Raw genomic sequence first — 57,671 nt, forward strand, 5'->3', positions numbered from 1 at the left:
TCCCTGTCAATTAATATTTTGACAAATTTCGTTGATAGCCATGGAGGAGAGGGTACACCCGATCCCATTCCGAACTCGGAAGTTAAGCTCTCCATCGCCGATGATACTGCATAACGTCATGTGGGAAAGTAGGCCGCTGTCAACGATTGCTCCAAAGCCCCTTGCTGCTCAAAGCGCAAGGGGCTTTGTCTTTTCCTCCTTCTACTACCCCCTCCCTTCCGTTCTTTTTTCCCCCTCGATTTTTATCGTTCCTCTCTGGTAGCGCGTCCAGAGCCCGTCAGCCGCATTTACGCAAACCCGACTTTTTGGGCCTGCCTGCGTCAAAATTAGTTTTTTAATGCTCACGTACTTGAAGTACGCTGCGCTTAAAAAACTAATTTTTCCTTGTCAGTCCACAAAAATGCGTATTTTGCAAATTCGCCCAACACCCGCACATCGCCTCCGCTCACGCTCCGGCGAGTCTAAGGATGGCAGCTCCACAACCATCTCCTGATCACGACCTGCAAAAGATAAGATGCTATAGGCAACGCACGACCACCACCTGATCTCGACCACTGAAAGGCAAGGGGGGAGGCGACGCCATAATCATCACATTTCTGACCCTTGAAAGGCAGGAGGAGTGACCAACAGAAAGTGACTTCAGGGTCTGTTTCTGGTCACGACCACAGCAAATCAAGTTTTCCGTGGCAACATAATTTTTCACTAGTTCATTGTAACTGCTCGCCCGAATGTGTTGAACCTGACTCTGTAAGCTTTCTTTAATTACTGCCTGCAAAAGACATATGATGTTATCGACTCGCCATTGGCATTATTAGTCGTAGGGCTTTCGCTTCGAGGTGACGAGGGGGAGTAATCAACACGTCTTGCCCGTGATGATGATCACAGCGAAGCCAGATTTTTTGCGATGCAACAATTATTGCTGTGAGAGCAGTTTGATCCAACGGCCAGTTTTAACTGTATAATTGTTATCAGGGTAGTTTGCTGAAACGGACTTTATCCAAAGTAAATGCGTCATCAGGCATTTACGCGGCGCGGAGGGAGATCGCCTGACCGCGCGCAGCAAGGGAGGGAAGCTCCCGGAGCAACTGCCGCGTCGCCCTCGCCACACCGAGGTTATTGACAGTCCCTCTTGGGGGTGCTTCGTGGGGGATGCATGGTGGGCCGGAGTGTTGACGAAGTCAACACGACCAGAAATCACGAGCAGGTCGCGGCTTTGCCGCGCCGTCAGCGACGGATATCCGTGACTTTCCGCCCGGCGGTTATACCGCCGATGGCGGCCCAAACCCGCAGCGCGGTGTTTGGCAGCAGATTGTTGGGCGTAGCCCCATAACAGGCCCCGCCTTGCTGCGCGCCGCACAGGCGTCCCAAACTCCGCCGGACGGCGGAATCTCGTGCCCGAAGGGCAGCAAAGACTCCAGCTTTACGGTGAACCTAAATTGCCCACCGCACAGGCGTCCCAAGCTTCGCCTGGGGCGAACCCCAATGCTGAAGGACAGCAAAAAATCAATTCATGGTGAACATAAATCGCCCGCCGACAGGCGCACCAAACCCGGCGGGGAGACAGGATCCCGTGCTCAAAGGCCAACAAATTACAGCTAATTCTCAAAAGCTAATTCTCGACCACTTGAAAGCAGAATTTATAAATTCCTTCCGGTTCTGCGTTCAGGCAGTTCTGTGCGCCGTACTGAGCATGAAAAAAAATTAGTTCTGCATCCTTCTCAACCTCCAATGCACAGCGAAATCTTTGACGAATTTGCGCATGGACTATATGTTTAAATCAGTAACGCCGGGTTGAAGTGGAATGGCCGAGCAAATTTTGTCATACCGTGTATCCCTCGAGAATCCATGAGTATGCTGGACGCAGGAGAATTCCATGAAGTTTACCTCAGTCAATTTGCTGGATGAACTGGCCAAGCCGGAATTCTCCTCGCTGCTTTCCGCTTTTCATGAGCGCAGTTTCTCCAAAAACAGCATGATTTTTACGCCCAGCTATGATGAAGAGCTGGAAAGTTCCCCAACGTCAGTTTCTTCAGCAGGGGAACGGCTGACAGCCGGCAATTATGTGTTCATTGTGAGCAAGGGCCTTGTGCGCGTATATCTTGCCTATGGCGAAAAGGAATTTACCCTCGCCTTTCTCAAACCGGGCGATGTGTACGTCAGCCACTCCAGCGCACAGGTTCAGGCTGTGGAAGATACCACAATCCTGCTGGTGGACACGCCCACGTTTAACCAGCGCATGATGTCCGTGCCGCAGTTTACGGTGACTGTTGTGCGGGTGCTTGGCGGTATTCTCAAAAATACGTTTAGTATTGTGGATGGCCTTGCTCTGCGTGATGTTTCTGCCCGCCTGGCTCGTCATCTTGTTTCTGCCGCGCAAGAAAACGCCCCCGGTCCTGATGGCCGCCGCCGCGCCCGCCTGCAGCTTTCGGGCGAGATGTTGGCCCAGACCCTCGGGGCGTCCCGCCAGACCATTTCCACCCTGCTGACCGACCTGACCCGCTCGGGCATTCTGCTCAAGGAGCAGCGCGGCGTGTATTGCATTCTCGACGAAGGTCGTCTTCGCGAACTTCTGGACTAACCCGCCAAGATTTTCTTCTGCTCTGGCATTTCAACCTCTCAATTTCAGACTATTTTGCTATTATTTTTATGGCATATTTAAAAATAATATAATAATTTCAAATTATTAATATGCTATAAAAATCATTGCCGTGCCTTTGTCGCACATCTGACAGACGCTCTTTCCTGACTGTGATACCAGTATGACAAAGATAGCGGCGCAGACTTGGCGCGCCGTGTAACCTCAAGTTTTGTGGGGCAGCTATGGAAAGCAAGAAGCGCGACATCAATGACATGTCCATATGGGATGATGCCAAAAGTATGCTGGCAAAGGCCAGAGCAGATGGCGTGGAAACTGCCTGGGACAGGCTGGATCAGCAAACGCCGCATTGCCGTTTTTGCGAGCTTGGCACCACCTGCCGCAACTGCGTCATGGGGCCGTGCCGCATCAGTGCCAAGGCCGAGCCTGGTGGAAAACTTTCTCGCGGCGTGTGTGGCGCAGACGCCGATGTGATTGTGGCCCGCAACTTTGGCCGTTTTATCGCTGGCGGCTCTGCCGGGCATTCCGATCACGGACGTGATGTGATCGAGGCTCTGGAGGCCGTGGTGGAAGGCCGCGCCCCCGGCTACCAGATTCGGGACGAGGCCAAACTGCGGCGTATTGCTGCCGAACTGGGCGTTGCAACAGAGGGGCGCGATGCCCTTGATGTGGCCGCCGATGTGGTGGATGCCTGCTACAGCGATTTTGGCAGCAGGCGCAAGGCGGTCAATTTTGTCTCCCGGGTTCCGGCCAAGCGCCGCGAGCTGTGGGAAAAACTCGACATAACTCCGCGCGGCGTTGACCGCGAAATTGCCGAAATGATGCACCGCACCCACATGGGCTGCGATAACGATGCGCCCAATACCATGCTGCATGCGGCGCGTTGCGCCCTGGCCGATGGCTGGGCTGGCTCCATGATCGCCACGGAGCTGTGCGACGTGCTTTTTGGTACTCCCAAGCCCAAGATGTCCACCGCCAACCTTGGCGTAATCAAAAAGGACACGGTCAACATATTGGTGCACGGCCACAATCCTGTGGTGTCCGAGATGATTCTGGACGCTGCCCGTGACCCTGAAATGATCGAGCTTGCCAAAAAGAACGGAGCAACCGGCATCACCGTGGCTGGGCTGTGCTGTACCGGCAATGAACTGCTCATGCGGCAGGGCATCCCCATGGCGGGCAACCACCTGATGACGGAGCTGGCAATCGTGACCGGCGCTGTGGAAGTTGTGGTGGTGGACTACCAGTGCATCATGCCGAGCCTCGTGCAGGTGGCTGGCTGCTATCACACCCGCTTTATCGACACCGCCGCCAAGGCGCGCTTTACCGGGGCCATCCATTTTAATTTCCATCCCGAAAATGCGCGGGAAGAAGCCCGCAAGATCGTACGCATGGCGGTGGATGCATTCTTGGAGCGTGACCCCAAGCGTGTGGAAATCCCCGGCGAACCTGTCAGCATCATGACCGGTTTTTCCAACGAGGCCATTCTTGAGGCCTTGGGCGGTTCGCTTGACCCCCTGCTGGATGCCGTCAAGGCTGGCACTGTGCGCGGGTTTGTGGGCGTGGTTGGATGCAACAACCCCAAGATCAAGCACGACTCGGCCAACGTGGGCCTCATGAAGGCGCTTATCAAAAAAGATATTATGGTTCTGGCCACAGGCTGCGTCACCACAGCGGCGGGCAAGGCCGGGCTGCTGGTGCCCGAGGGCGCTTCCATGGCCGGGCCGGGGCTGCAAAAACTGTGCGGGGCGCTGGGCATTCCGCCTGTGCTGCACCTCGGCAGTTGCGTGGACAACGCCCGTATTTTGCAGTTGTGCGCGCTGATCGCCAATGCCCTTGGCGTGGATATTTCCGATCTGCCCGTGGGCGCATCCTCGCCGGAATGGTATTCTGAAAAAGCGGCGGCCATAGGCCTTTATGCGGTTGCCAGCGGCATTTACACGCATCTGGGCCTGCCGCCCAACATTCTCGGCTCGGAAAAGGTGACGGATATAGCCTTGAACGGTTTGGAACAGATTGTGGGCGCATCCTTTGTGGTCAATGACGATCCCGAAAAGGCGGCTGATCTGCTGGATGCGCGCATCCGTCAGAAGCGGCAGGGTCTTGGCCTGCAACCCTAGGCCAGTGTTTTTTGCAGGGCGGGTGGGCAGGGCCTGTCCGCCCTGTGTAAGGCGCAAGGACAAGTAATAAACCACAGGGGGATTGCATGAAGATTGCCATTTCTGGCAAGGGCGGCGTGGGCAAAACCTCCATCACCGCCTGGCTTGGCGATTATCTGGCGCGGCGCGGAGAAAAAGTCTGGCTTGTGGATGCCGACACGGCGCTTTCGCTCGGGCAGGCCTCTGGTCTGGCGCGGGCTGATCTGCCGGAGGCCCTCACCCAGCGCGCCGCATTGATTGAAGAACGCATTCGCCCCGCAGGCAAGGGCGGCATGATGGATCTTGATCCGCATGTCAGCGATCTGCCCGAGGCTCTGTCAGCCCCCATGCCTGTTGTGGGGGAAGGGGCGAAAACAGCAGGAGACAAACGCCTGCTGGTCATGGGGCCCTTGACCAGCGCCGGGGGCGGCTGCGCTTGTGAAAGCAACGCCCTGCTCAAGGCCCTGCTGGCGCATCTGGTGCTCGACAGGCGTGAATGGGTGCTGGTGGACATGGAGGCCGGTGTGGAGCACCTGGGCCGGGGAACCGTGGCCCATGTGGATGCCCTGCTGGTGGTATCCGAGCCGAGTATGCGCTCGCTGGAAACAGCGGCGGAGGTTGCCCGTATGGCTGGAGATCTGGGCCTGCACCGTCAGGTGCTGGTGCTGAACAAGGCCACTCCTGACCAGGTCGCAGACCTGCCGCCTATTGCCGATCTGCCGCAACAGCGCATCAGTATGCCTGATCTTGAGGCGCTACGGGCGCGCCAGTTGCGCTCCGGTTCTGTTCTGGGGCTGGGCGATGAAACAGAAAAGATGCTGGATAGCTTTTGCGCCAGCCTGCTGCAAAAAATTGAAGGCGAATCCGTCTAACGAAGGGAGCGCAGGCTTGCCCAACAAGCGGCCTTGACCCTGTCTTGCAGGGGATAACTGCGGCAGATTTTTGAGAATTCAAGCCATGAAGTTCAGGCCCCGGTTATGCCGGGGCTTTTTGCGTGATGGGGCATGCAGAAAAAACATCTGCTGCTGCCTTAGGCTTCCAGATCCGTTTGTCCGTTGTAGCGCAGCACAAAGTCCAGGCAGTCCGCGCCAGAAAGCGGGCGGCTGAAATAATAGCCCTGAAACGTATGGTAGCCGATGCCCGTAAAAATGCGCAACTGCTGCTCGTCTTCCACGCCCTCCACCACAGTGGTTATGCGCAGGCTGCGGCTCAAATCCAGAATGCTGCGCACGATCTGTTCCTGCACGTTGCTGTTGAGGCTTTCCGTCAGGGATCGGTCAACCTTGACCGTTGTCACAGGGAATGCGCGTATGTAGCGCAGCGATGTGTGCCCCATGCCGAAATCATCAATGGCAAGGCGTACTCCAAGCACACGCAGCCGGGTGAGCAGATCAAGGGTGCGGGCGTCTGGCTCCAGAATGGAAGATTCCGTAATTTCCAGTTCAAGCTGGGTGGGTGTAAGGCCCAGACCGTGCAGCGTACCAAGCACCATCTGGGCAAAGTTGGCATTGCGCAGCTGGCTGGGAGTGATATTGACGGCGATCACAAGGTCATGCGGAACCGTGGGATTCCATGCCGCGCGCAGTTTGCAGGCCTCAAGCAGTACAAACTTGCCCAGCCGGTCAATGAGGTTTGTGTCTTCGGCAAGCGCAACAATAATGGGTGGGGCCACCGGGCCATATATGGGGTGATCCCATCGCAGCAGGGCTTCCACGCCTGCCACGCGTTTTGCTGCATGGTCGCACTGTGGCTGAAATACAAGATAAAGTTGACCGTCATTGGCGTTAAGCGATCGTTCAAGGTCATTGGCAAGCGTGTGAGCCAGGCGGCCCACTTCGCCGGGAATGTTTAGGCACTTGCGATTGTCGGAAGAACCAGAATCGCAGCGGCTGGCAATTTGCAGCAGGCTATGCATGACCTGTTTGCCGTGCTTTTCGCGCACAGCGTCAGAGAGGGCCACAAAGGGCAGATATATGAGAAAGCCCAGCCCAAGGTTAATCATCTGCAAAATGGAGCCGTTGATGCTGCCAGTCGCCACATAGCCGCTGACCAGGGGGGGGGTGGTCCAGGCAACGCCCACCGTGGTATGCGGCACGAAGCCAATAATTGTTGCGAGGTAGGCCACTACGGTTTGTACCGCCGGCACCAGAAGAAAAGGAATGGCAAATGCGGGGTTGAGCATCAGGGGAATGCCAAAAATAAGTGGCTCATTGACGTTGCACAGGGCCGGGACCAGCGCCAGCAGGCAGAGTTTTTTCATACCCCAGTCGCGGCAGCGTACCAGAACGGCAAAGCACAGGGCCAGGGTGGAGCCAGAGCCGCCCATGCGCGTAAATGTATCAAAAAATATTTTTGTAAAAACAAAAGGCGGCTCGTTGCCATGCATTATGGCTTTGGCATTAACGAGGCCCGCAGGGCTGAGGATGTTCACATCCACAGAATTGAGCACGTTGGGGCCATGAGCGCCGAAAAACCAGAGCACCTGCGAGGTGAAGCTGTAGAGCAGGCCAAAGCCGAGGCCATTGCCGCTATGCTGAAAGGGCAGGGTAAGCAGTTTGCTTGTTGCTGCATGCAGGTCTGTTGCTCCCCATAGCGTCAGCAGAAAGCGGATAAACCCGAAAAGCAAGATTGTTGCCATGGCCGCAGGCATAACCGTGACCACGTCGCGCACAACCGGATCATGCCCGGCCATTTCTTCCGATAGATGAAAAATCCGGTACCGCGCAAGGCGCACAAATACGGCGCTGCCTGCCATCGCCACGCACATGGCAAGCAGAAGGCCTCTGTCCATGGAAAAGCTGATGGTCCAGGAACTTGTTTCTTCCGGCGCCACAATGACAAAAAAGCAGGAGAGAACCACCAGCGAACTCAGCATGGGGCTGACGGCTGGGGCAGAGGGGTTGGTCAGGTTGGCCCGCATGGCGCTGGCGCCGCCCAGTGCACAGGCCAGGGCCAGGGCGGATATGCCGAATGTGCCTGCCACAAGGGTGTCGCACGCGCGCATTCCCACGGGGCCGAGCAGTGCGTCAACGGCATTTTGCGCGGCTTCAAAGGGCAAATTGCGTAGCAGCAGGGTGAATGAGCCGATCATTATGAGCGGCAAAACAATGAACAGCCCTCGCCGTATGGCAAGAAAAAATGGCTTCCCGCTCAAATTATCAAGCAGGCACAAGAGGGATTGGACTAACTGTTTGCTGTTCATATGCAGTATGTCGCTTGCAAGTCCACCTTCTACGGCTCAGTGCGTACGGTCAGGCTGTGAGCCGTTTGATCGAATTCGTGTCAAAGACCTCATAAAGGCAACGGCATCAGGGTTCGCCGCGCCAGCCTGCAAGCTGTCTGCAATTGCACCCGGCAGAAATATCTGTTTGAGCGATCCTGCCATGCATGTTGGATGACTTATTATCAACCTGTGTAATATCAGGATAAAAAACAATCAAGCGCTCAGGGATGTTAGCGGCAAAGATCGTACGATTTTCAGAAGAAAGGGAGGAGGGCAGATCGGCAGGCAGTTCTGGTGGTGAGTGCACTTGCAAGCTTGAGCACAATAAAGAGTATGCCACATCAATGGTTCACTATCTTCTACCGCATGCGCAAGAAAAACGGCGGCTTACCTTGAACCGTAAGCCGCCGTTTATGCATTTCAAAAGGCTGAATTTTGAGTATGTGAAAAACAGAGGCTACTTGCCCGGATGTATTTCAGTTATTTTGCTGCCCTGAATACCCAAGCCGGCCATTAGCCCCTTCTGGTTGAAGAAAAATGCGTACACCCCAGAGCGAGCCGTGGTCGTGGTAAACGATCTGGCCATTCCTTCATCCACAACAACCACGCTGGGGCCGACACCTATCTCCCATCCTCCACTGCTTTTCAGATACTTCAGGTCATCATCCGAAAGAAAAAACAGAGCATAGCCAAACTTCTGTATACCGGCCTGCAGCCCGTAGGATGCTGCAACGCTACGATAGAAGCCCTTGGTTTTGCCTCCAACCCGCAGGGCGCCTTCGCCGAATTGACCGCCAATGATAAGGCCGCCCTTGACTATATTGGGAAAGACAAGGATTCCCTTGGCAGTGCTTCCCATTTTTTTTGCCGCAGGGCTTGAAGCGTATAACTGGTTTAACGCAGCAGTAACATCATAATTGATGGATGCCGCGCTGTCTGCCATGGAGGGCGCGGGAAGAGCAACGACCATGAGTGCAAGCAGGGATAAGAAGATCATCAAACGCCGAAGAATTTTCCCGTTCATTGACCATTCCCCTCGTTAATATGGCCCTGAAAACACCAGGCTTATAAAATCAACGCTTGGAGCCCTGCTTGGAGCCCTTCCGTACGGCGATATCAACAACCTCAAGATAGCTTATGCCCAGCGTATCCCCGACCTTAAGCTTTTTGAGGTTCTCTGGATTTTGCACCTTGACCACCACCACAGAACCATTGGCGAGTTCAAGCTTGGCAAGCTCGTTGACTTTATCCATGGCAAGTATCTTGGCGGTAAAGTTTGATTCCCTTACTCCCATGCCCTGCGGCTGGGATCCGGGTTTGGCCCTGACAACAGCCGTAGCCTGTTCGTCAGCCACAGAACCAGGCTCCGCCAACCACACTGTCAGTTCACGCCCGTAGGAAATATCTACCATATCTCCTTTCTTTACGCGCCGCAGATTAACGGCTTCCTTGCTCACATGAATAATAAACAAATCGCCCTGAAGGCTGCTCAAGGTTACCTTGCGGGCTTTGAGGTCAACAGCTTCAACCTTTGCCACCGTGCTCTCAACTTCAGAACTCATCACCAGCGTTTCATTTGGCTGGGCAGAAGGTTGAGGGGCATTTTTGCTGCAAGCCACCAAACATATAGCCATAAGTCCTAGCACCAATCCAGAAAATACAATCTTCATGCCTTTCCCTCCCATGGTTGACTTTTTCATTTGATTACAAACATTTTTTGACGAGAATAAAGTACCTCTTGCATATTACGCCGTCAATTATATCTAACGTGCGTCAAGGTTAAAACAGTGCGTGAACATAACTACACTGCATATAAAACACGCATGCTAGTGATAACAATTGTGAGTACGTCGTTAATTATGCTTACAAAAGTCGTTCATATCAGACAGGCAAATGCGCTGTGCTGCAACCATGAAGATAGAATTTGGTTCTGAAATACGGATAATATTTTCGTATGTGCTGTTATTTCTGTCAGTATGTTTTATTTATATGGCGGTAGTGATGAAAAGTTAAACGTAGTCTGCATGCAGATACGTTAACTTGTGCTTAAATGCAGATTTTTTTACGAGATTACCAAGGGTATCAGTTGAAGATATTTCAATATTATATCTGATTAGATTTATGTCATGGCGTTTTATCAAGAACAAAAATAATGCTGATCAAAAAGACAGTGCCAAAAATCATGAACTGCGCGCCAAAAATCCAGAAAACCAGCGGCACGGTGAAATAGAAGGCGCGCATTCCCAAATAAAAATGGTTTGCACCCATATTCAGGTATTTTTCTGCCATGCTGCCAAGCTGGTCAGAATTTTGCTGCCCGGCTTCCGCGCCCAGCATAAAGGCCACATGCGTGTAGAGCCTGAGAGATGAGGCAAAGCAAAAAAAAGCCAGAAAAAAATTCAGCAAAAGGGCAAGAATCTTGAAGGCAAACATGCCCGGCTCCACAGAACCAAAAAAGTTCAGCGAGTGCCATGTATGCCGGACATTTTCCCCATTGCCTGTAAGGGAGAGCACGCCAACAGCCAGCAAAACGCTTGTGGAGGCCATGAAGGTCGAGGCCATGGTGGCGTTGCGCAGGGTTTGCACGGCAAGAATGCCATTCTTTTTTTCAAGAATGGACTCCACCCACTTAACCCTTGCCGTCCGCGATATGCCGTGGATTGTGTAGCCGGGATTGGATGATTCCCTGAAACGGATATAGAGATTGTATGCGGCGTACAGAGCCACAGAAATACAGAAACACAGCAGGTCAAAAGTATACATCTGAACCCCCCCGAAGGCGTAAAAGTCACTGCGCCTTTGCCCGCAATCTCTGTATACCCCCGCATGCCGATCCGAAGCAACCAATGTACTGATAGGGGCAGGCATGACCATTGCCGGGAGGCCGCACCTTCAGCCACACATGCCAGCCATTGAGAGTAGCTTTGCGTGACATGCGGGGCTGAAGGTGCGGTTTATCGTTCTAGAAGCTGAAAGACTGAGGCGGGTTGCCGCTGAAATCAAACATGAAGGCCGTGCCGTGATCAACACTGAAAACCGTAAAATCGGGGTTTTCTGCCGAGCCGTAGATGGAGCGGACAAGCCCGTTGTTTTCAATGATGCGCCGCTTGATCGCCATGTCATCGTCCAGATTGGCCTGACCCTTTACGCGCAGGGTTTCCATCTTGGGCGACATGCAGGCAAACTCCAGTCGGGGGTCGCTCTGCAGCTGGGCAAAGGTTTCTTTTGAGCGCGCGGTGCAGAACCACAGACGGCCATTTTCCGCAAACTGAAACTGAAAGGGCCTCACTCGGACCGCGCCGGAATCAGAAGTGGCAAGAAAAACCGTGGTGTTGGCTGAAAGAAAGTCGATTACTTTTTGCATGATATTCTCCATTTTATTCTATATCGAACTATTGTTTCACAAAAAAACATCCAAAGCACAGTGCGTTGGATGCTTTTGCGGGTATCAGAATATGGTTTTCAGGCTGATGTTGCGCAGCACTCTTTCCAGCCCGGCAACAAGGGTTTCCCTGTCGGCTTGGGGCATGTCGCCCCACACGGCATCAAGCAGCGTCTGGGAAATGGCGTCAAAATCAGCCTTGGCAGCAAGAGCTTTGGCGGAAAGTGAAACCAGCGTAACCCGCGAATCTTCCTGCGAGGGAGATTTGGTTACGTAGCCCGCCTGCTCCAGTTTGCCGACCAGTGTGGTCACAGTGTTTTTTTGTTTGCCTATTGCCTCGGCAAGTGCGCTCATATGCATGGGGCCGCGCGTAAACAGGGCCTGCAAAATGGCGCCGTGAGAGGGGGCCATGCCGCTGTGCCCGCGCTTTTCAAGCTCGGCAACTATAAGGTTGTTGGCTTGCTCGCGCACCCGGCCTATGAGCGCAACAATGTGATCCGTCTTCATGGGGGGCAATTTATTTCGATATAGAACTAATGTCAAGCCTGTCATGTGCAGCGCACCGCAGAAAAAGCAAAAATCCCCGGCACCGCCTGATGGCAGTGCCGGGGATGACTGGCATGACACGGCGCAATTATCTGCGCTTCGGGCAGCCCGCCTGAGTGGGCTGCTTATTTGGATTGCAGTTTGAGGCCAGCTTCAAAATGGTTCAGCTTCATGGCCCGGCGAACCTTTTCAAGGGTTTTGGCGGCCTTGTCGTAGGCCTTTTCCGTACCTTTCTTGAGCACGTCAATGACGAAAGGAATGTCCTGTTCGTATTGCTGTCTGCGGGTGCGGATGGGGCCGAGGATCTGTTGCATGACCTCGTTGAGGAACTTCTTCACCGCCACGTCGCCAAGGCCGCCGCGCTGGTAGTGGGCCTTCATTTCGTCCAGATTGGGGTAGGACGAATTGAACTTGGCAAAGTCTTCCGGCACGGCAAAGGCGTCCAGATAGGTGAACACGGTATTGCCCTCAATCTTGCCGGGGTCGGAAGCCTTGAGGTGCCCGGGGTCGGTGAACATGCTGAAAATCTTGTCGTGAACTTCCTTCTCGGAGTCGCTCAGATAGATGCAGTTGCCGATGGACTTGCTCATCTTGGCCTTGCCGTCAATGCCGGGCAGGCGCAGGCAGGCGGCGTTCTGTTCCAGCAGGATCTGCGGTTCCACCAGGGTTTCGCCATAGGTGCTGTTGAACTTGCGCACGATTTCCACGGTCTGTTCCAGCATGGGCTTCTGGTCTTCGCCAACCGGCACGGCGGTGGCTTCAAAAGCCGTGATGTCTGCCGCCTGACTGATGGGGTAGGTGAAGAATCCCACGGGAATGCTCTGCTCAAAATTTTTCTGGGCAATCTCTGCCTTGACCGTGGGGTTGCGCTGAAGGCGCGACACGGTGACAAGGTTCATATAGTGGAAACTCAGCTCATAAAGCTGCGGCAACTGCGACTGGATGAAGATGGAGGACTTTTCCGGGTCAATGCCGCAGGCAAGGTAGTCCAGCGCCACTTCAAGGATGTTGTTGCGCACTTTTTCAGGATTGTCGGCATTGTCGGTCAGAGCCTGCGCATCGGCCAGCATGATGTAGATTTCATCAAATTTGCCAGAATTTTGCAGCAAAACGCGCTGTTTGAGCGATCCGGCGAAGTGTCCGATGTGCAGCTTACCCGTGGGGCGATCCCCGGTCAGAATGATATTGCTCATAATGTTCTGCGTATGTCCTCTGGGCAAGGGCATCAGGAACGCAGCCTCCATGCGTGAATTTTTTGCAGTACGGAGCGGGCTTGCTCCATAAATATGCAACCGTGCCGCAATGTTTGCACATTTAGCAGGGCGTAGGCTTTTGCCTATACACCAAGCATGCGCAGGCCACAAGGGGCAAGGCCGGTAAGGGCGAGACTTCGGCGTTTTGATTGGGAAATTATTCACTTGCGGGCGGCATTGTGCGGGCGTATGGTCTGGGCGTCAGCAGCAGCTTGCCGCCTGTTTGCCGATACGTTTTTGTTGTTCTGTGATTCCATTGCGTTATGTGTATTTATAGAGATTGTTCATGTAACGGGAGTGCGATCATGAAAAAGATGCTTTTTGCCGCAGCGCTGTGCTCACTGGTATTTGCCGGAACGGCTCTTGCGGGCGAACCGCAGCTCTACCCAAAGGATTCCTTGAAAACTTGGAACCGTGATAAGGTGGCGGGCGGCCAGGGAACCTTGTTCGGCCAGTTCGGCTTTACCCGCAACGATGCCTCCAAAGACATGGTCATCAAGGAAATCGGCTGGATGACCCTGCAACCGGGCGCTTCCATTGGCATGCACAAGCATGAAAACAATGAAGACGCTTACATCATCGTTTCCGGCGAGGGCGTGTTCACCGACAGCGCGGGCAAGGAAACTCCGGTAAAAGGCGGCGACATCACAATAGCCCGTCCTGGCGATACCCATGCGCTCAAATGCAGCGGCAACGTGCCTTTGGTATTTCTGGATGTGATCGGCCAGCGTTAGCGCTTCGGACTGTCAGGGCTGGATTAGCCCGATAAATATACCCCATCAGGCAAACAAAGCACGGCAGTCCGTACGCTGCATCTTTGAAAGTCTGATGGGGTTTGTATTTGGTAGGGCGGGTTTTATTCGGGGGGGCACTTTGGGCTTTAGGGCAATATCATCCAGCTATCTGCACTATTCGCTGGTTTTGTCCGTGGTCAGCAGAAATACCGCACTGAGAACCAGCGCGCCGCCCAACCAGCCGGATGCGCTGAAACTTTCATTCCAGAACAGCCAGACCCAAAGAGTGCCAAGTACAGGCTCCAGATGGCAGGTAACGGCGGCCCGCACAAGGCTGATGCGTTTCAGCCCCTGCCCGTAGCAGATGTAGGCCATGTAGCAGGTGAGCAGCCCCAGGGCGAACAGCCAGCCCCATGTGTCCGGGGTGTGATCCACATGCACCGGGCCGCTGAAGCCCAGAGCCGCCACACCGCCCAGCAGCATGAAGCCATAAATGCTGGCTGTGGAATAGCGGCGTTGCCACCAGCGGTAAAAGGGATAGTGCGTGGCGTAGCACAGGCCGGAGAGCAGGCCAAAGCCAATGCCCTCAAGGGATGTTTCGCCCGGCAGGCTGCCGCCGGAAAAACAGACCAGCACCGTGCCGGAAAGGGCAATGAACACGGCCAGCGCCTTGCGCCGTGTTATGTGCTCGCCAAACAGAAAGCGCGAAAAAACAGCCACCCACACCGGGGCCGTATACAGCAGCACCACGGCGGTTGCGCCGCCGCTGAGCTTGATGGCCATTTGCATGGCCCCGAAAAACACCCCAACGCCCCATGCGCCAAAGAGCATAAATGTCAGGGCATGGCGCAAGGGAATGCGCAGGCCCCCGGTCAGAGCTGCATGCGTCAGGAAAAAGGCGCAGCCAATGGCCGCCCGCCAAAAGGCCGTTTCGAGCGGCAATACGCCCGCATGCTGGCAAAACTTGGAAACAACGCCCAACAGCGACCACAGCAGGGCTGCCAGCAAAATCCATACATAGCCGTTAAACATGTTCTGCCGCATAATATTGGTGGAGGTGCAGGGTGTTATTCAATGCCGAGCGCATGGCATACAAGCCCTGCAATCTGCGTTTGATCTGTGGGCAGCGGGGTGTTTTTAAACCCTTCGCCCGCCAGCCACAGGGGAACCCGCCGGCTGGCTTCGCTGTTGTCGTTATGGCGGCCGTCGTCGTCCATGCCGTGATCGCTGGTGACCAGCACCGCGTAGCCTGCCGACGTCCATTCCGGCAGCCAGCGGGCCAGCAGGCCATCGGCCCTGCGGGCGGCATCCCGGTATTCCTTGCTGTTTGCGCCGTGCAGATGGCCTGCGTTGTCGATGCCCATGCTGTGCGCCAGCAGAAGATGCGGCTCATGGCGTCGCCGCAGGCAGGCCGCATCGTGAAAAATCTCATCGTCCGGGTAGGCATCGGTGCAGTAAAACAGGCCGTGGGCAATGGGCAAGGCCGCATCGTCCGTAATCCGGTCGCGCCCCGGCTCAAATGGGGCCACGTTGCACAGCTCGCTCATCCAGTGGTAGGCAGCGGCGGCGGTGGTCAGGCCTGCGGCCTGCGCGCGGCTGAAAATGGTGGGCACTGGGCAGAGCCGGGCATCATCATTATGCATAATGCCGCTTTGCGCCGGGCGTAAGCCTGTGAGCAGGGTGGCGTAAATGGGGCGGGAGAGCGGCGGCAGTTCGCCTTGCAACTCCGTATGGCGCGCCAGACCCGCATCGGTGAGCGACTGCATGTAGCTCATGCAGCGGCGGGCCGTGGCGGCGGCAAGGCCATCCAGCAGCACAAAGACCACGCGGGGCATTACCAGTCTCCCTTGCCTGTCGGGCGCGGGCCGAAATCAAGACAGGGGGCCTGCTCTCGCAGTTGGGCGGCGGTGAGTCCACGCACTGCGTAATTGCGCGCCAGCCACGCCAGAAAGTCATAAATTTTTTTGTACAGGGCATCGGCGGCTTTTTGATCGGGAATGTTGGGCGATCCCCCGGGCAGCATTTCTGACGAATGCCAGAACAGGCTCAAAACCCGTCCGCCGCGCGCCATGTGCAGGCGCGTAGCCGCCCGCATCACGGCGGCGCTGTGCCATACCGGGTTAGGGCTCAACGCTCCCCAAAAATGAAAGGAATCGGCCCAGGCCGCGCCTCTGGCGCACCCATGCCACAGCCGGGCCAGCGTGCGCGAAAGCGGAATCTGCGTAACCGGCGATTCCAGCAGGCCGGGGGCGTCCTCAAGCCAGTAGGGGTCGGAAGGCGCAAGAAAGTGATCCGGCCCGTCAGGGAAGACGCGCAAGGGACATACCGAACTGTCAAAAGTGATGCCTTCCTCCGTCAGCAGGGGGCGCACAACGGATTTGAGATCCCAGCGTCCCATGCGGAAGCTGGTCAGATCCGCGCCCTGAAATTCGCGTCCGGCATCCAGCAGGGTGCGCAGGCGCTGGCGCAGCAGTTCGCGCGGCAGGCGGTCTGTGCGGGTGGGCGGCCCCTGTTTTTGCGTGGCGGGCTGCGCCGTGTCGTCCCCAAGAGGCGGTGTGCTCCAGTGGTGCAGGTGCGCGGCGATTTCCGCATCGCAGTGGTCGCGCATCCAGGCCAGATGGGAACAGGCTTCGGCATTGGCAAAAACCGTGTGCGCGCAAAACAGCGTGAGCGGAAAGCCCAGTTCGCTGGTGAGGGGGGCAAGCCTGCGCAGCAGGGCCACATTGCGCACGCCGCAGCCTTGCGCCGCATAGTTGCCGGAAAACAGCCCCTCTTCTTCCACATCAAGGCTCACAATCACGCGCAGGGCGGGTTTGTCTGCCTGATTATTGAAGGATGTATCGTTGGTGCAGTCAGTCATTTCTTAATTGTAAGCCCAAGCAGGGCGCATGGCAATGCGGGGCGCGCGCAAGCCGCTCACCTGCGGGCCTTGCCTAGGGCGGCATAAAATAATTCCGTGTATTTTAACCGTATTATGAGGGGGTGGCTTGGGCGGCCTTGCAAAACCGGGCGGAATGCATACAATAATGCATACGGCTGTTCGGCTTTTGCGCCGTAACTTTCAGCCGTCCGGTTATCTGAAGGAGAAGCATGACCATCCCACAGCGCATCCTCTTTTTTATGGAGGATCTTTGTTATGGCGGTACGCAACGCCAGACTCTTGAACTGGCCCGCCGCCTGGATCGAACTCGTTTTACGCCGGTCATGCTTACGCTCACTGGCCCCACTGATCTGGATGAAGCCGCGCGGGATGCGGGCATAGAGCTGCACCACATGGGGCATGACCGCAAGGTGCCGCCCCTGTTTTTTGCTGCCCTGTATTCAAAGCTGCGCCGGTTGCAGCCAGATGTCATCGTGCCCTGTACGGCCTTGCCCAATATCTGGGGGCGCATCTGGGGGCGGCTGGGCTGGCTTGGCGAGAAGAAAGCCCCGCGTATTGTGGGAACCTGCCGAGGCGGCGGCGGCCCCAAGCGCCAGCATGAACGCTGGCTTTGGCGGCTTACGGATCATATGATCTGCAATTCCGAAGCATTGCATGAAATTTTACTGTATTTCGGCTTGCCGCAATCCCGTTTGAGCTACATCCCCAACGGAGTGGATACGGAATTTTTTGCGCCGTCCGGGGCTGCGCCCTCGGCCCGAGCGCCCGAGATTGTCTGCGTGGCGCGCCTTGCGGGCGACAAGGATCATCTGACCCTCTTGCGCGCCTTTGAGATTGTGCTGCAACGTCACCCCTCGGCGCGTTTACGCATTGTGGGTGATGGCCCGGAAGAGGCCAGTCTGCACCAGTGGGCCGCGCAGCACGCTGCCGGAGGCAACGTGGACTTTATCCCCGGCGGGCTTGATATGCGCGGGCACTATGCAGCTGGGCGCATCTTCGCACTTTCATCCGTGCGCGAGGGTCAGCCCAATGTGATTCTTGAAGCCATGGCCTGCGGCCTGCCCGTGTGCGCCACATCGGTTGGCGGCATTCCACGGCTGGTGGAGAGCGGTCAGAACGGCCTGCTTTCACAGGCGGGCGATGTGGCGGCCCTGGCGGAAAACTGCTGCCGTCTGCTCGAAGACGGCGCGCTGTGCGATGCCATGGGGCAGGCCGGGCGCTTGCGCGTGGAGCGGGATTTTTCCTTCACTGCCATGGTGGAGGCGCATCAGGCCGTTTTTGCTGGCTTGCGCCGCAACTGACGGCTGAACTTGTCAATCAGTCTTCTACTTAAGTGTGGAAGGCGCAGGAATATATGGAATTAGATCAAAATTCACTGCGTGCATGCTCCAGGGCTGCACAGGCAACGCGGGCAATACGGCTCAGGCGCGCGCGGCTGAAGTATGCAGTTTTGTGTTTTGCGGCGCTTTGCGTCTGCCTTTGCCTGATGACCGTGGGTGTTTTTGCGACTCGCGCGGCCGAAGTTCAAACCACGCAGGACCAAAGTTCCGGCTCCCAGGCGGGACAGCGCGGCGAACAGAAAAATATGCCGCTTCCCGCCGGGGATACAGCAACGGCAACGACGTCCGCTGCCAACACCCCTGTGGAAGTGCGCGAACTCTGGACAGGCTCGCTCTATTCATCAACATACCGTGTTGGCGTGTGTGTTTCCGCTCAGGGCACGGTGCGAGGCGTGGTGCATCTGCGTCTGTACAACGGCAAGGTTGACGTGTACCACATAGATGGAACGGTGCGTAACAACGATATTGAGGCGCACCATTCATCCGGGCATTCATTCAAGGGGCGTCTTGCTTCTGCCGATAAAGTCGAGGGCGTCATCAGCCTGAAGAATGGCATGAACGTGCGTCTGGAGGGCAAGCGCACCCACGATGCGCCGCTTGCGCCAGAAGATTGCGCTCCCTTGCCCCAATAAAAATTTGCGCTGAGGGCGGGGCGTTTTCACATCCTGCCCCGGCATGCCTTGCCTTAACATGCGTTTGCCGCAATCGCTGCAAAGTCTCATGCCCTTGCTGCCGCTTGCTGATCCATCCAAACAATAACATGAAGGAGTGCCTATGTTCTGGATATGGTTTTTGCTGGCCACCTCCCAATGCGCTCTGTTGTATATTCTGGCCCGCAGGGGCGAAAGCATGCCCCGCCGTATTGAGGAAGAAGCCGAGGCCAACCGCGCCATACCTGAAGACAAATGGCCCTCGGTGGGCATGATTGTGCCCGTGGCCGGGCGCGATCTGCGCATGGAAGGCGCGTTGCGCAGCCTTTTGACCCAGAATTACCCCCGTTTTGTCCCCGTGCTCGTTACTGCGGAAGAAAATGAACCCGCCGCCGAGCTTGTAGGCAGACTCAAGCAGGATTTTCCCGCTCTGCGTCATGTGGTGGCAGGCACCGCCACGGGTTGCGGGCAAAAAAACCATAACAGCCTTCAGGGTATTGCCGCTCTGGGCGATGAAGTGGACGTCTATGTGTTCTGCGACAGCACCCACATGGCGGAACCCGATTTTCTGCGGCATCTGGCGGCGCCCATGGCCAGGGGCGAGGCTTCGTTCAGCACCGGTTACCATGTTGTGGAGCCTCGCGACGATCAGCCCGTAACGCTGGCCTATACGCTGTGCGTCATGCTTATGCGCTACCTGCAAGCCATGTCCGCCTTTACCCAGTTGTGGGGCGGCGCTATGGCCATGACCCGCGAGGCCTACGTAAAATACGGCGTGGCGCAGTTGTGGCTTGAAAACGTGGTGGACGACTGCTCGCTCACGGCTCTGCTTCAGGTGCGCGGCGCCAAGGTGCGGCTCTGCCCCGGCGCTTTGCTGCACACCGATGCCGTTAATCACTCCGCGCCCGTCTGGCGGGCCTGGATGGACAGGCAGGTACTCTTTCTCAAGTTTTGCATGCCCGGCCAGTGGAAGCTGCTGGGCCTCATGTGTGTTATGATGGCCCTGCCCATGGTGTGCGCGGCCCTGGCCTTTCTAGGCTGGATTGTGAACGTGGGCAGCGGCGCCGGCGTGTTGCTGGGGCTGTTCTGGCTGGCGGCGATGGTGAGCGCGCTGCATCTGTGGCGTGGTCTGCTTGCCAAGCCCGTGCCGCTGTGGCGCTGGTGCATGGCCTTTGCGGACGCCGTACGCATGTTCACCTCTGTATACTGGCAGAGCATAAAGTCGTGGAATATTGTCTGGCACGGCATAAGGTATGAAGTTGGCAAGGGCGGGGTAGTGCTGCGCTCTGAACACAGTCACGGAACAAAATAGCAATGTTGAAACCACTCCTGATGCAGGCGTGGTTTGCCAGATTCTTTTTTGTTTGCGCATGCGGCCCGTGACAGGGTATGAAAATAGAGGCTTTGACATACACCCGAAGTGGCGTGTATTGTCTTTTGCCCTTTTGTCACGGGCAGCATGCAATATATCTGTATGCAGCCCGACAGCAGGATGCGGCAATGGCGTTGCGCATGTGCGCGGCATAAGCCACGGCTTTTTTTATCGTTTTTTGTCAGAGTAGTGATTGCGCCATGATTGCAATGTCAGACCTTATTCGCATCAGCCTCAGGCAGGTTGTGCGCCAGCGCGGCTTCGGGGTGATGCTTTCCATCGCCCTGGGCATCACGGCGTTTATCGTCCTGGCGGTACTTGGCCGCGAAATCCGGTACAAGGTGGGGCAGGACATGGTGCTCATGGGTGGCGTCAACGTCATTCAGGTATACATGGATGATGCCCAGTACCCCGGTCAGCCCGACCGCGAGTTTTATCCTGAAACTGTGGAAGCCCTTTCCCAGTTGCCCGGCGTCAGCCTGGTGAGCAGAAACCTGCGCGACAACAAAAATTTCCCCATACGCGGCACCGGCGAGCGCACGCTGAATGTGGATTTTATCGGCATCGACCAGTATTTCGCCGAGGTCTACTCCATTGATCTGGCGGCCGGGCGGCTGCTCAATCAGGAAGATGTGGACTCTCACAGGCGCGTATGTCTGCTTGGCAGGGATGCGGCCAGAAATTTATTTGGCGGTTCGGAAGAAGCCATAGGCAAGCTGCTCTTTCTGGAGCAGGATGTTTTTGAAGTGGTGGGCGTTGTCAGCGGCGTCATGCTCGGCAGCTGGAGCCAGGGCGGCTTTTTGCCCTATACCACCATGGCCGACCGCAACTGGGGCCGGGGCAAGGTGCGCAGGCTCTTTATCCGCGCCATCGGGTGGGAAGACGTGCCGCCGCTTGTCAAAATTATTCCTCAGATGGTGCGCGAGCATCAGTCCGCACCCTATATCGTGGTGCAGACGCAGGAAGATCAGCTCAAACGCATCAAAACCACCTTCATGTGGGTTGAGGCTCTGCTGTGGCTTGGTATTGCCGCATCGCTCATGCTGGGCGGTTTCGGCATCTGGTATGGCACGTTTGCCGCAGTTCGGGCCAGAACGCGCGAAGTGGGCCTTAAAAAGGCCATGGGCGGCTCGGATGTAGACATCCTGGCGCAGTTCCTGGCCGAGGCTCTGTGCAAATCGGTTGCTGGCGGCATATTTGGCATTCTCATCGGCTGCGCGCTGGTCGAGATCGGTTCCTTATCGCTTGGAACGGGCGTTTCGTATTCGCTGCTGTTTTTCAGCAGCTTGGGAAGCATCGTTTTTTCTGCCGTCATAGGCATTGCGGGCGGTCTGTTCCCTGCCATGCAGGCAAGCCGTATGGACGTGGTAACCGCTCTGCGATTCGAATAGCACACAATGCGCGGGTTGCCCCGCGTTCTTGCGGCTCTGCCGCACATGCACAAGGTGGATCATGGCACCCGTTATAGTCGCCAAAGATTTATATAAATGCTACGCCGGTTTTTCACCGGTGCTGCGTGGCGTGAATATTGAAGTTGTTCCCGGCGAGATGGTGGCCATTATGGGGCCTTCGGGCTGCGGCAAATCCACCATGCTGCACGTGCTGGGCATGCTGCACGCGCCCGATTCCGGCTCTTTGCAAATTCTTGGCAAGGATGTGCTGACGCTCGACCGTGAGCAGACTGCCAGTTTCCGCCGTGGCACCATGGGCTTTGTCATGCAGTCGAGCAACCTTTTTGACCACTCGACTGTGTTTGAAAATGTTGAATTCCCCCTGATATTTGAGAAAATTCCGCCAGAAGAACGCTGGGAGCGGGTTATCCGCGCCCTTGAACTTGTGCGCCTTTCTGCGCGTGTACACTACCGAAGCAACCGCCTTTCGGGCGGCGAGCAGCAGCGTGTGGCCATTGCACGCGCCATGGTCAACAATCCCCGCATCCTGCTGGCTGACGAACCCACGGGCGCGCTGGACGCCAAAACCAGCCGCCTTATCATGGATAATTTCCGTTCGCTCTGCCACACTGGCGGCGTTTCCATGGTCATGGTTACGCATGACCCAACAATGGCCGAATTCTGCGACAGCATCTACACCCTTGAAGACGGCATTCTGCACTGCCGGCAGCGTAATCTGCCGCAGATGCCCGACACCATTTCGCACAATCTGCTCCATGGGGTTGCCCCTGTAGTGCGCGGCGCCATGGTTGCCGAGAGCTTTCCCGAGGCCTCCGGTCAGTGCCTTATGGATGAGGCCCACCGTATGCACGCGTCGGGCCTGCTCACCCGTATTTACGCCATCCGCGACAACGGATTTCTGGGCAATCCCGAGGGCTACGCCCTGCCGCTGGCTGTGCGGCGTATCGGCGCGTTGCGTGTGCTTGCGGCCTGCCTGGGTATGCTCAGGCTCATGCGCGCTTCTTCCTCCCAGTTGTGGGCGCTTTGGCGCAAACTGCCGGGGCGTGGCCGCTGGGGCAGCCGCTGGTGGGATCACCTGCGCGCATTTTGCGCCGGGGCCATGCTGGCGCGTTGGGGCCAGGAAGAAAAGATCGAATTTTTCTACGCTGCGGGGGCTCACGGCCCGGCCACGGCCAGCTGGGTTGCCTCGCGCCTTCTGCATGTGCCGTATGCTTTCGCCGTGCGCGCTCAGGATATGACGGAACCTGGCCTCAACTGGGCCGCCAAGGGTGCGGATGCAGAATTTGTGCGCTGCGATACAGAGGCCACCCGCAATGCCATGCTGCAATTGCTGCCCGAGCTGAAAGACAAACTGCTTGTGCTGCGCGATCCCCTTACCCTCACGCCGCCGGAGGATCTGGAAGAGCAGATGCCCGTTCCCGCTGGGGACGATGCCGCCAGTGATGCGGATAAGGCTGCGGATTTCAATCTGCTGGCTGTGGGCACCATTGCGCGCCGCAAGGGATACGATCTGCTGCTTCGGGCATGCCGCCTGCTGGCCGACAGAAATGTGAACTTTTCGCTGACCTTTGTGGGCCAGGGGCCGGAGAAGCTGCGTTTGCGCTGGCTTGTCTGGCGGCTTGGGCTCCGTGGTTCGGTTCAGTTTGCCGGGCAGATTCCCCATGAGAACATGGCGGATATGTACAACCGGGCGGATGTTTTTGTGGCTCCTGGCCGCAAGACCACTGGCGGAGATGCCGACGGTGTGCCTTCGGCTCTGGTGGAAGCCCTGGCCTTTGGCCTTGCGGTGGTTGCCAGCGATCTGCCGGGCCATGCGGAAGCCATTACGGACGGCGGCAATGGACGCCTTGTGCCGCAAGACAACGTGGGCGCGCTGGCTGATGTTCTGGAAGCTCTTGCCTCCCGTCCCGAGGAACGCAAGCGCCTTGGCGAGGGCGCCCGCAAGTCGGTAGTTACCCTTGTGGATACCGACCGCACCGAAGCCCGCCTGACCGAGCTGATCAAAAAAGCCTGCGGCAAGGCCTGAACCACGCCGGGAGAGCGTCATGAATTTTGACGGAGTACGCATACTGGTTGTGGGTGATGTGATGCTTGATCATTACATTGCAGGCCAGGTCAAAAGGATTTCTCCCGAAGCCCCGGTGCCCGTGGTGTCTGCGGCAAAACGCTGGTCTGTGCCTGGCGGTGCTGCCAACGTGGCGCGCAACCTTGTGCGCCTGGGTGTTGACGTGGCTGTGGCTGGCGTAGTGGGGCAGGATGCCGCAGCCAGCGATCTGCGCGCGGCGCTTGCGGCTGAGGGAATCGCGGACGGTCTGGCCGTTTCGCCCAGCCGCCGCACTACCTGCAAAACGCGCGTTCTTGCGCAGGGGCAGCAACTGCTGCGCCTTGACGAGGAAGTAAGAGCTCCGCTCGGTGCAGAAGAAGCCGACGCTCTGAAAAATCAGGTCCTTTCCCTGTTGCCGGGGCGGCATGCGGTTATTCTTTCTGACTACGCCAAGGGCGTGTTGCTTGAATCGGCCAGCGGCTGCAATTTGTGCCAGATAATCATTGAAGAAGCCCGCCGCCTTGGCATCGCCGTGCTGGTTGATCCCAAGGGCAGCGACTGGCGGCGCTACGCCGGAGCGCACTGCGTTACTCCCAATGCCGGGGAATTTGACGCAGCCTGCGGGCTGGACGCTGGCGTAACGCTCAACAGGCCCCGCCGTGAGACCCTTGCCGGAGAACTGCGTTCACGCTACGGCATTGAACGCCTGCTCATAACGCGGGGGCCAAAGGGCATGGCCCTGTTCACTCCTGACGAAGCGCCTGTTTACTGCCGAGCCGCCGTGCGCGAAGTGGCCGATGTTTCCGGCGCAGGCGATACCGCCATTGCCACTCTGGCAGCATGCGTGGGCAAAGGCCTGCCCTGGGCCGAAAGCATGCACCTTGCCAATGCGGCGGCAGGGGTCGCCGTGGGCAAAATGGGCACTGCGCCCGTGTCTATTGCAGAACTTAACGAAGCGCTGCGTGAACAGGCCGACAATCCCAAGCTTTTTACCGTTCAGAGCCTTGTTGAAAAAATTGAAGAATGGCGCAGAAAAAATGAAACTGTGATTTTTACCAACGGTTGCTTTGACCTGCTGCATCCTGGCCACATTTCCCTTATCCGGCAGAGCGCCGCTCAGGGCGATCACCTGATTGTGGGGCTCAACAGCGATGCCTCTGTGCGCCGCCTCAAGGGGCCGACCCGTCCCATCCAGAACGAAAACAGCCGCGCCTTGCTGCTGGCTGCTTTGTCAGACGTGGACGCCATTGTGCTTTTTGACGAAGATACCCCGTTTGAACTCATCTCGGCCCTGCGGCCTGACGTGCTCGTGAAAGGCAGCGACTATACCATCGACAATGTGGTTGGGGCCGATGTTGTGCAGCAGGGGGGCGGCAGGGTCTATCTTGCCCGCCTGGTAGACGGTTGCAGCACTACGGGCATAGTGCGCAAAATCGATAACCAGCGGGATGTCACCTAGACCAGCAGCCGGAGTTTTCAGCCGTACATGCAACGCATTTTCGCAGCAGATATAGGTGGAACCAACGCAAGATTTGCCCTGTTCACAGTGTATGAGGGCAATCTCACGCTTATGTCTGCGGTGTGGGCAAAATCGGCTGATCTGGGCAATGCCCATGATGTGCTGCAAGCCATGCAGCAGCTCTTGCAATCTCCATTCTCTGCGGGTGATTCCCTCGTTATTGCCCTTGCCGGGCCTGTGAACGGCCTGCACGGCAAACTCACCAACGGGCAGCTGCGTGTAGACCTTGATGGCGTAGCGCAGCAGTACAACCTGGCCTGCTGCCTGCTGCTCAACGATTTCAGCGCGCAGGCTTTTGCCACGCTGACGCCCTGCGGCGCTGCTGCCGCACTGGTGCGCAGCAACACCCGATCCATTGACGAATCCAGAGAGACCCGGGCCGTGCTTGGCGCTGGCACTGGCCTTGGCGCAGCCATGCTGGTGCGCTCGGGCGACCCGGATCCTGCCGGAAGCTGGCTGGCCGTGCCTTCGGAGGCAGGGCATACCGCCTTTGCCTTTGTGGGGCCGGAAGAGCAGGCCTATCAGGCCTTTTTGGCCCGCGAACTGGGCCGCGATTATCCCACGGCGGAAAATGTGCTTTCCGGTGAAGGCCTTTCCGTGCTGCACTACTATCTTTCCGGCCAGTTTTTTTATCCCCCTGCCGTGGGCGCCGAGGCCCTGTCGCACGAAACGCCCACGCTATTGTGGTATGCCAGATTTTGGGGCCGTTTTTGCCGTCAGTGGATACTGACCACGCTCTGCCGTGGCGGATTGTGGATTGCTGGCGGCATTGCCGCCAAAAATCCCCTGTGCCTGACGCATCCGGCCTTTATGCAAGAGCTTGGTCTGGTGCCCGATATCGGCGGCATTGCGGCCTCTGCTCCCATTTATCTTGTCACCGATGGCAACAGCGGCCTGTGGGGCGCGGCGTGCGCGGCTGTGGAGCATTTGTCCTGCTGCGTCCCCCGTGCTGAAAAAAGCGGCTAGGCAATCACGGCCCTGCGGACTGATGCAATTTGGGGTTACGCCTTGACGCTTTTCTGAAAGTTATTTATTTACCCGCACTGCGATGGTATGTTTTTTATGCGCCTTGTGGCGCGTATGCGCTCTAGCTGGACTGGAGCCGCCGCAAGGCATTTTTTTTCTGCATGGGAACCATATTTCCGATAAGCAGCCATTGCGCACTGTTTTTCGCCAGGCAAAAGTCTTAGTCTTTTGGTTGAGTTTGGGCTTGACAGTATCCCGCGATAACAGTAATTTTTAGCAACACTGGAGGCTGGCATGGCTCAAACACAAACACGAATGACCCGGCAGCGGGCAGTTATTTTGGAAGAACTGCGCAAGCTCAAGAGCCATCCAACTGCGGATGAGCTGTACAGCATCGTGCGCGAGCGTTTGCCCCGAATAAGCCTGGGTACTGTGTACCGGAATCTGGATTTTCTGGCAGACAGCGGCGAGATCCGCCGTCTGGAAGCTGCCGGATCAACCAAACGTTTTGACGGTGATATTTCAAACCATCAGCATGTTCGCTGCATTTATTGCGGCCGGGTTGGCGATGTTGAAGACGTCAAACAGGCCCCCACAGTTGAAGGCATGCAGGCAATGGGTTTTGCGAGCATTTTGAGTTCGCGGGTGGAATACGATGGCGTGTGCGAAACCTGCGCGAGATCGCTTGAAATAACCCAGTAACTATTGTCCGAATGTTTTTCCGTGTGCGCGGCGGCTGCTTGTGAGATTTTGCTATTCGTATTATGCAAATAGCATCTTGAACCTGTTATAACCAAGGAGCTTGCGTCATGGCTGAAAACAGGGAAAGCCGGAAGGCTAAAGTCATAGAAGTACTGAACAAGGCGCGCGCCATGGAGCTGTTCGCCATCCATCAGTATATGAACCAGCACTACAATCTGGACGATATGGATTATGGCGAGCTTGCTGCCAACATGAAGCTTATCGCCATTGACGAAATGCGACATGCCGAAAATTTTGCCGAACGCATCAAGGAACTGGGCGGTGAGCCCACTACCCAGAAGGACGGCAAGATTGTCACCGGGCAGGAAGTGACCGCTATCTATGAGGCTGACGCCAATCAGGAAGAAGTCACCATCGAAGCTTACAGCGGTTTTCTTGCCATCTGTAAGGATGCGGGCGACATTGTTTCTGCCCGCCTCTTTGAACGTATCATTGACGAGGAACAGGCCCACCTGACCTATTACGACAATATTGACGGGCATATCAAAAAACTTGGCGACACCTACCTTGCCAAGATTGCCGGTACGCCTTCCACAACCGGCCCTGCCAGCAAGGGCTTTGTGACCGCAACGCCCGCAGCGGGCTAACAGGCGGGGCAAAAGATGGCTGAACCCAAGGATATGTGGCGTTGCCAGATGGTTAATTGCGGTTACGTTTACGACCCCGACCGGGGTGACAAACGCCACAAGATACCGGCTGGAACCCGTTTTGAAGATCTGCCAGAAGACTGGAAATGCCCTGTATGCGGGGCAACAAAAAAGAGCTTTCGCCCTTTGAGTGACGAAGGCTAAGCCAGGAACCCAACACCCTTGAGGTGAGTTTTGAAAAGGCCCGTGTCCTTGAGCTGTTATGGCAGAGAAGGAGACGGGCCTTATATTTTGCGCCTTGGAGGATCTTTTGAGCGCGGGTGGGTTTACATTCCCTGCATACATTCCCCGCGTACGAGCAGGCGAACCTGACCGCTCACCAGCATGTTGCCGCTGGCTTTGTCCCTGCGGATGCTGATTTCCGAGTCACGCCCCACAAAGCGCCCCTGCCGGAGAAGTATTTCCTGTGCGGGCGAAAATCTGTTGTGTTTGTAAAGGTAGGCCCCTACCGGCCCGGCGGCACTGCCCGTGGCCACGTCTTCCGCCAGACCAGCATTGTCCCATGTTCTGCCTTCCACGGCGTTGACGTCAAAAACATAGGCGAATTTTGCGCCGATCTGTGCAAGCCGCGATTCGTAATCCGCCACGAGAATGCGGGCTTGGTCCAGGCCTGAGGCAAGGGGCACCAGCAGATAGGGCAGCCCTGTGGAAACTACTTCCAGGGGGAATCCGGCGGCAACATTGTGCGGTGCCAGATTCAGCGGCCGCAAATAGTGTGCGTATTCTTCCGGCTCTGGCGCACAGGTGAATTCCGCTGGACCCTGATCCATACAGCAGTCATAAAAAGCACCCTGCATTGTGCAAAAAACAGAAACCTGCTTGCTGTTCAGGTTCAGCAGAACCGTGCGGGAGGCCTCCTGCAAAAATTCGCATTGCACAACCGCAGCAGCGCCCAGAACGGGATGCCCGGCAAAATCCAGTTCTTCCTCAACGGTAAAGATGCGCGCGTCAAAAACGGCATCGCTGCGCCGCACAAGGAAGATTGTTTCAAACTGCCTGAATTCCTGGGCAATCTGCTGCATGACAGATCGTTCCGGAAAGGCCTTTGCAATAAAGACAGTCAGACCGTTGCCGGTCATGGGCTCTTTGCAAAACACATCTGCGTGGTAATACTGCATGGATGATCTCCTTGTCGGATGGGCAGATGGCTGAGCATGCGCTCCGTGAAGTATTGATGATACCCACGCGGCAGCTTGTGATTGCCTGCCCCGACCGGAGGCTTTATGCAGGAAATAACGGGCGGGGCCACTAAATACGCGCCACGGGGGCGTACTGCCCTTCAACGGCGCGCAGCAGGTCATCCGGCTTGAGGCGCAGCTGAACGCCGCGCTGGCCTGCGCTCACAAAGATGGTTTCAAGCAGGATGGCGTTTTCGTCCACAAAAACCGGATAAGCCTTCTTGGCCCCAAGGGGGGAGCAGCCGCCGCGCATATAGCCGGTGAGGGGACGAACATCCTTGAGCGGAACCATTTCCACATGCTTGTTGCCAGATGCGGCGGCCAGCGCCTTGAGGTCAAGCTCCGCCGCAGCAGGGATGCAGGCCATGAGCACGCTGGTCTTGTCGCCCCTGGCTACCAGGGTTTTGAAAACGCAGGCAGGGTCAACGCCCAGATTGTGCGCCATGGTCACGGCTGACAGGTCATTTTCGTCCACGTCAGCAGTGTGCAGTTCGTAGGGAATGCCTAGGCCTTCAAGAATTCTGGCGGCATTGGTTTTGGAAACTTTTGCGGCAGACATGATTTGTCGGGGTGCTCAGTGCAGCTTAAGCCACTTGGCGAGTTTATTGCGCAGGGTTGCCATGCTGAAGGGCTTGGCTATGTGATCGTTCATACCCGCGTTGATGATTTCGGCGATGTTGTCAGGCAGGGTCGCGGCGGTGAGGGCAATGATGGGCAGGGCTTTTTGCTCGTCATTTCCCGGCAGCATGTTCCGCAGTTCGCGCGTGGCGGTCAGGCCGTCCATGACGGGCATGTTAACATCCATCAGCACAATATCATATGGGGTTTCCATGGCCATGCGCAGGGCTTCCTTGCCGTTGGGCGCAACATCGCATTCAAAGCCCAGTTGGCGCAGCATGGCGCGCAATACTTCCACGTTTATCTCGTTGTCTTCCGCCACAAGAATGCGGCATTCTACGGCCCCGTCCAGCGGCTCTGCCGTGGCGACGGCCTGCTCCTGCGGGCAATAGATATTGCGGGCAGGCGTACAGGGGATGCTCAGGTGGAAGGTGGAACCCTTGCCCAGCTCGCTCTCGCACCACAGCGCGCCGTGCATGAGCTCCGCAATGCGCTTGCAGATGCTCAGCCCAAGGCCTGTGCCGCCAAAGCGGCGGCTGATGCTCGCATTGGCCTGGGTATAGGGATCAAAAAGGTGCTGCTGGTATTCACGGCTGATGCCCATGCCCGTATCAGCAATCCTGAAGTGCAGGCTGTCTTTGCCGCCAGAAAGCTCGCGGTCAATTCGCAGGGTTATGCGCCCTTCGGCGGTGAATTTGACGGCATTGTTCATAAGGTTGAGCAAGACCTGCTTGAGGCGCAGGCTGTCGCCCCAGAGCTTCAGCGGCACATCGTCGCCAAGCTTGCATTCATACTCAAGCCCCTTCTGTTCAATGGGGAAGCGCAGCGAGGTGTGCACGAATTCAAGCACGTCTTCCAGCGGATAGTTGGCGTCTTCCAGCACCATCTTGTTGGCTTCGATTTTGGAAAGATCCAGAATGTCGTTGATGATGGCCAGCAGGTTCGTGGCGGAAGTGCGGATTTTTTGCAGATAGTTTTTCTGCTCGTCGCTGGGATTGGATTGCAGGGCCAGATGGGTGAGGCCGATGATGCCGTTCATGGGCGTGCGGATTTCATGGCTCATGTGCGCCAGAAATTCGCTTTTGGCCTGCGAGGCCACCACGGCATCCTGTTTTTCGTGCTGGGTTTGCAGCAGGTCAGTCACATCGCGTGAAATGCTGAGGCGAACCGTTTTGTCGTTGTCCCACTTGATGGCCTTGTCCACCACCGTATAGGTGCGCCTGGTGGTCTTGTTTTCATACGTCCACTGATATGGCTCGCTGGAGGCGGCAATAATGGCATTGGTGCAAAAGGGACAGGGCGTATCCCGCCCCATGAGCCTTTTATAGCAGATATTGGACAACGTGCCGTCTTTGCGCGGATATGTTTCTTCAACACTGTTGTTGACGAAAAGAATCTTGTACGTCTCCATATCCACAATGCAGACAGGATCAGTGAAGGCATCAAGAATGTCGTGCAGTTGCTTGTGCTTGCGCTGCAACTGCCCGTAAAGACGAAAATGCGTCAGCGTGATGGCAAGGATGCTGCCCAAAAGATGGCAAAGGCTGGAGTCCTCGATGGACCATTGCCCGCGATAGCGGTGCCGCAAAAGGCAGATGCCGCCAAAAAGCTGGCCATCATGGGCGATGGGCACGCAGATTGCCGATTTGATTCCACGGGAGAGAAGCAGGGCTTTTTGCGGGCCTTCGGGCATGGCCGAGGTATCGGCAACGCACAGGCTTTTGCCCTCTTCAAACAGGCTCAGCACCGGCGACATGTCGTTGAGCGTTGCCGCTGGCATGTCTGCCGTTGCACTGCGAATAGCCGACCGCCAGACTACAGGGGCAGACCACTGCTCATCGTCAAATTCCACAAGAGATACCTGCTCACAGTGCAAGGATTCGCCAATACTGGCCATGGCTGCTCTGAGAAAAGGCTCTTTGCTGACGTGCAGAAGGGCTGAACTTGATATTTCCAAGGCCAGCACCAGAGGATTGGCTAGATTGCCCTGATGCGGCTGTTGTGCGTCTGACATGTTTTGCTTCAACTGATGCTTTTGGTCTGAAAATTTAAAGATAGCCTATACGCGAATACTGCGAATTGTGTCAAGAAATGGCAAATTAGGTGAAAAACTCATGGAACTTGAGTGGATAGACAGTATCGGACTGTAGTAGTTACTGCCACAGCCTTGCAAGGTGCAGCGCAAGGGCCTGTTCATCCTTCTGATCCTGAGTGCGCATGCTTGCCAAAAAATCCTGGGCCTGGGCGCATAAAGATTCCAGCGACCCCTCGTTATCCACAACTGTGTTGCAGGCGGCCATTTTGCGGTCTTGCGTCCATTGCCAGCCCTCAATAGCTTCCAGCTTGTCCTGCGTCCAGCCACGATTAGCTTCTATGCGCTGTGCGCGCAGGGGCATGGCGCAGCGCACCCCGACAACGTGAGGTTCAGGCGAAAAGCTGTTTTGCCAGCCTGTTTCAAAATACAGAGGCACCTCGGCCACTGCCAGCGGCACACCCAGCGACTCCTGCTGTATCCAGAATGTTTCCAGCGCCTTGTGCGTCAGGCTGTGCACCATGTTTTCCACCTCACGTCGCAGCACGGGGTTGGCGCGCATGGCCTCAAGCAGTGCGGATTTATCCACGGCGCCTGCTGGAGTAAGCAGGGCGCTGCCGCCGATCTGCCCGATCCATTGGGCAGCCTCCCCTCGGGGGGCGTACAGGGCGGCAACCGTTGCATCGGCACTGAACACAGGCACAGTCATATCGGCCAGGCACTGGGAAAAGGCTGATTTGCCGCTGCCGGGATTGCCCGTTACCACCACGCGGCGCATGCGGCGGCAGCCCTGAAGCGCAGCCATGAGCATGTCGTCCGGCGGCGGGCAGGCAAAATTCATGGGAGCGCCCGTGGCCGGGTGGATAAAGCTGATGCGCCATGCGTGCAGCATCTGGCGCGGGGCGAGGGCCTGCACGGCTTTGGGCGCATAGAGCCTGTCGCCAAGCAGGGGATGCCCAATGTGGGTCATGTGCACACGTATCTGATGCGTGCGCCCGGTATGGATGCGCACGGCAAGCAAGGAGAAGCGCCTGTCGGGCGCTGTCCACAGGGTTTTCCATTCCGTATGGGCTGCGCGCCCGCCGCGCGATTCCGGCACAACGGCCATCTTGACCTTGGCCGTGGGGTGGCGGCCAATAGGTTCGCGGCATTCGCCCTCTGCGGGTGGCCTGCCGCTTACAAGGGCCAGATATTCCTTGTGTACTTCCCTCTGGGCAAAGGCCTCGCTGAGCACAAGGCGATCCTGTTCTGTCAGTGCCACCAGCAGGATGCCGCTCGTGTCTTTGTCCAGCCTATGCACTATACCTGGGCGCTGGCCTTCAATCCTGCCCAGTTGAGGAAAGCGACCCAGCAGCCGCTGCACCAGGGTTTGCTCCGGGCAGGAAGGGCAGGGGTGCACCGTAAGGCCCGCAGGCTTGTTGCACACCACCATGTGTTCGTCCTGCCAGAGCAGCTCGAGGTGCCCTTCCTCCGCCTGCAAGGTCGTGGAGGTCTCCGGCAGGCGCAACGTGATGGTCTGCCCGGCCCGCATTTTGGCATTCACGCGGGTTTCCGGCAGGCCGTCCACCATGCAGTGCCCGGCCTGAACGGCTTTTTGCAACGCTGCACGCGACATCTCGGAGGCAACCTGATGCAGCACGCGATCCAGTCGCTGGCCGGCATCATCGGCGGTTGTTGTATGGCGCAGTTCTGTCACTGAAGAGTATCCGCCGGGGTGCTCAACGTGCGGAGCCTGTCGGCAAACGTCGTTGTACGGTAAAGGTTTTTCAGCTCAGCGCCGGGGGTGATGGAGGTGACAACGGCCCTGCCGATAACAAAACGGCCATCAGTGTCGCTGCCCTCTACTGTGCGCACGCCCCATACATTGTGGAAAATGGCGGGGCGGCCATTATACTTGCCCACATACAGCATGATATGCCCACGCATGCCCACAAGACTGAGGAAGGGAACGCCGTTGCGCAGAATCTGTTCTTCTTTCTCCGCAGTTGTCATGCCTTCTAGCATGTTAATCGCGCCAGTGCGCGCCTGCGCCACGGAGTTGCGCGGCAGCCAGATGCCGAAGGGCGTAAACAGTTCGCGCGTGAGGGCAGAGCAATCCCTGTCGCCGAACATGCCGCCCCATCCGTAAGGCTGGCCGATCATGAAATTGCCCACCTTGGCCACGTTGCCAGGGGTCATGCGCATGGGCCACGGAACGGCGTCTGCTGTGGTAAGCGACACCGGGGCCAGTTGGGCCATGCCGTCCACACCGCGTATGGGCACAAGCAGTTCAATTGCGGCCTGCCCGCCGGAACCGGCGTCTGCGGGCGAGGAATATCCGCTACGCATGGGCAGCAATGCCCCGATATTGGCTAATATGGAACCTGTAGGCGTGACAAGGTTCACCCGGTCGCGCACCAGTGCCGCAAATGTGCTGTTGCGGTACATGTATTTGAATTCGGGGCTGACTGATGCCAGATCTTCGTCCGCCACCCAACCGCCAGCCACGGGGCATTCCACATAGTGCCAGCGGCCATCACGGCTTGTGTGCGCGATAAGCACCGGTGTGCCTACGGGCAACAGGGAATATTGAAAATAATCAAAGGGATTGGCCTTGGGATTTGGCGTGGGTTCGGGAAAACGCGCTTCATTGGTGGGCAGTTCGCGCAGGTTCGCGTTGTGCACGGTTATGGCCGCCTGGCTGCGCGAGGGGTAGGAGCCCAGAGCCGCGTTGGCGCTCATGGCATCCCATTCCGGCTGCGTCCAGCGCACATCGCCATTTTTGTAGCCGCGCGCCTTGTTGAACAGCACGGCCACATCACGCTTGCGGATGGAGGTCCTGGTCATTTCCCACGGGCCAAAGGTGATGCGCATAAATCTGGCCGCCTGATTGGCCTGCTCGGCAGGAGAAACAAGCAGTTTGTCTTCTCCTGCGGCCTTGGCGTACACATCCAGATTCTGCGGGTAGCGTCGGAGGTCTTCCAGCGTTCCCATCCACGTAGGCATGTCGCCGTCGCGCGTGGGAATAACCTTGCCGCCGCATGCGGCCAACAAGGCAAAACAGGCGATAAGCAGGGGAAGGTGAAGACGAGATTTCATGAGGGCTGCTCCTTCCTTCAGATTTGGGCCGCCGCCAGCGGCAACTCCATACCTAGCACCTTGAACGCAGGTACGGCAACGGCTGATTTTACCGCCCTGCATATGAACTGCTTGACAAATAAGGCTTGAGAGCCTTATTTAACTCCTCGTTGTCACCATCGTCTATCCGGTTAGGACGGCGGCCTCTCAAGCCGTTAAGACGGGTTCAAATCCCGTTGGTGACGCCAAATTCAAAGGCGCTTGCAGTTTATGACTGTAAGTGCCTTTTTTATTTACTTAATTTTGTTTTTTTTATGGAGGCTATGCTCTCGTCTTTGAGGCAGGGTCAACCACATAAGTGCAACGAAGTTGGTGCAGATTGGCACACGCGGGCGCTGTGGAGAAGATAAGAAAACAGGCTTACATCCCAGATTTATTGTATTTTTTTACGTTGGATTTTGGCCGAAAATTGAATGGTGTGCCAATCCGGCGCACTGGAAGTTCACCTGAAACTTGGGTGTAAGCTGCGGCAGGCTGTTGAATGACAAGGTTTTGCTTTCTAACACCGGAGAGCCGTTGCGTCAGGCAACGGGGGTGTTTTTTGCACTCACCAGTTTCAACGATTCGAGAAAATGGCGGGCAAAATCGGGGTACTTTTCGACCAACGTGGGTAGAACTGGCTTAAATTCTTCATCTTGTTCTCTGCTGGAATCATACATGAGGCAATCTGCAAACACACCGTTAACAAGATCGAGGAGAATTGATTTATATTTATTGTCAAAGTGTTTATTGATGATGTCGTAAACCTCAATTTCTTTCTGGCCTACAGTAGCCCTATGCTTTAGGCGATCCACTTCTGAAAGATAGTAAATGCCTTTTTTGTGTCTGCGATACACACTCATTATCTTATTGATAAAGCCGATCTTTCCCAATTCTGCATGCAGCAGATGCCAGTACCAGTCACCAGGGCAGCAATCGGGTCTGAACCACTCGGGCAGACCGTTCCGAAACCGCCAGCGGTACACAACAGAGTTGGTCTGGATAAGATTGCATTTGAGCAAGTCGCTTAAATAATAAAAAGGTTTGATACCGCGCGGCAGCTGCTCAACAGGCGGGTATATACGCTCCTGTTTTGAGTCGTCCTCATACACGACCTTGACAGGGTGAAAACATAGGGCGCAGTCCTTGTGCTGATCCAGAAAGTCCACCTGAATTTGTAGTTTCGCGGGGTCGGTAAAGTAATCGTCCCCATCGCACAGCGCCGCGTACTCGGTGCGGCACATGTCAAAAAGAGCCTGAACGTTTCTCCAGCCGGCCTTGTTTCTGTCCTTGCGAAATACGGGCACAATATGTGGGTATCGGGTCGCAAAGTCCAAAATGATTTTCTGCGTGCCATCGGTCGACCCGTCATCGGCAATGATATGCTGAACAGGAAAGCTGGTTTGCTGCGCTATAACGCTTTCAATGTTTTGGGCAATAAACTCTGCATGGTTGTACGCAAGCGTGAGCACTGACAGCCGTGGCTCTGGCGCTATGCTGATGCTGGAGGGCAAAGGTTCTGCTGTGGTGTCGCAAACATCGTGGAGGGCTTGCTGCACAAGGCGCTGGTCGTGCTGGAGGAAATGTGCAGGTATGGCGTCCAGTTCTGCCATGCGCGCCTGGGCGAAGTCCGTATCCAGATGCTGGGCTATGTTGAAAGCGGTTGCTGCATCAAGCCCTAAAAAAGGTTGCCAATCCGGCTCCGGCTCCGGCTCGTCAAAAAGGCGCTCCTGGCCCAGCAGCCGGGCTGCCTCCTGATTGTCCGTCCGCCGCTGCGCCAGCAGCTCCGTGCGGCGTTTTGGCCCAAGCATGCTATGAGGTGAAGCTGGATAGTCGTTGTTTATGAACCGGTGAAGCTGGGTGGGCCAATGGAAGACCGTATTGGGAGGCAGTGGAAGGGTGTTATCCACCAACGTTGTCTGGGCAAAACTGAGGACTTCGCGTGGGATAGTGGGAAAGCACAGAGGCTGATAACTGTTTACCCAAAGTGGATTTTTTATATCTATATGCAGTAAGGCTGCTACATCTTCAATTGTTATAATCGAGTTGTTTTTTTGATCAAAGGTGCGCAGCAAATATTTAATGAAATCGCTGAAATTGTTTTCGCAAAAAGTATTTCTTACGTTATAAAAGCGGTTAAATTCAAGATTACAAAGACGAAACGAAGTGTATGAATAGTAACGCTCAAATATTATATCATCGCGTTGTGATTTATCGAGAGCAATAATCAGCGTTGCGTCCGGAAAAACCTGTCTGCATGCCTGCACAAGATTGCGGAAGGCGTATACTCTTGGCCGGATAGAAAGAAGACCCAAGCATAGTGTATGGGCTTGGATGTCGGATGCTTCCTTTTCGATATTTCGTAGAGCTGCTGGCAGTCTGCTGTCTCCACGCTTTTCGCACAGTTCATTTATCTTGGTGATATATGCGGAGCTGTGTGCTGTTGAGCAAAAATCTTCAGCGTAAAAAAATCCTAATTCAGTCAATTTTTCATGAAATGTTTTGTTTACAAACGAGAAAAAAAACTGCTCATGAGTGCCTGAATAGAGAATTATTTTGTTTATCATACTGATTTGCATTGATTGTTAGTATAAAATGACTGGGTGTATGTTGGCATTGCTTCCAAAATATTCCCATATATTTCTTAGCATGGCGTCGTGATGCTGTGCTCGGGTGAATAAAATTATAGGTATGTTTTTATTTTGGGCTGCCGCAACTTGCGGCGGGATCACGGAAATGCCATCAACGCTTGGCGTTGTTTGTGCAAATTCTGGTGACAGAATCATGCCTTGAGGCCAGAGGCATGCAAAGCTCTGTTTGTAATATTCATAAGCTGCTCCAGCTCCACAAAACCAGACTTTCTCGCCAGAAATTTTCTTAGCCATGCGGAGGTAGCATTCCCGCAATGCTTTGTTTCTTTTGTCGTGTCTTGCTTTGAAGTACGTCAGAACCAGCGCCCCGGCATTGGTCTGAATATCGATTTTATGGAGGCCAGCCTTTTTACATAGCGCGATATGCTCTTGTATTGATCTTTTCCATCCCCATAATTGAACAGGTTTTTTTAGTAAAAAATGATTAACCAGGGTTTGGATTGTTGAAATAAACTGTTCAATGTGTCTGCGTATAGAAAAATAATAATGTTCATATGTTGAATGGATTATTATGATGCCGTCTTTATTTAGATAGTCGCCAAGGCTTTTTAAAAGATCTACCCATTGTGTATTTGACATGGAATAATCAACTTCAATAATATATATAATATCGAATTTGTCTTCTTTCCTAAGACATTCTGGAACAAACCCAATACGCAAGTTATTTTTCAAAAAATTCTTGTCTAAAAACGACGGTATTTCTTCAGATAATTCTGTGCAGTATAGTGTTATATTGGGCCGCTCTTGCAATAATCTGTGCTCAACATATCCATTTCCGCAAGAAATACTTAGAACTTTTTTTTCAGAATCTACGTCGATATTTTGGAGAATGTTATCAAGAGATTCCTCCTTAAACAACTTGTAGGTTTCACTAAGTTGATCTGGGGAAGTGTATCTTTTCTGAAATTCTTCATAAAAGGAGTTATAAAATAATTTATCAGCAATTTTAAAAAAAGAAAGTTTTGAAAACGCAAAAAAAGGAATATAGTGCCAGTGCCATTGATATGAACGCCTCATGACAACACCCTTTTCATAATCTGACTTGGAGTGATTGGTCGCTATGTATGCGTGCGCACCTGAACCAGAGCATTTCTATGCAATTACAATTCATACTGCTTAAATGTTGGATCCAGAAAGCAGGTTATGCCAGCGAGGCATGCCCGGAGTAGTGCAAAAAAAGTTGTTTGCTCTGGTTGGTTTTATTGTGTGCAGCGCTTGAACAAGTTCACTTGCATTTTTGACAGAAACTCTTTCCGCCACACCTTGTGTAATGCTCATGTCAAAATTGTTTTCAGGGACGCATTCTATAAGTGGCAATTCTCTATAGCAAGCGAGCAATCCCACAGAGGTTGCGCTGTCGGCCACAACAACCGTGCCTGGCGTCATGTGGCTTTCCATGGAGCCGGCAACCTGCCTTGGCGGAGTATCAAATAATTGGGCCAGCATGGCGTCCACAGGAAGGTATGGGTGCGGTTTGATAAGCACGTTGCCCAGCAGCGGGTGGTCTGACAGGCGCATGGCCTGCGCCAGAATGGTCAGTGTTCGCAGTGCTTCCTGTGCAAAGTAGGAAGTTGCGACAAGAATGCGCCTGAACTGCGTGCCATGCAGCGGCGGCATTGATGCGGATATGCCGATAAAGCGTGTTGCTTCCAGCATGCCAAGGCGGTGCTCGGGAAAGCCGCTCTTGTGCATGGCTTGATACGCGCCGTCGCTGTTGCAGAAAAATTTGTCAGGCATGCATTGGCAAAATTCGTTAATATCCCAGGTAGGTTGTGCAACAAAAAAACGAAAGTCCGCATCCCGGATGACGGAATGCTGGGCAGCGTAGATGCGCCTGCAGCCAAGGTTGCGTTGCTCTTGGAATAGCAGCCTTTCCCATGATTGCAGCTCAGATGAGGTTACTACAGTGTCCTGGGGGCCAACAAGGGCGCAATAGCGGCGTATGCCTTCCAGGGTGGAGCACATGCGCATCAGGTGCTCGCCCTGGGTGGATTCCTTCCAGATGCCGGCCAGCAGGGGATACACGTTGAGGCATGAATCGGGCCAGCGCATCGTTGCTGGCAAATACCGCAATAATCCCCGTGCATTCCAGGCAACACGCATGGCCCACAGCCATGCCCTTAAAGCTCCCCGCGGGGTGAGGCATTCTTCCAGAAAGGTCATATCGACATTGTCTGGTTCGTTCTGCAACAAGTTGTCGCGCAGGCGGATATTTTCCGGGGCCTTGCTCACAGGGTCGCCGTGAATGAAGAACCAGTGCACGGGCTTGCCGCATTCCGGGATGATATCGTGGACACTTTCCCAATATTTTGAATGAAAGCGCCCCTGTTTTGCTGCGTTTGCGTCTACATTGGGAAACCAGGTGCCGAGCAGCAGGCCGGAGCGCTTGGCAACTTTGGGTGCTCTGGGAAATAGTGAACGAACTTTGCGCCACCAGTGCCATGCGTGGCGAGTGATCTGGAATGCGTTTATTGCCCGGTTGGCTAATGCACTGCGGCGAAGGCGGGTCAGTATGTCCTGAAGGGGGGATGCGCCAGTTGTGGCGGTAGTGGCGGAATCTGTGCTGGAGGGTACGCAACGGCCTGCTTGATACGCGCCCGCGGGGTTTGCCTGCATTGGCGCAAAGTGTTCAAAGGGAATACGCTGGCTTTTGCAGAGTTCGCGCACTGTACGCGCAAGCTGCGTATTGTTTGTGTGCAGGCAAACAGAAGACGGTTGCATGCCGAGCAACAGATGTTCCAGCGCACGCAGCTTGAAAACTTCAAACAGGTTGGCCCCAAAGAATGCCGGATGCCGTTCAAAAATTCGCGTCAGCCACCAGAGGGAGAAACCGTCAGGCAGCCGTAGATAATCGCGCAATGGGCGGCCATTTATGGAATGCTCTCCAAAATTGTGCACAAAGCAAAGAAATTCCGCCCGTGTATCATGAAAATAGCGTTCTTGCAGGTCAAGAATACTGTCTATGGAATCATTTTCTGAAAAACGATCCCACAGAAGTATTTTCCCGCTACATTGGGGCGGCGGCATTGCGTCAACAATGTGCAAACATTCCATATGGTATTATTGGCGGTTCCAGATGCAGTTGTAGGTATTTCGATATGGCGATGCGTCATAAAAGTCCGCGTGGGCACGGACGGCAAGCGTGAAGCCACAATTTTTGAGGACTTCATTAATCATGGACGCATGTTCATTGAAATCAAAGCTTGTTTCCACAAGAACACTTTTTACTTTTGAATTTGCCAACGTTTTTTTCATTCCAGAAAGAATAAGATGCTCTGTGCCGTCAACGTCGATTTTGATGTAGTCTGGGATTTCCAGGTTGTACAATTCTATAAGTGCATCCGCTGTAATGCCCGGCATTGTGTATCCAAAGCATTTTTGTAGCGTATTGCCGTGGTGGTCGTACCCTTCTGCAAAAGTTGAGCAGGCCTCGCCATGTGTCATGTAGCTCAGCTCAAATTCTCCAAATTTCGTTGAATCGCTCAGGCATACCGGAACAATCGAAATTTTATTGTCTGTTTGATGGAGAGTGTTGATGGCGGCATGTCTGGCCAGCAGCTCAAGGTTAAAGACTGAAGGCTCAAACGCATAAACTTTTGCGTGATGAATTTTTTGTGCATAAATTGAGTACAGGCCGATATTCGCGCCCACGTCCCAGAAAACAGCATTGTCAGCAAACGTGTTAAGCCAATCAATTGTCTCTGGCTCTTTTTCAAAAAAAGAATCAATTCTGTACGCTGTAACAGCGTTAATGCGATGGAATTTCAAGGCGATATCGCCAACCATAACGGTACTTATTTGTGACCATATGGAATCCAGCGCGGCTTCTGAAATACGCCCGTTTTGATTAGAATTCAGTTGCCTTTTGAATGCGGACATAAAGATGCAGTAATGCAGTAGCGGGTTAATACCGGCCCGCATGGCTTCGGGATTTTCCGTCAGATACTGTCGCGGGTCAAAATGAGGGTTGGGTTTATAGCCTTTGCGCAGGCCATAGCGCATAAAGTGAATCAGGGGGGGCATTACTTCTGTTCTGCCCATAAGGTAGTTTTCCCGATACCATTTTTCGTCAAAGAGACCGGATTGCGTTACCAGCAACACTTCTTCATCTGTGGGTTCCGGAAATACTGGCCAATATTCGTTCGCCTGATCAGTGCTGGCAGGTGTGTTATTGATTGGCGTCATGCCAAGTACTCCTTTACATATTGCAACAAGCCATGGTTCTGGGATTTTTCTGTTTATATAAATGATGCGTCGTAATGTAAGTCTGGAATAATGTGCAAACACATCATCGGTCATGGCCTCGCGTGCATTGACGGCATATCTCGGGTATCTCTTTATCTATCAAATAATTTTTAAACATTGTATGAATAGATTCCTGGCTAAGGCATTCCGAGATTGTTTGTGATGCAAGATTGCCTATCACCATGCTGTCATATTCTGTTTTAATATATATGCATCCGCATAACTTCAAGCTTCCATCGGCAAGGACGCTTAATTGTGGCGCATACAGTTTTTTGCACAGGCTTTGAGTATTGCTGTGGTCGACAATCTTTATTTTAGAACCGGCCTTGGAAAAAATTTGTCCAGACCAGCTGTCAAACTCAAACCGGTTCAGCTCGTTGAAGATGATTTTGTTATCAACAAAATATTTTACATATTTTTTGTAGTCATCATCGTTAACGACATCCTCATATGTGCGGTTGGAACGGAAGCCAAAGCCGATATGCGTCTGTGGACAATTTTTTTCTTTATACTGAAAAAAGTTGATAAGCGCAGGAAAGAATTCATCGTAATTGTTAACGCCAAACAATGTGGCATAAGCATCAGCAGAAAATCCAGGCGTTGAGATATATATGCGTTCCGGATGAAGACTCAGTGTCCTTTCCACAAGGTTCCATTTGTGAAAGAGCGTTCCATTTGTTGTTATATATGCCTTGAGGCCAAGACTTTTTGTATACGCTATTTTTTCAACAATGTTTCTATCGGTAAAAACTTCCCCTGTTCCTATAAAATGGATGATCCCATCCTTTCTTTCTTTATAAAAGTCGTCAGCAATTTTCTTAAAAAGTTCAAAAGACATTATGCGTTTTTTATCAATATTCAGGCTGTATTGGCAAAAAACGCAGTTTGCATTGCATATATTGCTATTCTGAACAGGGATACACTGGGGAACCGGCAGGGGAACAAACGTGTGCCGCAGTGCGCAGCTTGCTAGGGAGTGCAGCTCTGCCTTGGTGAGCATTTTTTGCATTTTTTCTTTTATGTCAGGGGCGGCCTGGCTCAAGGCCTGACAGGCCTGGTGCGGGTATTCTTCCGCATACCAGCGCAGAACGGCATCCAGCGGAAAGCCCGCAGGCATGGCTTCCGGATAGGGCAGGGCGTTGCGTAGAGCGGGGATTATGAGTTCTTTCTTGTCTTCGCTCTGTATCTCCGGCAGCAAGGCAAGCCATGCAAAAGCGCCGGATGTGCCTGGGGCAAGCAAGCTTTGCGCCAGTTCTATGGTGGGTTTTGTTATGTGTTCCAAGGGATCTGGTTCACCATTATTCCGTTTGTCGCAGGCTATGAGCGCCAGTACATGTTCCAGTGCCTTTGTGGCGTTTCTGTCTGAATTGGCGCGCTCATACTGCCGATAGAGCAGCAAGGGTTCCCCCGCTATGCTGGCGATGGCGCAGCCGTTTTCACGCAGCCGATGCCACAAGTCGAAATCCTGCACATAGTTCAGCGCCGGGCAGTATCCCTTCACTTTTTGCAGCGCTTCAGTCCGAAACATGGCGGCTGGGTGAGGAACGGCGCGTCCCTGCCATGTGTTAATATCGAGGTCGATCATCTCCGGGGTGCAGGGGGGGCGCCATGACCAGCCATTCGGGGTTCCGTCCTTGTTAATGCCAAGGATGCTGCCACCAAGGGCCACCACCTCCGGATGGCCCTCCATAAAAACAAGTTGACGGTAAAACCGGTCGGGCAGGGCTATGTCGTCTGCGTCTATCCGGGCGACATAGGGCGTATCCACTAGAGCAAGCCCCTTGTTCAGGGCGCCTGTTTGTCCGAGATTGCTCTCGTTTGTCACAACCCGGATGCGCGAATCATTGCGCGCGTACTCGGCTAGAATAGCTGCCGTAGCATCCTCTGAAGCGTTGTCGATGATCAGGAAAATGAAGTTGGAAAATGTTTGGCCCAAAATGCTTTCCACGGCTTCTTTGAGGTGCGCCTCTCCGTTGAATACACTCATAAGAACCGCAAGGGGCGGTTTGGTGTACTGCGGGAGCTGTGCCCTCTGGTCGCTGCTGCTGGCATAAAAATCTTTATCCAGATGCTGCAGAAAGTGGAGCAGGGGATTGCACCCAGAGGCCAAAGCGTCCGGAAAGGCGCTCAGATACAGGAGTGGATCAAAAAATTCGTTAGGGCGATAACCTTTTCTGGGGCCGTAGCGCAAAAAATGCACCAGGGGCGGAAGGGTGGCGGCCCGTCCCAAAAGATAACAGCGCCTGTACCAGGCCTCGTCAAATAGCCCGCTTTCTTCCACCAGACGCAGTTCCTGATCTGTGGGGGAGGCATACACGGGAAGGTCATCGCAGCAAACGGGCTGGATGTTGGCGCGGGGGGTCATTATTCAAATCTCCTTTGAAAGCTTTTCCATAATTTTGAGGCAGCTGTTCGCGCGGCCTCTGCATACCAGCGCAGAGTGCCGGGCCATGGCCTACCGAAATCGCGGAATAGCCATTCCCTCCGGGCTGCCGCAGAAAGCCGCGCCATGGATGCAAAGGGTTCTTCGCTAAAGGCGTCCATGCGTGTATGCCCCTTGCTGGATGCAGTGCTGAGCAGTAATGCTTCCCACTGGTCGAAAATCGGCCCTGAGGCATATTCTCGCGCGGTCTTTAAGGCCCCCAGAGCAAGCGTGTTGCGTAATGCTGCGCTGTCCATGGCTTTGGCCAGCGTGTCGGCAAGGCTTTGCGGGGTCATTTCCGGTGCCAGGAGGCCGTTTTCCCCATCCGTGATTGTGTGGTTCACACCTGCGCACCCGGCAAAGCCAATGGCAGGCGTCCCTTGCGACATGGCTTCAAGAACGGTCAGTCCAAAACCTTCGCAGCGCGAGGGAATGCAGAAAAGCTGCGCCTGAGCGAATATTTCCAGCCCCAGGTCGGCGATGCCGCGCATGCGGATTGCCGACTTTGCCGGACTTTGGGCGATGGCTTTAAGGATGGTATTTTCCTCTTCGCCATAACCCCATATATCCAGTATCCAGTCGGGAAAACGGTCGTGCAGCAGGCCAAAAGCTTCAACCAGCATTGGTATCTGCTTGACCGTAGCAAAGCGCCCAAGGCTTACAAGGGTGAATGGTTTCGTTTGGTGTTTTGCCGTAGGGGCAACTACGTTTGGCGCAGAATTGGGAATACATGTCACTCGGTCATGCAGCCACGCGGGCAGAGAATTGATGAACTCTGGCAGAAGCAGATGTATGGCGTCAGCTCCACTCATGGCTGCCAGCCTTCCTGGGCGACTCCAGAGCTGTTCCACCCTGGCCGGAAAGCTGTGCTCGGAGTATACCAGTGGAATGCCTGTTCCCATGAGGACAACAGCCCAATAGAGTTGCATTGCTCCACCCTGCATGGCGATGGCAACATCATAATTTTCTTGTGAGATTTTTTTTCTCAGCAAGGCAATATTTTCGTGCTTGTCTGCCAGGCTGACCCTGAACATCCGTATACGAGCGTCAAATTTGTACGGAGGCTCTTTTTTTGATGTGGCAGAACTGTAAATGCTGACCGCATGACCCCGCGTAATCATGGCATGTGCCAGTTCCCATGTGAACTTGGGCCCCCCGCCATAAAGCCAGTAGTGCATATCAAACAATATGCATATTCGCAGAGAACGCTGCCCTGCCAACGCGGCAGAAGGCGGAGCCGATAGTCCCGTTTCCATGGTCGGCTCAGATTGACGGCTGTTGTATTTTTCTCACGGCAGCGATCATTTTACCTTCCAGCTCTGGCGAAGGCGCAATGCAAAGCCGTTTTAAGATGTAGTTTACGTCAATGATGTTGTCTCGAATCAGAGGGGAAAACACATTATAGCTATCATAATTTTTTGAAGAGTCTGGCGGTTGTGGAATAAAAACGTCGTCGCAAAGCAGTATTCCATCGTCAGCCAGAAGGTGCCAGGAATTGCACAGGTCAAATGCTACATCCGGGTAGGTATGTCCGCCGTCCATCCAGATAATGTCAAACGGGCCGGAAATGTATTGGGGGAGCAGAAAACTGTTTTTCTGAATAAACGTAATGTTGTCGGCCTTAAGATTCTTTGCGCGCTGTGCTTCGAGGGTACGTTTTTTGTCGGGATTTTGCCGGCCATAGCTTGAGATATACCGCTGTGAATCATCAGGCAGGTCGCAAGTTACTATCTGCGCATGGGGATACAGAGCAGAGAGAAAAGCTGCGGTATCACCGGAAAAAGTGCCTATTTCCAGAATCCGCCTGACTTTTTCCGGTGCAATTGCCGCCAGCGCCAGCCAGTGCTGGGAGGCGTTTTCGCACATGTCTTCATGGAAAGGGCCAGCCATGCCCAGAAGCGGCAGGGTTGTATTGGTTCTTTCAATGGCTTTTTTATAATCCCAGCCTATTTTTTCAAAACGCGCGGCCTGCAACACAAGGGCGCTTTCAGACGGATTGTTTGCCAGCTCTATTTTTGCCTTGATATCTGCAACGTCCTGGCTGGTCAGGCTGGCAAAACTCGCCGGGATGTCCTCCTGTTTGTCCAGAACACGCCCAGTCAGTCTTTTGTCGATCTCCACGCCGTTCCAGGTGCCCTTGTGCAGGCAGGGGAGGTCTTCAATGCCAAGCCATGAGGTAAGACGCGTCATCACGGTTGCCGTGTCGCAAACAAGCTCCGTAAAGTCGATAATCATGAATTGGTCGGGTTGCTCCTGAGCAAAGCGGGCGGCAACGTCCTTGGCTTTGATCATTCGCCTGAGAAAGTCAGACTTAAGCGTTGTCAGCTCCTCCAGCGCCTCCTCGGTCGAAATCCCCCGTGTGAACGCCTCTCTTTTGCAGTAGGCGTACAATACTTCCTGCATATCACGCATTATATAGATGATCCTGGCCTGCGGATACGTTTGCAGGATAATTTCAAAGCGGAAAAAGTCGACCTGGGGCATGCTCACGCCCCATCGGGGCTGAGGGGCATCAGGCATCAGGTGTTGCCCTAGCACAGAATACATTTCGCTGAAGACAGATTGGGCATCCAGCCGTTCAAGAGTGCTGAGCCTGTCCATAAGGGTTTTGTCGAGCGCATAAAAATCAAGGTTGAAAGGCAGCTTGACGATATTGTCGCCCGAAACGGTAAACGGAATATACCCTTGGCGGGCAAATCCCTCCAGGTTGTTCCATCGCCCTGCGCAAGACAGAGCCGCGCGGACGTCCCACAGCCGCTCTGTTTTTTCGTTAAAATGGTAAAGCAGGGGCGGCCTCCAGGCTGACAGGTAGCACAGGGCCGAGGCCATAAAATCGTGCCAAAAGGAAAAACTGAGTACGTCAGGATGCCCATTCAGCAGCGAGGCCAGCAGCCCCTTGCCTGAAACCAGTGGGGCGCAGATACAAAGAGGGGAAATTGTGTTCTTGTTCATCTATGCCTCCAGGGGGGCCCAAGTGATTTCACGCTGTTTCAGGCCGTAGCGTATCAATGCCTGCTCAATGCCGGGCATGTGCAGCCTGCGGGCAAAAACTACAATGGGCAGATTGCCGTCCTTGGCAAACTCTTCCGCCATGTGCTCGGGGTTGCGTATTTCCAGCCCGTCCACCGTAGCAGGAGCGCTGCCCACGTCCACCAGAAAGCAACGGGCGTTCACATTGCTGAAAAACTGGCGGTATTGACGCCATGCAGCACCGCAACCCCAGAAATAAACTTCTCGACCAGCGAGGGCCTTGGCGCGTTTTTCCACCTCGCCCAACAGAACTGTGTTGAACAGGGTATGTATTTTGTCGGGCAGGGCGGCCAGCTCTTCAAAGGAACAATCCTCGCCGGGAAGCTGCGCAAAAGCCTCGTCGTCAAGCAGGCAACGCAGATAGAGCATCAGGCCGCGATAGTAGAGATGCCGCTCGTGCCTGTGTTCAGGCAGCACGAATGGATATTGGTCGTACAGGGCATCAAAGGGCAGCCCCTGATACAGAAAGTATCTGCGTTTTGGGGCGAGGTGCAGCCCTTCAACTATGGGCAGGCTAACAACCCTTTTGAGGGCTTCGGCGTATTCTGCGTCCGTATCCACGCAAAACAGGCTTTCATCGTTGTCCTTGAGGCGCAGAGGTACGTTAAAACCTTTGAAAAACGATGGGAGGTCCTCGTCTTCAACAATGTCTTCGCGGTAGTTGCCGGGGTACCAGGTCTTTGCATAGCGCTCAATGGTGTCCACATCGTACTGTTGATCCACAATACTCACCTGATCGTTGAGGCGAATCAGCTTGCGCTTGCGAAAGTCGCCCAGCAGACCTGGGCTGAAAAGTTCGCCCCTGTGGCCAAGTAATTGACGCTCACCGGGCAGGCACATGCCGCAACGCGGGCAAAGCTGGCTGACCTGTTCCTGAAACTCATGCGGCTTGCGCTTCCACCATCCGGCCTCAACGGGCCATGCGTTGGCGCCGTCAAACAGCAGCATGTCCAGAGCTGCGCCCACTTCGCAAAAATAGGCCCCGTGAATGTTGACGGTGGGGCTCCAGCAGCGTTGCAGCCAGCAGTTGTTGATGAGCTTCCACATCAGGCTCTTGTCGGGCACGGCCTCTTCTACTGCAATGGTCAACGGATGATGACTGCACGAGGTCATCTGCTCTTCATTATGGGGGTTAAAGCGGATGGTGCGGTAGGTGCGCGTCATGTCCGAATTGGTTTCCGGCCACTGCGTCCACGGATATTCCGGCTTCCAATTGTACAGCGAATTGGGATCCAACGGCGTTGTGCTGACGGTCTTGGGCGTGCTGGGCAGGCCAGACGTGAAGATGTTCAGCTTTTCCTGCGGCAGATGTTTGCGCAGCAGAGCGTTGATTTCGTCAAACTGCGGGTGGAGCAGGGGTTCGCCACCGATGATGCTGACCTCTGTAGGCCAGTCCTTATAGGCAAGAATAGCGGCCTCAATTTGCTCCAAAGGCATGTGACGCCGTTGATCCGGTCGCAGATGGCGCTCATATCTTGTGCAGTATACGCATGAGTGGGGGCAAACAGTCGTAATGTCGATAAGTGCGCTCCAGCGCTTGTAGATATAGTCCACAATTATACTCCGGATGTAGCAATAAATGTGTTGTAGTCGCGTTCGTCAAGGACGGATTTCGCCTCACGATGCCAGATTGAAAATAGTGGGCCGAGAGGTGTCATCCAGTCGCTGCGGTGTACTGCGTCGGGGGCGAAACGCCATGGTTTGTTGCAGTTAAGGTAGTGCAGAAAAAACGGCACATTACCAGACAGCACAGATCCATTAAACATGTTAAACCTGTCATCAAGCGGCATACAGAAATTTTCATCCAGCATGCAAAAGAAATTCAACAGAGTTTCTTCATTATAGAAGAGGAATTCCGGGCCTATCTTTGCATATGCCTGGGTGCTTTGCCGTGAAAACTGTATTTTTGCCAGTGCAGCATTGTTAGCAAAAACCACGCCAGGATTGTTTAGGGGGGCAAGCCAGCTTAGGGGGGGAAGCCCTAATTCCTTTTCAATGCCTGTATGATTGTCGGTAATGGAAAAAGATCTGGCAGCAGGGTTGGCCCCGCTAATGGCAACATAGGGCGTGCGGGCAAAAATTTCATCCGGGCGGAAGGGCTGCACGCAAACAATGTCGGCGTGCAAACCCAGGCTGAAAGTATAGCCCCGCTCGTAGAGCATCTCTGGCGCAAAAAGCTGCACATAGGCTTCGGGCGTTGTGTGCATGTGCTTGATGTCAAAGCTGTTTCCATCGCCGCTATGCAACACTTCAATATCATATTTGCGCAGCAGTGCCTTTCCTGCGTCTGACAGACGGTGGGCATCGGTAACAAAAAATGCATCGGCTTGTGCTGTTCGACGGCGCGTTGATTCCAGCGCCACAATGGCGGGGAAAAGATAATTTTCATCGCCCGCGCAAAACAGGGCGTAGTCTTTTTGCCTGCTTGCGGTAATCGGCAGGGGGCCAGCTGGCTCTACTTGTTCAAAAATGTGGCGGAGGCCGTGCAACAAAAGATCCTGGCGGGCCAGAGCGGCCTCGCTGCGCGCTTGCGCCAGGCCAGCGGCAACGCTGCTGCTGTCGCTGTCGTCAAAGTCACTGCCGCCGCCACGGAAAATAAGACGCACGTTGGGCAGGGGCGGGGTATCACCCTGTGCTCTAGAGTCAGCCTGATGCGCCGCCTTGCCCAGCACAAGCGATGCCCAGAAATCAGCGGTGAAGCATGAGCGTGCAGGAGTCAAAGCGTGCTGCGCCCCGGTTGTGGTCAAGGTCTCGGGACCGAACGAAACAGGCGAAGGCGTAAGCTGAACAACGCTTTTTCCAAACCAGCGGGCCTCATCAAGCCTTTTGCTGTTCAGACCCACCACCGTGCTGATGGACGGGTGCGACAGCATCATGACGGTATTTTTTAAAAAAATATGGGGTGCTGGCAGCATTACTGCGTTCAGGTCTTGGCGCAGAAGCGCTTCGTCCTGCCCGGAAAGTCCCGGCCCGGGCGTGTACGGCCCGTTGCGGTTCACATATGTCAGAACAACAGGGTGTTGTTCCGCCAGATCCCGTAGTGTTTGCGCGTGCGCGCTGAAGCTGTCGCGTTGATTGTCCGGGGCCAGAGGCAGGGGATCCATCCAGTCCTGAGCCAGCACAAGCAGGGCGTTTTCAGGAATATAGTTTAAAAAAGCATTGGGGGCGTAGCGCGCTTTCTGCCAGTCTGCGCAGCGTTGTATCTCTTCATCCTCCAGGCAGTTGAGGCCCAGAGTTTGAGCGATTCCCGGCACGTTGGTGGAAAAAGCAAAAACAAGATCCGGCATGAAACTCGCAGGATGGATATGGGCATTGATCCAGTCGATACCGCAGGCGGTGAGCACGCTGGTTGTGAATGTGGAAAGGCTGTAGCCAACCACAAGCACATTCTCGCAATGCTGGGCGTTGGTAAGGATATGCTGTCTGGCAAAGGTGCAGGCCTCTTCAGTCACACCCTGGCGGCACAGGCAAAGCCAGTCGTTCTGCTCGGGAGCCTTGGAGCTGTTGGCGTTGCGGGCATAGAAACGGCGCACATCCTGCCGGGCCTGATCGTTGTGCTGTACCAGCCGTACGGAAAGCTTCGTGCCCTGAGCGGCTGGGAGACGGCAAAGATGGAAAAAGCTTTCGGCAAAATAGTGCCAGTGCATTTCTGCTTTTATTGGCGAAAGGGATCTGACTGGCGGCAGCCGAAAAAAGTCGCCCAGAAAAACCACTTCGCGCCAGTGCGCGGCTGATTGTTGCTTTGCGTTCATGATCAAAACGGCTTGTTGGGCTTGGGTTGCAGGGTTTGCAGGCAGCCGAGTATTTTTGCGGCATTGTGACGGTTGCCGAGCAAAAGCACCTTTATGAACGTGCGGGCATCCGTATGCCGCAGCATGGCGTCAAGGGTCGCGTCTGAAATGATCATTCCGTCCTTGTTAACCGCCGCCGTGCTTGCGTGCCCCACCTTTACGCTCAGATGTTCCGTCAGCACGTTGCGTAGCGCATCCTGCAGGGATTGCGGGCATCCGTGCTGCTCAAAGTAGGCGGGCAATTCCTGCAACATATGCCATACGTAAGTGGCGCGTTCCGGCCCTTCAGCGAATTTCATCCTTTCGTTGGAAAAGTCGTAGGCATAGCCGTAGGCCGCGTGCGGGCTGCCAACATATTTTTGGGCATGAAAGGCTGTGGTCAGGCAGATGCAGGCGTCTTCCACAAAGCGCCGCACACTGCTGCGCTCCAACGCATCGCACGCCTTTAATGCAACGCTGCGGGAGAGAAATTTGTTCCAGACCGTGGACTGCTGCTGGAAATTGGGTGAGGTAACGTAGGTCTGGAAGATGCCCTGCCCTGTCAGATGCTCTACGGGCGGATCCATGGTAAGAAACCATGCGGCAAAACTGCCATCGGCATTGATGCGGGCAGTGCGAAAGTGCAGAATATCCGGCTGCTCGCGTTGAAAAAGAGCCACGTTTTTGCCCAGTGATTCAGTGCCCCATATGAGGTCGTCGGCATCGGCAAAACCAATGATGTTCCCTTTGGCGGCTCGCATGCCCTCCAATCTGGCCCGCATAGTGTAAATGGGGGCAGTATGCGGCAGAAGGGTTATATCGAGCCCTTTAGCCCTGTAGGCTTCGACCACTGGCAGGCACGGCTCATCCGAGCAGTCATCGACCAGCAGTACCTCAATATCCTTGAAGTCCTGAGCCAGGACACTGTCCAGAAGATGGGGCAGGCATTGCAGATGATTGTGGTGCGGTACGATGAGCGAGAGTTCCGGCATGGTCAGTCTATCCTCATTGCCGGGTTGCCCGCCATGCGCCAACCATCGCGGCAACCTTTATAAATGTACGCGCCTGGCGCGATAATATTGCTGTTGCCGATGTTGGCCCCTGGCAGCACAACGGAGCGCACCCCAAAGGCGTTTCCATCGCCAATATGCGTATCGCCCAAAATCAGGGCGTAGGGTCCAAAAAAGTTGCCATCGCCAATGACAGCGTCATGCCCGACAACAACCGCACCATTGAAATAATTGGCATTGCCAATGATTGCGTCGCACGAAAAATGGCAGTTGGCAGTGACAATCATTGCTTCACCCACATGGGCGCTTTCGCCCACGTAGGATGACGGATGCACGAGATTGCAAAAGGTCGCGCCACGCGCCTTCCACTTTGCGTAGGCCTTGAGGCGCAGCTCCGGTGAAGCGATGCCGATGACAAATACATCATCCTGCTCGGGAACAAAGGCATCGTCCACGCCTATTTCCATTTCTGCAAGGTTGCGCAGTTTTTGCGGATAGCCTTCAAAGGACAAAAAACCCTTGAAGCGCAGTTTGTCGCCCCAGATTTCCTGCGCCATCCAGTAGCATTCTCTTGCTGCCGAAGAATTGCCGATGATTACAAGATTTTTATCCATCAGTAGCGTCCGCCGTCCATAACTACAGTTTGGCCTGTTATCCATTTACCGGAGTCACTCAGCAAAAATACTATAGTCTGGGCCACGTCTTCGGGGGTGCCAATGCCCAAAGGATAGGCTGCCAGCGCCTGATCGCGTGCATCAGGGCTGAGCATTGCGAAATATTGTTCGCTCATGGGTGTGCGGACCATGGCTGGAGCAACTGCGTTGATCCGTATGCCCTGAGGGGCCAGCTCTCTGCTCAGGCTTATGGTTGCCGCCTGTATGGCCGCCTTGGCGCCGCCATATGCCGCAAGCCCGGCTTCTTTGGCAAGGGCGGCGGCTGAAGACAGAAAAATAATTGAAGAACCCTGGCCCATGTTATTGCGCTTGTCGGCAAAGCCCCTTGCCAGCAGCAGGGGCGCATGGACGTGTATATCATAAAGGCTTGCAGCAGCGTTTCTGTCGTACGCGCGCAGGGGCATAACCGCGGCATAGCCCGCGCAACAAACAAGACTGGTCAGTTTGCCGTATTTTTGACGCAAACCGGCAACCCATTGCGGCAGTGAGTCCATATCCTCTTGCAGGTTGCGTGGCTCAATGTGCAAGGATTCTTGATGCGCGCATGCGTTTTTCAGGTTCTGGAGCCGGGGCATGTCGCGTCCGCTGGCAATGACGGTAGCTCCCATCTGGTTGCACAGAAGGGCTACAGCCATGCCAATGCCAGAGCTGGCACCTGTGACAAGAACGCGATTTTCCGGCGTCAGCATGGTCATTCGATCTTGCCTTCCCCAAGGCTCATGAGGTCTGCAACGGTGTTCACGTCTTTATATTGCGAAAACCGGGTTTTTACCCCAAGTTCTTTGTCAAACAGGGCAATGCACGACATGATCGACAAAGAATCCCATTCCTCCATTCCTGTGAGCTTTGTGTCGGGAGTAATCGGGGTGTCCGTCTGCAAAATATCTTGCAGAGTTGCAAAGAATTTTTTTTGCTCGAGCATTATAATTCCTCCTTGGGAGGGGGGGGCGTTTTTTTTCCTGTAATTTTGTTTTGCCAGTAGGCCAGGTATTCTTGCTGCGTCATGGTATCTGCTGGGGGATCAAAATCAGAAACACCCGTACAGACAATGTTGTCTGTATCCATAATGGCGGATGCCCAGGCAAGCCCTACGCCGAATCCGCACAGCATCAGGCGCTGTTTTTTACTGAACTCAATCTCCTGCCACGCATCGCACAACGCTGTTGGTATGGAGGCTGCGGCAGTGTTGCCGAATTTGCTGAAAGCCCCCATTATTGTCTTTTGCTGTGAAAAACCAGCAGCTTCCGCAATCATGGACATGATCTGCTTGTTAGCCTGATGGGGTACAAACCAGTCGATGTCTTCCGCGTTCATGCCTGCCCAGGCGAGTGTTTCAATGATATGCGGCGGAACCGTGTTGACCGTAAAGTCAAAGATGGCGCCGCCATCCATAAAAATGTTTGTCAGTCGCCAGGGCGTGCCGTTGGGGTCGTGCAGATACTCGCAGTATGCGGCATAGTCTTCAACATTTTTGGGCAGGGGCAACCTGTAGCCGCCAGCGGGAATCATCAGGGATTCTGCGCCGCCGCCATCAGAACCCAGAGAGAACCACGACCGCCTCTCGATCTCTGAATACTCCACAATGGTGGCGCTGCCTGCATCGCCGAAAACCGGTGTGACTACCCGGTTGTCTCTGTCAAGCGTCTGGCACATGCCGTCGCCCACCAGCAAGAGCACCCGTGAGGCTGCTCGGCTTTCTACCAGAGAGAAAGCAAGCCAAAGACCGTAAACGTAGCCGGAACAGCCCTGATTTACGTCAAAAGCTGCACAGTGTTGCGAAAGGCCCAGCTTTTTTTGAAGAATGCAGGCTGTCGCGGGCAGTATGTGGTCGGGCCGTTGAGTCAAAAATATGATGGCATCAATTGACGTACGCTCGATTTTCATATTGCTGAAAAGGATTTCAGCCGCCTGACGGCTCAAATCGGAAGGCGTAATACCAGGTTGAGACACTCGACGGCAATCCATGCCCACTATTTTGGTCATCCGGTTGGCTTTTTTAATATCGCCATTAAAATATTGCAGTTCATCTTCAAGGCGGATTTCGTCTTTGGGAACTACGGTATGTATGCCGGAAATTTTTGCATGAAAAAATTGTGATTGCGCCATAATCTAACCTTCCAGGCAATGGTTGATGCAGTGCGCGATGCGCTCTACAATTTCTTCCTCCAGCCCCGCATAGAGAGGGAGGCAAAGAACCCTGCGCGCTACGCTTTCTGCCACAGGACACGGCAATGCATTTTTGATGTAGGGCAGCGTGTTCAATGACGGATAAAAGTACCGCCTGGGGAAAATATTATCCTTGGCAAGGGTATGCACAATTCGTTCCAAAATTTTTTCATCATCAAGAATTACGGGGTAATATGCATGATTCCAAATCAGGCCCTGGCGCAGGGCCGGTCGTCGCAACCCCTTGTCTGGCAGAAGGGCATCATACATTGCACTAACAATGCTGCGTTCTGCAATATTTTCACGCACTTTATCAAGAATGCACAAGCCCATTGCGGCATGCAGCTCGGAAAGTTTGGCGTTTATACCAAGCCGGAAGTGCTGATTCCCCTGATGCCCATAGGCGCGCATCAGCAGAAAGGCATTGCGTGCTTCATCTGTTTGGGTGACAAGGCAACCGCCTTCTACAGTATTGAACACCTTGGTTGCGTGAAAGCTGCATGCAGCGGCGTCCCCATAGCTTAATAAGCTGCGGTTGTTGTAAGAAGCGCCAAACGAATGCGCTGCATCATACAGGATGCGCAGGTCGTGATTTTTAGCCAGTGCATCAAGTGAATCTACATCGCAGATATTGCCGTAAATGTGTACTGGAAGAATGCCAGCAGTCTCTGGAGTAAGCCTTTCAGCAATACTTTTTGGATCAATGCAACATGTTTCCTCGTCAATGTCGGCAAATACGACGGTGCAACCTTCCCATAGCAATGCTGAAAGCGTTGCAACATAGGTAAAGGGTGTCGTGATGACTGTTTTGCCCGCCATGCCAAGTACATGCAGGCCCAGCTGCAAGGCTATGGTGCCGTTTGCGCATACATTGACTCGTGGCGTTTCCAGAAACTGGGCGAGCCGAATCTCCAATTCTTGTGAAAGGGGGCCATGATTTGTCAAATGCTGGGAAGCAAAGATTCGCGAAACATAGGCAGCATATTCTTGCTCTGTTGGCATCAGTGGACGCGTGACGTAACAAGGAGTGTTCATATGAACCCCGATATTTTGCGGGTAAAACTGCTAGCCTTCCCCTGTGTAGACGGGGAAAGATAAATTATGTCTGACTTGCATTATTGAGCGAACGCCCACTTTTCGCAAAGGGTATAGGCCTGAAAGACACCGCGCCACTTCAATGGAGCATGCTTTTTCCTGCCAAGTCTCTTCGCTATGGACACCCCTATTGTATTCTTGCTGCTTTTGAGATTCATCATTGGCGGGATGCATATTTGCAAACCAAGGTCGTCATATCTGCCGATGTCCCATATCCCTCCACGCCATGCAGGGTGATATCCAATTCCTTTTAATTGTCCCAAAACTGTCATCCCGTCTATTGGTGGCTGGCGATATATGGTATCCGTCTATTGTTGATAGCAAAAAAAAGATGCCATAAAATCAATATCTAGACAATCTTGTGACTGCACCATTTGAAAATATGTCTTTGTGATTATTTCGAGGGGAATGAATTTCTGATCGTTAGCCGTGATCCGGGGGGGCTGCTGGCCTACAGGCAAAAGAATTGCGTTAATCCGGTATGTTGATTTGTTCTTTTTTTACCACACCCTTGCAAAATTCAGATATTTGATGTGCGTCTGTTGGCAACCGAGGTGGAAATTTTTTAAAAAAAAGTAGCACGTTTTTTGAAAAGCAATACTAATTGTCGTGCCAGAGAACGGGCCTGAACCTCTTTAGGCGGGTTGTACAATGTTACCATGGACAATGCGCAAGGTGCACACAAGGCCCGCGGGGTATCTGCCTCCATTGAAAACGAGCAGCAGAATTATTGTTTTTAAAATTTTTCTCACGGGCAGCATGCCCGTGCAATCTTTGTCTGCGGCGCGCTGAGAGCAATCTTGGGGCGCTTTTTGTTTGGGGTAGTTGAAATGTTTTATGCGACATTTAAGCGTGTTATCGCATAGCAGAGGCTTTTTGTGGGTAGTCTGTATATTCTGTGCATTAGCCGCATGTATTGAATTTTTGGTTGTGCAAAATTGATCTTTTTGGTGGTAAATTGAAGATTGATAGCTAACTATTCTTTATAATGTAACATATGTATTTAATGTGGTGGTTGTTATATGGATATATTATGTTAAACTATTGTTATAAAATATTGTTATTGCATGATAAAAAAATTCATTTAACTTCTAATGTTATCATGGCTTATGCCGATATGTTTGATATTGTGCAGTTTATATTGACTTCAAGAGTAGTTTGTTGTTTGTATTTATATAAATTTTTACCTTGATCGATAGTAAAAGTGCTGGTTCTAGCAATATGTTTGATCCTGTGTCTGTTTTTCAATTATTTTGAGGCGCATCTTTAGTGATGCAGGTTTGATGCCCTAATGTTTTGTGATTCGCAATTGTGGGGGACTTATGAGTATCAAGCTGAAAGTTTTGCTTCTATCAATACTCGGGCCAACGCTTCTTGCCATCCTGGTCTTTGCGTACGCAATGCAGAGCATATGGAAGTCTGAAGAAGAGGCTGTCCTTCAATCAGCACGCGGCATTGTCAGCATGGCGGAATCGGCACGCCAGGAAATGGCCCTTAAGTTCAATGGTGTCATCAAGCCGCTTGATGAAATTTCGCGCGATAAACTTGTTGATGCCGTGCCGATCATCACGGCCATAAAAATGGCGCGGCAAAATGCGAGCAAGCTTGGTTACCGGTTTCGTGTGCCCAAATATTCCCCGCGCAATCCAGAAAACACGCCCAACGAGCTGGAAAAATCCGCTCTGGACAAAATCAAGTCGCAGGGCCTCACTGAGCTTGTGGTGCGACAGCCCGACGCCATCCATTATTTTAAGCCAATAGCTCTGACCGCAGAGTGCATGTACTGTCATGGCGACCCAAAGGGTGCGCCTGACCCCATTGGCGGCATCAAGGAGGGCTGGAAGGAAGGCGAAATCCATGGGGCGTTTGAAATTATTTATTCTCTTGATCTTGCCGTTGAAAGAACCAGAAAAGCTGCTGTCGCTATTGGAACAGAAACAGTTGTCATACTGATTTTAATTGTATGCGCGGTCTGGTTTATCATGCGCAACAGTCTTGTAAATCCTCTTTTGCGGCTTCAGATATTCGCCCGGCAGGTTTCTGAGGGGGAACTGGATACGCAGCCCAAGGGCTCCTTTAAGGCGGAATTGCAGGCTCTGGAGCGCTCTCTGACAGCCATGGTGTCCCGCCTGAAAGAAAAGATACTCTTTTCCGAGCAAAAAACGGCAGAAGCCGAAGAGTCTGAAGCCCGAGCAACGCAGCATGCCCAGGAAGCGTCC

45 protein-coding genes, 1 tRNA gene and 1 rRNA gene (1 of these 47 running past the window's edge) are annotated in these 57,671 nt (G+C 54.2%); 17 read left to right on the forward strand and 30 right to left on the reverse strand.

Going from position 1 to position 57,671, the window contains the following annotated elements; all coding sequences use genetic code 11:
• The first annotated feature begins 30 nt into the window (after window positions 1–30).
• The 4 genes from rrf (at window position 31) to G449_RS0109880 (ending at window position 5,606) form a co-directional block, all read left to right on the forward strand.
• Window positions 31–145: ribosomal RNA gene (rrf, locus tag G449_RS0109865) — 5S ribosomal RNA — on the forward strand.
• 1,728 nt (window positions 146–1,873) lie between these two features.
• Window positions 1,874–2,578: a Crp/Fnr family transcriptional regulator gene (locus G449_RS0109870; RefSeq protein WP_022659148.1), complete on the forward strand. Its 705-nt coding sequence runs from the start codon at window positions 1,874–1,876 to the stop codon at window positions 2,576–2,578.
• A 242-nt stretch (window positions 2,579–2,820) separates the two neighbouring features.
• Complete coding sequence (cooS, locus tag G449_RS0109875; protein WP_022659149.1) at window positions 2,821–4,716, forward strand: anaerobic carbon-monoxide dehydrogenase catalytic subunit; 1,896 nt, start codon at window positions 2,821–2,823, stop codon at window positions 4,714–4,716.
• Window positions 4,717–4,802: 86 nt separating this feature from the next.
• Window positions 4,803–5,606, forward strand: coding sequence for an ATP-binding protein (locus G449_RS0109880; protein ID WP_022659150.1), 804 nt, complete (start codon window positions 4,803–4,805; stop codon window positions 5,604–5,606).
• 158 nt (window positions 5,607–5,764) lie between these two features.
• Here G449_RS0109880 and G449_RS16745 read toward each other — a convergent pair whose 3' ends face one another.
• From G449_RS16745 to trpS, 7 genes are all read right to left on the reverse strand, one after another.
• Window positions 5,765–7,936, reverse strand: coding sequence for an EAL domain-containing protein (locus G449_RS16745; RefSeq protein WP_034605535.1), 2,172 nt, complete (start codon window positions 7,934–7,936; stop codon window positions 5,765–5,767).
• Window positions 7,937–8,414: 478 nt separating this feature from the next.
• On the reverse strand, window positions 8,415–8,981 hold the full coding sequence (locus G449_RS0109890; RefSeq protein ID WP_022659152.1) for a lipid-binding SYLF domain-containing protein: 567 nt from the start codon (window positions 8,979–8,981) through the stop codon (window positions 8,415–8,417).
• Between the two features lie 49 nt (window positions 8,982–9,030).
• The gene (locus G449_RS0109895; protein ID WP_159060465.1) at window positions 9,031–9,519 is read right to left on the reverse strand and encodes a hypothetical protein; all 489 of its coding nucleotides are present in this window, start codon (window positions 9,517–9,519) and stop codon (window positions 9,031–9,033) included.
• Between the two features lie 562 nt (window positions 9,520–10,081).
• A complete protein-coding gene (locus G449_RS16750) occupies window positions 10,082–10,720 on the reverse strand; it encodes a DUF599 domain-containing protein (RefSeq protein ID WP_022659154.1) in 639 nt (212 codons plus the stop codon).
• 199 nt (window positions 10,721–10,919) lie between these two features.
• Window positions 10,920–11,321: a pyridoxamine 5'-phosphate oxidase family protein gene (locus G449_RS0109905; protein WP_022659155.1), complete on the reverse strand. Its 402-nt coding sequence runs from the start codon at window positions 11,319–11,321 to the stop codon at window positions 10,920–10,922.
• An 84-nt stretch (window positions 11,322–11,405) separates the two neighbouring features.
• Window positions 11,406–11,846, reverse strand: a complete 441-nt coding sequence (locus G449_RS0109910) for a MarR family winged helix-turn-helix transcriptional regulator (RefSeq protein WP_027180889.1) — start codon at window positions 11,844–11,846, stop codon at window positions 11,406–11,408.
• A gap of 164 nt (window positions 11,847–12,010) precedes the next feature.
• Window positions 12,011–13,078, reverse strand: coding sequence for a tryptophan--tRNA ligase (gene trpS, locus G449_RS0109915; RefSeq protein ID WP_027180890.1), 1,068 nt, complete (start codon window positions 13,076–13,078; stop codon window positions 12,011–12,013).
• A gap of 365 nt (window positions 13,079–13,443) precedes the next feature.
• Here trpS and G449_RS0109920 point away from each other — a divergent pair, with 365 nt between their 5' ends.
• On the forward strand, window positions 13,444–13,872 hold the full coding sequence (locus G449_RS0109920) for a cupin domain-containing protein (RefSeq protein WP_022659158.1): 429 nt from the start codon (window positions 13,444–13,446) through the stop codon (window positions 13,870–13,872).
• 174 nt (window positions 13,873–14,046) lie between these two features.
• Here the strand turns inward: G449_RS0109920 and G449_RS0109925 are convergent, their stop codons facing one another.
• From G449_RS0109925 to G449_RS0109935, 3 genes are read right to left on the reverse strand one after another with little or no spacing between them, the layout of a single operon-like run.
• Window positions 14,047–14,904 carry a DMT family transporter gene (locus G449_RS0109925; protein WP_245170848.1) on the reverse strand — a complete coding sequence of 286 codons (858 nt, stop codon included), beginning with the start codon at window positions 14,902–14,904 and terminating at the stop codon, window positions 14,047–14,049.
• Between the two features lie 35 nt (window positions 14,905–14,939).
• On the reverse strand, window positions 14,940–15,707 hold the full coding sequence (locus G449_RS0109930; protein WP_027180891.1) for an alkaline phosphatase family protein: 768 nt from the start codon (window positions 15,705–15,707) through the stop codon (window positions 14,940–14,942).
• Window positions 15,707–16,732: a polysaccharide deacetylase family protein gene (locus G449_RS0109935; protein ID WP_022659160.1), complete on the reverse strand. Its 1,026-nt coding sequence runs from the start codon at window positions 16,730–16,732 to the stop codon at window positions 15,707–15,709. Before G449_RS0109935 ends, G449_RS0109930 begins: the two co-directional genes overlap by 1 nt.
• Before the next feature lie 230 nt (window positions 16,733–16,962).
• Between G449_RS0109935 and G449_RS16755 the strand changes: the two genes are divergently transcribed.
• The 10 genes from G449_RS16755 to G449_RS0109985 all read left to right on the forward strand — a co-directional run bounded on the left by G449_RS16755 (window position 16,963) and on the right by G449_RS0109985 (window position 27,609).
• Window positions 16,963–18,054 (forward strand): glycosyltransferase, encoded by a 1,092-nt coding sequence (locus G449_RS16755; RefSeq protein ID WP_034605537.1) that lies wholly within the window; start codon window positions 16,963–16,965, stop codon window positions 18,052–18,054.
• A 284-nt stretch (window positions 18,055–18,338) separates the two neighbouring features.
• Window positions 18,339–18,725, forward strand: coding sequence for a hypothetical protein (locus G449_RS16760; protein WP_211215149.1), 387 nt, complete (start codon window positions 18,339–18,341; stop codon window positions 18,723–18,725).
• A 142-nt stretch (window positions 18,726–18,867) separates the two neighbouring features.
• Window positions 18,868–20,055, forward strand: coding sequence for a glycosyltransferase family 2 protein (locus G449_RS0109950; protein WP_022659162.1), 1,188 nt, complete (start codon window positions 18,868–18,870; stop codon window positions 20,053–20,055).
• Window positions 20,056–20,315: 260 nt separating this feature from the next.
• Window positions 20,316–21,506: an ABC transporter permease gene (locus G449_RS0109955; RefSeq protein WP_022659163.1), complete on the forward strand. Its 1,191-nt coding sequence runs from the start codon at window positions 20,316–20,318 to the stop codon at window positions 21,504–21,506.
• Between the two features lie 61 nt (window positions 21,507–21,567).
• Window positions 21,568–23,553 (forward strand): glycosyltransferase, encoded by a 1,986-nt coding sequence (locus G449_RS0109960; protein ID WP_022659164.1) that lies wholly within the window; start codon window positions 21,568–21,570, stop codon window positions 23,551–23,553.
• 19 nt (window positions 23,554–23,572) lie between these two features.
• A complete protein-coding gene (gene rfaE1, locus G449_RS0109965; protein ID WP_022659165.1) occupies window positions 23,573–25,030 on the forward strand; it encodes a D-glycero-beta-D-manno-heptose-7-phosphate kinase in 1,458 nt (485 codons plus the stop codon).
• A 27-nt stretch (window positions 25,031–25,057) separates the two neighbouring features.
• On the forward strand, window positions 25,058–26,056 hold the full coding sequence (locus G449_RS16765; protein WP_022659166.1) for a glucokinase: 999 nt from the start codon (window positions 25,058–25,060) through the stop codon (window positions 26,054–26,056).
• A 294-nt stretch (window positions 26,057–26,350) separates the two neighbouring features.
• The gene (locus G449_RS0109975; RefSeq protein WP_022659167.1) at window positions 26,351–26,758 is read left to right on the forward strand and encodes a Fur family transcriptional regulator; all 408 of its coding nucleotides are present in this window, start codon (window positions 26,351–26,353) and stop codon (window positions 26,756–26,758) included.
• 107 nt (window positions 26,759–26,865) lie between these two features.
• Entirely contained in the window at window positions 26,866–27,405 is a 540-nt protein-coding gene (locus tag G449_RS0109980; RefSeq protein ID WP_022659168.1) for a bacterioferritin, read from the forward strand.
• Window positions 27,406–27,420: 15 nt separating this feature from the next.
• Window positions 27,421–27,609 (forward strand): rubredoxin, encoded by a 189-nt coding sequence (locus G449_RS0109985; RefSeq protein ID WP_022659169.1) that lies wholly within the window; start codon window positions 27,421–27,423, stop codon window positions 27,607–27,609.
• Window positions 27,610–27,731: 122 nt separating this feature from the next.
• On the opposite strand, the gene G449_RS0109990 is transcribed toward G449_RS0109985, so the two are convergent.
• The 5 genes from G449_RS0109990 to G449_RS0110010 all read right to left on the reverse strand — a co-directional run bounded on the left by G449_RS0109990 (window position 27,732) and on the right by G449_RS0110010 (window position 34,371).
• Window positions 27,732–28,583: a PhzF family phenazine biosynthesis protein gene (locus G449_RS0109990; protein WP_027180892.1), complete on the reverse strand. Its 852-nt coding sequence runs from the start codon at window positions 28,581–28,583 to the stop codon at window positions 27,732–27,734.
• 130 nt (window positions 28,584–28,713) lie between these two features.
• The gene (gene ybaK, locus G449_RS0109995) at window positions 28,714–29,202 is read right to left on the reverse strand and encodes a Cys-tRNA(Pro) deacylase (RefSeq protein ID WP_022659171.1); all 489 of its coding nucleotides are present in this window, start codon (window positions 29,200–29,202) and stop codon (window positions 28,714–28,716) included.
• 15 nt (window positions 29,203–29,217) lie between these two features.
• On the reverse strand, window positions 29,218–31,275 hold the full coding sequence (locus G449_RS0110000) for an ATP-binding protein (RefSeq protein WP_022659172.1): 2,058 nt from the start codon (window positions 31,273–31,275) through the stop codon (window positions 29,218–29,220).
• Between the two features lie 139 nt (window positions 31,276–31,414).
• Window positions 31,415–32,989, reverse strand: coding sequence for a dephospho-CoA kinase (coaE, locus tag G449_RS0110005; RefSeq protein WP_022659173.1), 1,575 nt, complete (start codon window positions 32,987–32,989; stop codon window positions 31,415–31,417).
• Entirely contained in the window at window positions 32,986–34,371 is a 1,386-nt protein-coding gene (locus G449_RS0110010) for an NlpC/P60 family N-terminal domain-containing protein (protein ID WP_022659174.1), read from the reverse strand. The genes coaE and G449_RS0110010 overlap by 4 nt, the downstream gene beginning before the upstream one ends.
• A 151-nt stretch (window positions 34,372–34,522) precedes the next feature.
• Between G449_RS0110010 and G449_RS0110015 the strand changes: the two genes are divergently transcribed.
• Window positions 34,523–34,598 (forward strand) — tRNA-Glu (locus G449_RS0110015).
• Window positions 34,599–34,931: 333 nt separating this feature from the next.
• Here G449_RS0110015 and G449_RS17815 read toward each other — a convergent pair.
• The 15 genes from G449_RS17815 to G449_RS0110090 all read right to left on the reverse strand — a co-directional run bounded on the left by G449_RS17815 (window position 34,932) and on the right by G449_RS0110090 (window position 55,392).
• Entirely contained in the window at window positions 34,932–36,956 is a 2,025-nt protein-coding gene (locus G449_RS17815) for a glycosyltransferase (protein WP_022659175.1), read from the reverse strand.
• Between the two features lie 18 nt (window positions 36,957–36,974).
• Window positions 36,975–38,057, reverse strand: coding sequence for a methyltransferase domain-containing protein (locus G449_RS0110025; protein WP_022659176.1), 1,083 nt, complete (start codon window positions 38,055–38,057; stop codon window positions 36,975–36,977).
• A 99-nt stretch (window positions 38,058–38,156) separates the two neighbouring features.
• Window positions 38,157–40,094, reverse strand: a complete 1,938-nt coding sequence (locus tag G449_RS0110030; protein WP_022659177.1) for a TIGR04326 family surface carbohydrate biosynthesis protein — start codon at window positions 40,092–40,094, stop codon at window positions 38,157–38,159.
• Between the two features lie 6 nt (window positions 40,095–40,100).
• The gene (locus G449_RS17820) at window positions 40,101–41,225 is read right to left on the reverse strand and encodes an FkbM family methyltransferase (protein WP_022659178.1); all 1,125 of its coding nucleotides are present in this window, start codon (window positions 41,223–41,225) and stop codon (window positions 40,101–40,103) included.
• Window positions 41,226–41,328: 103 nt separating this feature from the next.
• Window positions 41,329–43,650, reverse strand: coding sequence for a glycosyltransferase (locus G449_RS17825; RefSeq protein ID WP_022659179.1), 2,322 nt, complete (start codon window positions 43,648–43,650; stop codon window positions 41,329–41,331).
• Window positions 43,650–44,963 (reverse strand): glycosyltransferase, encoded by a 1,314-nt coding sequence (locus G449_RS16785; protein WP_081640532.1) that lies wholly within the window; start codon window positions 44,961–44,963, stop codon window positions 43,650–43,652. The genes G449_RS17825 and G449_RS16785 overlap by 1 nt, the downstream gene beginning before the upstream one ends.
• Before the next feature lie 7 nt (window positions 44,964–44,970).
• Complete coding sequence (locus tag G449_RS0110050; protein ID WP_022659181.1) at window positions 44,971–46,659, reverse strand: class I SAM-dependent methyltransferase; 1,689 nt, start codon at window positions 46,657–46,659, stop codon at window positions 44,971–44,973.
• Window positions 46,660–48,291 carry a radical SAM protein gene (locus G449_RS0110055; protein ID WP_159060466.1) on the reverse strand — a complete coding sequence of 544 codons (1,632 nt, stop codon included), beginning with the start codon at window positions 48,289–48,291 and terminating at the stop codon, window positions 46,660–46,662.
• Window positions 48,292–48,293: 2 nt separating this feature from the next.
• Complete coding sequence (locus G449_RS0110060) at window positions 48,294–50,489, reverse strand: glycosyltransferase family 8 protein (RefSeq protein ID WP_022659183.1); 2,196 nt, start codon at window positions 50,487–50,489, stop codon at window positions 48,294–48,296.
• Window positions 50,490–50,491: 2 nt separating this feature from the next.
• The gene (locus tag G449_RS0110065) at window positions 50,492–51,499 is read right to left on the reverse strand and encodes a glycosyltransferase family 2 protein (RefSeq protein WP_022659184.1); all 1,008 of its coding nucleotides are present in this window, start codon (window positions 51,497–51,499) and stop codon (window positions 50,492–50,494) included.
• A gap of 2 nt (window positions 51,500–51,501) precedes the next feature.
• Window positions 51,502–52,131, reverse strand: coding sequence for an LbetaH domain-containing protein (locus G449_RS0110070; protein WP_022659185.1), 630 nt, complete (start codon window positions 52,129–52,131; stop codon window positions 51,502–51,504).
• Window positions 52,131–52,886, reverse strand: a complete 756-nt coding sequence (locus G449_RS0110075) for an SDR family NAD(P)-dependent oxidoreductase (protein ID WP_022659186.1) — start codon at window positions 52,884–52,886, stop codon at window positions 52,131–52,133. The genes G449_RS0110070 and G449_RS0110075 overlap by 1 nt, the downstream gene beginning before the upstream one ends.
• The gene (locus G449_RS0110080) at window positions 52,883–53,113 is read right to left on the reverse strand and encodes a phosphopantetheine-binding protein (RefSeq protein ID WP_022659187.1); all 231 of its coding nucleotides are present in this window, start codon (window positions 53,111–53,113) and stop codon (window positions 52,883–52,885) included. Before G449_RS0110080 ends, G449_RS0110075 begins: the two co-directional genes overlap by 4 nt.
• On the reverse strand, window positions 53,113–54,297 hold the full coding sequence (locus G449_RS0110085) for a 3-oxoacyl-ACP synthase III family protein (RefSeq protein WP_022659188.1): 1,185 nt from the start codon (window positions 54,295–54,297) through the stop codon (window positions 53,113–53,115). Before G449_RS0110085 ends, G449_RS0110080 begins: the two co-directional genes overlap by 1 nt.
• A 3-nt stretch (window positions 54,298–54,300) precedes the next feature.
• Complete coding sequence (locus tag G449_RS0110090) at window positions 54,301–55,392, reverse strand: DegT/DnrJ/EryC1/StrS family aminotransferase (protein WP_034605541.1); 1,092 nt, start codon at window positions 55,390–55,392, stop codon at window positions 54,301–54,303.
• Window positions 55,393–56,774: 1,382 nt separating this feature from the next.
• Here G449_RS0110090 and G449_RS16790 point away from each other — a divergent pair.
• Window positions 56,775–57,671, forward strand: the 5' portion of a protein-coding gene (locus tag G449_RS16790) for a methyl-accepting chemotaxis protein (protein ID WP_022659191.1). It continues 921 nt past the right edge of the window; 897 of the gene's 1,818 nt are visible here — the first part of the coding sequence; it begins with the start codon at window positions 56,775–56,777; the stop codon falls past the right edge of the window.

This window comes from Desulfovibrio desulfuricans DSM 642 (assembly GCF_000420465.1).
Lineage (GTDB): Bacteria > Desulfobacterota > Desulfovibrionia > Desulfovibrionales > Desulfovibrionaceae > Desulfovibrio > Desulfovibrio desulfuricans.

Coding starts and splice junctions, on each gene's coding strand:
- G449_RS0109895 (WP_159060465.1), bottom strand. CDS start 9,519: ATGAGTTCTGAAGTTGAGAGCACGGTGGCAAAGGTTGAAGCTGTTGAC.
- G449_RS0110085 (WP_022659188.1), bottom strand. CDS start 54,297: ATGGCGCAATCACAATTTTTTCATGCAAAAATTTCCGGCATACATACC.
- G449_RS0109880 (WP_022659150.1), top strand. CDS start 4,803: ATGAAGATTGCCATTTCTGGCAAGGGCGGCGTGGGCAAAACCTCCATC.
- G449_RS0110065 (WP_022659184.1), bottom strand. CDS start 51,499: ATGCCGGAACTCTCGCTCATCGTACCGCACCACAATCATCTGCAATGC.
- G449_RS0110070 (WP_022659185.1), bottom strand. CDS start 52,131: ATGGATAAAAATCTTGTAATCATCGGCAATTCTTCGGCAGCAAGAGAA.
- G449_RS0109905 (WP_022659155.1), bottom strand. CDS start 11,321: ATGCAAAAAGTAATCGACTTTCTTTCAGCCAACACCACGGTTTTTCTT.
- ybaK (WP_022659171.1), bottom strand. CDS start 29,202: ATGTCTGCCGCAAAAGTTTCCAAAACCAATGCCGCCAGAATTCTTGAA.
- G449_RS16785 (WP_081640532.1), bottom strand. CDS start 44,963: ATGGAAACGGGACTATCGGCTCCGCCTTCTGCCGCGTTGGCAGGGCAG.
- cooS (WP_022659149.1), top strand. CDS start 2,821: ATGGAAAGCAAGAAGCGCGACATCAATGACATGTCCATATGGGATGAT.
- G449_RS0109980 (WP_022659168.1), top strand. CDS start 26,866: ATGGCTGAAAACAGGGAAAGCCGGAAGGCTAAAGTCATAGAAGTACTG.
- G449_RS0109975 (WP_022659167.1), top strand. CDS start 26,351: ATGGCTCAAACACAAACACGAATGACCCGGCAGCGGGCAGTTATTTTG.
- G449_RS0109990 (WP_027180892.1), bottom strand. CDS start 28,583: ATGCAGTATTACCACGCAGATGTGTTTTGCAAAGAGCCCATGACCGGC.
- G449_RS0109910 (WP_027180889.1), bottom strand. CDS start 11,846: ATGAAGACGGATCACATTGTTGCGCTCATAGGCCGGGTGCGCGAGCAA.
- G449_RS0110075 (WP_022659186.1), bottom strand. CDS start 52,886: ATGACCATGCTGACGCCGGAAAATCGCGTTCTTGTCACAGGTGCCAGC.
- G449_RS0109950 (WP_022659162.1), top strand. CDS start 18,868: ATGTTCTGGATATGGTTTTTGCTGGCCACCTCCCAATGCGCTCTGTTG.
- G449_RS0110090 (WP_034605541.1), bottom strand. CDS start 55,392: ATGAACACTCCTTGTTACGTCACGCGTCCACTGATGCCAACAGAGCAA.
- G449_RS0110010 (WP_022659174.1), bottom strand. CDS start 34,371: ATGAAATCTCGTCTTCACCTTCCCCTGCTTATCGCCTGTTTTGCCTTG.
- G449_RS0110025 (WP_022659176.1), bottom strand. CDS start 38,057: ATGAGGCGTTCATATCAATGGCACTGGCACTATATTCCTTTTTTTGCG.
- G449_RS16755 (WP_034605537.1), top strand. CDS start 16,963: ATGACCATCCCACAGCGCATCCTCTTTTTTATGGAGGATCTTTGTTAT.
- G449_RS0109920 (WP_022659158.1), top strand. CDS start 13,444: ATGAAAAAGATGCTTTTTGCCGCAGCGCTGTGCTCACTGGTATTTGCC.
- trpS (WP_027180890.1), bottom strand. CDS start 13,078: ATGAGCAATATCATTCTGACCGGGGATCGCCCCACGGGTAAGCTGCAC.
- G449_RS16765 (WP_022659166.1), top strand. CDS start 25,058: ATGCAACGCATTTTCGCAGCAGATATAGGTGGAACCAACGCAAGATTT.
- G449_RS0109985 (WP_022659169.1), top strand. CDS start 27,421: ATGGCTGAACCCAAGGATATGTGGCGTTGCCAGATGGTTAATTGCGGT.
- G449_RS0109960 (WP_022659164.1), top strand. CDS start 21,568: ATGGCACCCGTTATAGTCGCCAAAGATTTATATAAATGCTACGCCGGT.
- G449_RS17825 (WP_022659179.1), bottom strand. CDS start 43,650: ATGACCCCCCGCGCCAACATCCAGCCCGTTTGCTGCGATGACCTTCCC.
- rfaE1 (WP_022659165.1), top strand. CDS start 23,573: ATGAATTTTGACGGAGTACGCATACTGGTTGTGGGTGATGTGATGCTT.
- G449_RS0109890 (WP_022659152.1), bottom strand. CDS start 8,981: ATGAACGGGAAAATTCTTCGGCGTTTGATGATCTTCTTATCCCTGCTT.
- G449_RS0109930 (WP_027180891.1), bottom strand. CDS start 15,707: ATGCCCCGCGTGGTCTTTGTGCTGCTGGATGGCCTTGCCGCCGCCACG.
- G449_RS17820 (WP_022659178.1), bottom strand. CDS start 41,225: ATGACGCCAATCAATAACACACCTGCCAGCACTGATCAGGCGAACGAA.
- G449_RS16745 (WP_034605535.1), bottom strand. CDS start 7,936: ATGAACAGCAAACAGTTAGTCCAATCCCTCTTGTGCCTGCTTGATAAT.
- G449_RS0109870 (WP_022659148.1), top strand. CDS start 1,874: ATGAAGTTTACCTCAGTCAATTTGCTGGATGAACTGGCCAAGCCGGAA.
- G449_RS16750 (WP_022659154.1), bottom strand. CDS start 10,720: ATGTATACTTTTGACCTGCTGTGTTTCTGTATTTCTGTGGCTCTGTAC.
- G449_RS0109925 (WP_245170848.1), bottom strand. CDS start 14,904: ATGTTTAACGGCTATGTATGGATTTTGCTGGCAGCCCTGCTGTGGTCG.
- G449_RS0110080 (WP_022659187.1), bottom strand. CDS start 53,113: ATGCTCGAGCAAAAAAAATTCTTTGCAACTCTGCAAGATATTTTGCAG.
- G449_RS0110060 (WP_022659183.1), bottom strand. CDS start 50,489: ATGAACGCAAAGCAACAATCAGCCGCGCACTGGCGCGAAGTGGTTTTT.
- G449_RS17815 (WP_022659175.1), bottom strand. CDS start 36,956: ATGATAAACAAAATAATTCTCTATTCAGGCACTCATGAGCAGTTTTTT.
- G449_RS0109935 (WP_022659160.1), bottom strand. CDS start 16,732: ATGACTGACTGCACCAACGATACATCCTTCAATAATCAGGCAGACAAA.
- G449_RS16760 (WP_211215149.1), top strand. CDS start 18,339: ATGCCGCTTCCCGCCGGGGATACAGCAACGGCAACGACGTCCGCTGCC.
- G449_RS0109955 (WP_022659163.1), top strand. CDS start 20,316: ATGATTGCAATGTCAGACCTTATTCGCATCAGCCTCAGGCAGGTTGTG.
- G449_RS0110050 (WP_022659181.1), bottom strand. CDS start 46,659: ATGAACAAGAACACAATTTCCCCTCTTTGTATCTGCGCCCCACTGGTT.
- G449_RS0110030 (WP_022659177.1), bottom strand. CDS start 40,094: ATGGAATGTTTGCACATTGTTGACGCAATGCCGCCGCCCCAATGTAGC.
- G449_RS0110000 (WP_022659172.1), bottom strand. CDS start 31,275: ATGTCAGACGCACAACAGCCGCATCAGGGCAATCTAGCCAATCCTCTG.